The organism is Pseudomonas sp. URMO17WK12:I6 (assembly GCF_003253625.1).
Taxonomy (GTDB): Bacteria; Pseudomonadota; Gammaproteobacteria; order Pseudomonadales; family Pseudomonadaceae; genus Aquipseudomonas.
On sequence record NZ_QKYZ01000015.1, the window covers coordinates 1 to 55,954 of the forward strand.

The window sequence follows — 55,954 nt, forward strand, 5'->3', positions numbered from 1 at the left end:
GAAACAGAAACCGACATTGCCATTGAACACCCCCCGAGATATGGTTTTGAGCACTTGAAGGGCTCACCCAGAGGCGCAGGCTTGTTCCTATCGTCGGTCTAGCCAGATGCATTCTTTATCGGCGCTTGGGTGAAAGGAGGAGGGGCGAAATCTCCCACGGATCTGTACTGCGCCAACAGTCAGAATCGAGCCTTGTCCCTCCTCCTCCCTTCAAGTACCAGCATACAAGCGAGCCTGCAGGCTCGCTCCCGCAGTGGTTTTGTGTGTTCCCGACGATCAGCGCAACGCGTTCAACAAACCCTGCAACTGACTGCGGCCAGTCTCGCCGAGTGCAAACACCGGCAACCGCGGGTCGCCCGCTTCCAGCCCGACCAGGCGCAAACCGGCCTTGATGGTCGCCGGCAGGCCGCCCTTGAGGATGAAGTCCAACAACGGCAACTGGCGATAGAACAGTTCGCGAGCCTTGCTCAGATCATTGGCCAATACCGCTTCGTACAAGTCGAGATTGAGCTGCGGGATCAGGTTCGGCGCCGCTGTGCACCAGCCTTTGGCGCCGGCCGCGAACGCTTCCAGTGCCAAGGGATTGCAGCCGTTATAGAACGGCACCCGGCCTTCGCCCAGCAGTTGCAGTTTGTGCATGCGCTGAATATCGCCGGTGCTTTCCTTGACCATAGTGACGTTGTCGACCGCGTTGAAAATCCGCAGGATCAACTCCACCGACATGTCGGTGCCGCTGGTGGCCGGGTTGTTGTAGAGCATGATCGGCACGCCGATGCTCTCGCCGATGGCGCGGTAGTGGGCGAGGATTTCCGCCTCGCTGAGTTTCCAGTACGACGCCGGCAGCACCATCACCACATCGGCGCCGTGGGCCTCGGCGAAACGCGCGCGGCGCACGGCTTTGGCGGTGGTCAGGTCGGACACGCTGACGATGGTCGGGACGCGTTTGGCGACGTGGCGGAGGCTGAATTCGCTGACTTGATCCCATTCCGCGTCGCTCAGGTAAGCGCCTTCGCCGGTGCTGCCCAATGGGGCGATGGCGTGGACACCGCTGTCGATCAGGCGGTCGATGGAACGCCCGAGCGCGTCGAGATCAACGCCTTCGCCCTGGGCGGTGAACGGGGTGATGGTGTAGCCGATGATGCCGTGAATGTTTACGGTCGACATGGCGTCTCTCCTTTCAAGAATGAGTGGGGTCAGTGCAGGCAATCGGCGTGTTGGCGCAGGTTCTGCCGGGCGTAGTAGTTGAATGCGGCAGCGTGGCGCTTGGGCTTGGATATCCAGTCGTGGGCTTCACGGCCCAGCTCGGGAAGAATCGGTTTGATTGCACCGGCGGCCATGGCCAGCAACTGCAACTTCGCTGCGCGTTCGATCAGTTGCGCAATGACACAGGCCTCTTCGATGGTCGCGCCGGTGGACAACTGGCCATGGTGGGAAAGCAGGATCGCCCGCTTGTCGCCCAAGGCCCCGGCAATCAGTTCGCCTTCTTCATTGCCCACGGGCACCCCCGGCCAGCCTTCGAGAAACGCGCAGTCGTCGTAGAGCGGGCAGAGGTCCATGTGGGAAATCTGCAGCGGTACTTCCAGCATCGACAGCGCCGCGACGTGAGTCGGGTGCGTGTGAATAATGCAGTTCACGTCCGGCCGGGCGCGGTACACCCAGCTATGGAAGCGGTTGGCCGGGTTGGGCATGCCGTGGCCTTCAAGCACTTCCAGGTCTTCGTTGACCAGCAACAGATTGCCTGAAGTGATCTCGTCGAAACCCAGGCCCAGTTGCTGGGTGTAATAGGTGCCCGGTTGCGGGCCGCGAGCGGTGATTTGCCCGGCCAGGCCGGAGTCGTGGCCGTTTTCGAAGAGAATGCGGCAGGTCAGGGCCAGCTTTTGCCGGTTGGTCCACGTATTATCCGCCAGAGTGTTTTGCATCTGTGTCAGCGCTTGCTTGACCAGTTGCTCTTTGGGTAGTGCTAATGTCTTGGCCATATCGGTGTCCTTTGGGTGGGGCATGCAAATGACACTAAAGAGGCTATATGACACTTTGTGTCATTGGCAAGGATAAATCGTTGCCTCCTTGATGGGTTAATCGCTCTACATGTCTATCCGTTTGAAATTATTGAGAAAAAAACTTGGCGTGACGCTGGAGGCCCTGGCCGAAAAATCCGGCATGACCAAGAGCTATCTGTCGAAGGTCGAGCGCGGGTTGAATACCCCCTCGATCGCCGCCGCGCTGAAACTGGCCAGGGCGCTGAACGTGAAGGTCGAGGAATTGTTTTCCGAAGACAACGTCAGCCTCGACAGCTACAGCCTGGTGCGTAGCGACGAACGCCAGTCCCTGGCCGCCAACGACCAGAGCCCGGGTTATGCGGTGTTGGCCCATCAGGTCAGTGAGCGCAGTCTGTTGCCGTTCATCATTTACCCGCCGAGCGAGTTCACCGACAAAACGTTCAAGGAACACCTGGGGGAAGAGTTTCTGTTCGTCCACGAAGGGCAGGTGGAAGTGGACTTCATGAACGAGCGGGTGCTGCTCAATCGTGGGGATGCGCTGCACTTCAACGCGCAGAAACCGCATCGCCTCAGGTCAGTGGGCGAGGTGCAGGCGCAGTTGTTGGTGGTGGTGCATAGCAACGAGGAATGAGGTTATCGGGCCTTTGTGGCGAGGGGGCTTGCCCCCTCGCCACAGGTCAGACCTCGACCGGCACGGTCAGCTTAGGGTTACCGAGCGCATGCGTCTTCGAATCAAAAAAACGCAACGCCACACCCGTCCCCTCGAACACCTTCGCGTAATGCCGCTTCTGATGCTGGATGAACGCCTTGCTGCGCGGGTAAATCGAGATCGCTACCACCTTCGGCTTCGCCTGTCGCAGTGCATGAACAATGTGACTGTCCTGCTCGCCAAGGGCATGCCCGAAGATGCACAACCCGTCACCGTGGCCGAGTAACTGGTCGTAGCAGAACGACAGGTAATCCGAACTGCGAATGGTCTTGAGTTTGTCTTGCGCCGGGCCTTCGTTGACGAACAGCGGCACGTCGTCGAGGGTCTTGATCGTATTGTTGATCGCGAAATTACCGAGCAACGTTCCCTCGGTCGACATCAACTTGCGCGCGGTGCCGTCCTGATTGCGCACCAGATGCAGGCCGCCGTGCAGGTACAGCAAACGCGGTTTGTCGGTGGCGCTGGCGCTCAGATCGAAGCCGGGTTCGGCACCCTGGAACAGGTCGGTCACGACGTCCGGCCGATGCTGGATCGCCCAATAGCTGAGCAAGTCGTAGTTGGTGGTGAACACCGTCCGATAGCTGCCCAGTTCCTGATTGATCGTCGCCAGCGTCGAAGGCTTCACCAGCCGCCACGGGATATGCACCGCGTGCACGGTGTTGATCAGCGCTTCCTTGATCGCGTAGTAGCGATTGCGCGGTGCCGCAGAGCTGACGGCCAGGGCCTTGTTGACCCGGCTGGTGGTCTTCAGCGCCCCAAGCACTTGTTCAAAACTGCGCGTCTGCATCGCGTCGAACACGCTCAGCTCGGACTGGCTCAGCGGTTTTTCTTCGACGGTGCGGGCATTTTCGAACAGCGAGTCGTAGCCGAAGTCGTCCCACACGGCGCGACTGGCGCCGTTACCCACCAGCAGGCCGCCGAATGAGGCGGTGGTGCGCAAGGCGTTCCAGTCTTCAAGTTGGGCATCGACATCCTGGAAATCGGTCATTGCGTTTGTCGTCTCGAAGCAAAAGGTCTGATGGACGGCGACTTTATCACGCCCGGGCGTTGAGCCAGATCAACATACCTCGTGACTGATCGGTCGACCCTGTGCGCACCCGCCGAATCGGTATTGCCGATTCGGTTTCAGCCAGGAGACTCGCGCATGAGCAGTACGTTTTTCATCCCCGCCGTGAACATCATGGGCACCGGTTGCCTCGACGAAGCCATGGACGCCATTGGCAAGTATGGTTTTCGCAAGGCGCTGATAGTCACTGACGCCGGGCTGGCCAAGGCTGGCGTGGCATCGAGGATTGCCGAGAAACTGGCGTTGCAGGACATCGACTCGGTGATTTTCGACGGCGCCAAGCCGAATCCGAGCATCGCCAACGTCGAGCACGGCCTGGGCCTGCTCAAGGAAAGTCGCTGTGATTTCGTGGTGTCTCTGGGCGGCGGTTCGCCTCACGACTGCGCCAAGGGTATCGCCTTGTGCGCCACAAACGGTGGGACGATCCGTGACTACGAAGGTGTCGATCGGTCGGCCAAACCCCAGCTACCGTTGATCGCGATCAACACCACCGCCGGCACTGCCAGCGAGATGACCCGTTTTTGCATCATCACGGACGAGTCGCGCCACGTAAAAATGGCCATCGTCGACCGCAACGTTACGCCGCTGCTATCAGTCAACGACCCGGAGCTGATGGTCGCCATGCCCAAGGGCCTGACCGCCGCCACCGGCATGGACGCATTGACCCATGCCGTCGAAGCCTACGTCTCCACGGCAGCCAACCCGATTACCGATGCCTGTGCGCTGAAAGCCATCACATTGATCAGCGACAACCTGCGCCAGGCGGTGCGGGACGGCAGTGACATGATCGCGCGGGAAAACATGGCCTACGCGCAATTTATGGCGGGCATGGCGTTCAACAATGCGTCCCTTGGTTACGTTCACGCGATGGCCCATCAGTTAGGCGGGTTCTACGACCTGCCCCATGGTGTGTGCAACGCGGTGCTGCTACCTCACGTGCAGAGCTTCAACGCGCTGGTGTGCGCCCCTCGCCTGACCGACGTTGCCCACGCGATGGGGGCTGACATTCGCGGGCTCAGTCCGGAAGAGGGCGCGCAGGCGGCGATCGCGGCGATCCGCAGCCTGGCCAGGGATGTGGACATTCCCGCCGGTTTGCGTGAGCTCGGTGCCAGGCTCAATGACATCCCGGTCCTTGCCAGCAATGCCCTGAAAGACGCCTGTGGACTGACCAACCCACGGGGGGCGGATCAGCGGCAGATCGAGGAGATTTTCCGCAGCGCGTTCTAAGCGGTTCGACGGCCGGGCGCGAGCACTACGCAAAGCAGCGCGCCCAAGGCCAGCAAGGTGCATAACAGCGACAAAGGCCATGCCTGCTGGCTGGCTATCAGGCTGGCGATACCGCCGATAACGGCGGCCATCAGTTGATGAATGAAACCGCTCAACGCCATCGCATAAGCACCGCCGACCGGGGAACCGTGGTTGGCCAGGGACAAGCTGATTGGGTAAATCAGCGATTGGCCGAATACTGCAAAACAATAGGGCAACCAGAACAGCAGCGCGATAGACGTGCCTGAGAGGCTACCCAGCAACATGACTGCGCTGCCGGCCAGTATCAGCCCGACGCCCGCCGTCATCAGCCATTGCTGACCGGTATGCAGTACGAAGCGATTGACCGCCACGGCCCCGAGAAAGTACGCCGCGCTGATGGGCCAGCCCAACAAGCCGTATTCCACTGCCGACCACTTGAAGGCGCCTTGCAGAATCAGCGGTGCAGCGGTGTTGAACGCGACAATCACCCCATACCCCAAGCCACCGGCGAGGGCCGGTAACAGGAAGGCCCGATGCCGCAGAATGTGCCCGTAGCTCGTCCAGGCGGATGATGGTGTGTTCTCTTCTGCCAGCATCGGGAACGTGACCCGCACCACCACCAGCGCCATCAACAGGCTCACACCACCCAATAAGTAGAAAATCGCTGACCAGCCCAGTGTCACCTGGATGATCGACCCCAGGTATTGACCGATACCCAGCGCCACCACAAAGGAAATCGATATCCAGGACAACGCCTTGGCCAGCAGATCGCCGCGAAAACTGTCGCGGATCAGCACCCGGGCCATGACTGAAATCCCGCTGGCGCCAATCCCCTGAATCAGGCGAAAAACCAGGAACGATTCAAGTGTCTGGCCCAGAGGCAGGGCCAGGTTGCCCAGCCCATAGAGGCCGAGCGCCGCGAGCAATACCGGCTTGCGGCCAATGCGTTGGCCCAGGCTGCCCCAGAACAGCATCGGCAGCGCCATGCCGATCAGATACACCGCCAACCCCCATGAAACCTGTGAGGCATCTGCGGACAGATCCCGGGCAATATCCGGCAGCGCCGACAGATAAATGCTCATGCCCAATTGGGCGAGAAAAACCGTACAGCAGGTGATCAGGAGGGTGGTGCTGCTCTTCATTTAATCTTCCCTGTTTTTTCAGCCGCCGATGTCCCGGCCGTGAGCACGTAAAAGCTCGGTGATGAGTCCACAGAAATGGCGGATCAGCGTTGTCCCCATGTCGGCGCGCAGGGTGATTCTGATGGCTGCCTTGCCTTGTGCAACCACCGGGAAAAAGACTGCCGAGGTGAAGAATCCGTGATTGGCCAGTTCAATGGCGATGTGGTTGGCCAGCGATGCCTCACCGCAATTGACCAGTCGAATCGCCATGTTGCTGTTGTGTTGTGCGGTTCGTATGAGGCTGTCAAAGAGGCGGATATTAACCTGAAGCTTTTCCTGCAGCTCGGCGAATTCCAGGGTGTGGTGTAGCTGGATGGATGCCCGGCCCGCGCCAATGGCTGCACTGTTCAGGCTTTGCGACCAGTTGCTGGGGCCGCCGTAACGCGCAATGAGCTTCTTCTGCCGTTCACTGCCCAGCATCACCAGACCGCCGCTGGCGCCGAACGACTTGGCCAGCGAGGCGACGATGAGGCAGTCATCATCCAGGGTATGCAGCCTGGGACGCACAAGACCGGCGCCGAATGTTCCTACAGAGGAAAGCGCGTGGGAGTCGTCCAGATAGAGAAACAGCCCATAGCGGTCCTTCAGATACAAAAGGCTGTCCATGTCCGCAACCCCGCCCATGCTGTAGGCGCCGTCGGCGACATACGCGACCCTGGTGTGCTGTTGACACAGCGTCTCGAGGAAGTCCATGTCGTTATGCGGGCACGTCACGACCTTCGTTTCATCGGCACAGGCGGCTTTGAGGTGGCTCATCGAGTAATGCGCCAACCGGTCGAAAGCCATCACCGGAGGGCTATTTTCCGTGAATACGCCGCTGGCCAGCAGTGGCAGGATCCCGGCACTCGCCGCGCTGCACGACAGAGTGCTCAGGCAACTGGTGCCGAACAACTCGGACAGTTCGGTTTCGTATTGGTCCAGAATCGCCAGCTTGCAGCGGTTCCTGGAATTGGCGATGCGAAGTGTGCCGGTTTCCCACAGCGTGGTCATGGCGCCGTCGAGAATATCGGGATGGTGATCCAGCCCCAGGTATGACGTCGTACAGAAATCATGAAACGCTCTCCCGTACTGATCGAGCATGCGGTTGGCACTTTTTATCTCAACGTTGAGCCCCGCGATTTTTCCGGTTTCGGCGGCCTCCCAATCATGGTCAGCCAATGAAACGAGTTTGCGGTAGTTGGTGAAGGTGTGCGCCGTGTACGGTATCTGGCTCATGTGTAAGTGACATTCCTTGAATGAATCTATCCGTGGGTTTGTTGCAGTTTGTGTGTGTTGCCAGACTTTACAGAGAGTCCCGATGGGCTTTGAATCGGCTGTTTCCGGTAGTACTGAGAGTTGTAAGAGAATTAGTTGTAGGGCGATGCCCTGGGGTGCTGTGGGTAATTGGATGGCGGGCACGAATCGAATCCGGGCTATCCTGCCGACTCAGTCGAACCGAAATCATCGAGCCCTGCCATGCTGCAAAAAAGCCTGATCCGCCGCCTCGACCTGATCACTCTCCAGCTGTTTGTGGCCGTTCACGAAGAGGGCACCTTGACCCGTGCTGCCGCCCGCGAAGCGATCGCGGTGTCGGCGGCCAGCAAGCGGTTGATGGAGCTGGAGGAGGCGCTGGGCATCAGCCTGTTCGTACGCCAGGCCAAGGGCATGACGCTGACACCGGCCGGTGAAACCCTGCTGCACCATGCCCGGCAGATGCTGTTCAACGTCGAGAAAATGGGCCTCGAACTGGGCGAACACAGCCACGGTGTACGCGGTTATGTGCGGATGCTCGCCAACCTGTCGGCGATCATTCAATTCCTGCCCGAAGACCTGCGGGACTTTTCCGCGCGCCATCCGCAGGTCAAGACCGACCTCGAAGAACGCCCCAGCAGCGGGGTGATCCAAGGCGTGCTCGATGGCGTGGCGGACCTCGGGATCTGCTCCAGCGACAGCGACGTCAAGGGGCTGCACAGTGTTGTTTATCGTCAGGACAAACTGGTCGTCCTGATGCCGGCCGATCATCCGCTGGCGAGTCGTTCGGCCTTGGCGTTTGCCGACACGCTGGACAGCGATTACGTCGGTCTGCATTCGGCCAGCTCCATCAACATGCGTACCCATGCGGCCGCGCGCAAGGCCGGCAAGGTGCTGAGGTTGCGGATCCATGTGCCGGGGTTCGACGCCATGTGCCGGATGGTCCAGGCCAACATGGGCATCGGCATCCTGCCGCTAAAGGCCTACGAACTGTTTGGCCGGGCGCTGGGGTTGCACGCGGTGCCGCTGACGGATGACTGGTCGGATCGTGCGTTGATTCTGGTGGTGCGTGATGAAGCGGCGCTGTCGCCGGTGAGCCGGATGTTGTTTGAGCATTTGCGCGGCCAGGCCTGACAGTTCTCGACTGCATGGACGGGCCTCTTCTGACTTGAGGTCGCGGTAATCTCCAGCCAGGCATTCGCGTTTCGCGAACGGTCGTTGCCAACAGAAGGTTGGATTCCATGCCACTCGGTCCTCTAGCCTTGGCGCATATTCCAAGAACAAGAGGTACCCCCGCGATGACTGCCCCCTTGAGTGCAATCAAAGTGATCGAGATCGGCACGCTGATCGCCGCGCCGTTTGCCGCGCGCATGCTGGCCGAGTTCGGCGCCGAAGTGATCAAGATCGAAGCCATGGGCCAGGGCGATCCCCTGCGTAAATGGCGCAAGCTGCACGAAGGCACTTCGTTGTGGTGGTACCTGCAATCGCGAAACAAGAAGTCCCTGGCGCTGAATCTGAAATCCCCTGAAGGCATCGAACTGGTCAAGCAACTGGCGAGCGACGCCGATATGCTGATCGAAAACCTGCGCCCCGGCGCCCTGGAGAAACTCGGCCTGGGCTGGGACGTGTTGCATGCCCTCAATCCCAACCTGACACTGGTGCGCATTTCCGGTTACGGCCAGACCGGCCCGTACCGTGATCGTCCGGGTTTCGGGGCGATCGGCGAGGCGATGGGCGGGATTCGCTATACCACCGGTACTCCCGGTTCGCCGCCGGCCCGAGTGGGGGTGAGTCTGGGGGATTCCCTGGCTTCGCTGCACGCGGTCATCGGTGCCTTGATGTCGCTGCTGCGGGTCAAGACCGGGCAGGGCGGCGGGCAAGTGGTCGATGTGTCGTTGGCCGAAAGCGTGTTCAACGTCATGGAAAGCCTGGTGCCGGAATACGACATGCTCGGTCATGTGCGTGAGCGCAGCGGCGGGGCGTTGCCGGGTATTGCGCCGTCCAATACCTACCTGACTGCCGACGGTGCCTACGTGGTGATCGCCGGCAACAGCGACCCGATCTACAAGCGTCTGATGACGGTGATTGGCCGGGCCGACCTGGCCGAAGCGCCGGAGTTTGCGCATAACGATGGCCGCGCCGCCAAAAGTAATGTGCTCGACGCAGCCATTACTCACTGGACCAGCAGCCTGCCCATCGATGAGGTGTTGGCGGCTCTGGAAGCTGCCGAAGTCCCGGCCGGGCGCATCTATTCGGTGGCCGACATCGTTGCCGATCCTCACTATCAGGCGCGGGGCATGCTGCTCAACGCCGAACTGCCGGGCGGTGCCTCGGTGAAGATGCCGGGCATCGTTCCGAAACTGTCAGAGACCCCCGGTGGCGTGAACTGGTCGGGACCGAGTCTGGGTCAGCACACCGATGGCATCCTCGCGGGGCTGGGCCTGACTGACCAGGACATCGAACGGTTGAAAGCTGAAGGGGTGGTGCAATGATCACTGATTATTCCCAGACCCTGATCGTTCAGGAGGTCTCCCCGCGTGACGGCTTGCAGATCGAGCCGACCTGGGTCGAAACCGTCGACAAGATTGCGTTGATCGATCAGTTGTCGCTGGCGGGGTTCAGCCGCATCGAAGCCGGTTCGTTCGTGTCGCCCAAGGCGATTCCGGCGTTGCGCGATGGCGAGCAAGTGTTCAAGGGCATCGCCCGACAGCCGGGCGTGATCTATGTCGCGTTGATCCCTAACCTCAAAGGCGCACAACGAGCACTGGACTCGGGGGCTGACGAGCTGAACCTGGTGATGTCCGCCAGCCAGACCCATAACCTGGCAAACATGCGGATGCGTTGCGAGGCGTCATTGGCCGCGTTTGGCGAGATCGTCGAGTTCGTTCGCGGCACGCCGGTGCGGCTCAACGGCAGCATCGCCACGACCTTCGGATGCCCGTTTGAAGGCACGATCGATGAGGATCGCGTGCTGCAGATTGTCGAGGCTTATCAGGAGCTCGGCATTACGGGCATTACCCTGGCCGACACCACCGGCATGGCCAATCCACGTCAGGTCGAACGCTTGGTGCGACGGGTGTTGCAACGGGTTTCACCGGCTGATCTGACCCTGCATTTCCACAACACGCGCGGCCTCGGCCTGTGCAACGTACTGGCAGCTTACGAGGCCGGAGCCCGGCGTTTTGACGCAGCCCTCGGTGGTCTTGGCGGTTGCCCGTTTGCACCGGGTGCCTCGGGCAATATCTGCACCGAAGATTTGGTCAACCTGTGCGATGAAGTCGGCATTCGCACCGGCATCGACTTGCCGTTGTTGCTGCGATTGTCGCGAGCCTTACCCGCGTTGCTGGGCCATGAAGTGCCCGGGCAGCTCGCCAAGGCCGGACGTAACTGCGACCTGCACCCGACACCGTCCTGAACCCACCGAACAAACTCCTAAAAAAGCCGCAACGAACCAGACAACAAAAACAATCGGACGCCCACGGGACGTCTGCCTGGAGAAACCACGATGAGCCTCAATGTTCTGGAGGCGGGCGTGAGCCCGTCCGTTAGTCACGACGCCGAAAAAGCCCTGGTCCGCAAAGTCGCCTGGCGACTGATGCCGCTGATCATGGTTTGCTACCTGTTCGCATTTTTCGACCGCATCAACATCAGCTTCGCCAAGTTCCAGTTGCAGGCCGACCTGAGCCTGAGCGATACCGCTTACGGCCTCGGCGCCGGGCTGTTTGTAGTCGGTTATGTGATCTTTGAAGTGCCGAGCAACATGATGCTTTACAAGGTGGGTGCCCGGCGCTGGATCGCCCGGATCATGATGTCGTGGGGGCTCGCGACGGCGGCCATGGTCTTCGTCAATAGCGAATGGCAGTTCTACGCCCTGCGTTTCGTGATCGGTGCGATGGAGGCGGGTTTTGCGCCGGGCGTGCTGTATTACCTGACGTTGTGGTTCCCGCAGCACTATCGCGGGCGCATCACCTCGATGCTGTTTCTCGCGTCGGCGTTTGCCGGGCTGGTTGGCGCACCGTTCTCCGGGTTGGTGCTGCAACACCTTGATGGCTTCCTCGATATGCGCGGCTGGCACTGGCTGTTTCTGCTCGGTGGCGTGCCTTGCATCGGCCTTGGTTTGTTGGTGCTGACCGTGCTCAAGGACCGCATCGAAGATGCCCATTGGTTGAGCCCGTCGGAGAAGACACTGCTCGCCAGCCGTATCGCGCACCACGAACCCCACAAGAGCGGCGGCTCCTTGCTGGCCGCACTCCGGATTCCGGGTTTCCTGATGCTGGGGCTGATCTACTTTCTAATTCAGGTGGCATCCTACGGCTTGAATTTCTGGGCGCCGCAACTGATCCGCAGTGCCGGCACCGAGAGCCCGGTGATGATCGGCTTGCTGACCGCCATTCCCTACATCTGCGGCGCCATCAGCATGGTGGTGATCGGGCGGTTATCCGATGCCACCGGCGAGCGGCGCAAGTTTGTCGCAGGTCTGGTGGCGGCAGGCGCGGTGGGATTCTTCTGCGCAGGAATTTTCGCCAACCACACGACTTTCCTGATTGTTGCCCTGGGCTTGCTCGGTGCCGGGATCATCGCGTCCATCCCGAGCTTCTGGACCCTGCCACCGAAACTGCTGGCCGGTGCCGGGGCAGGCGCCGCTGGCGGGATCGCGGTGATCAATACCCTTGGCCAGTTCGGTGGGATCGTCAGCCCGGTCATGGTCGGGCGGATCAAAGACCTGACCGGCAGCACCACCCCCGCGTTGTACGTCATCGGTGTCGCCGCGCTGATCGCCGCTGCGTTGTTGCTGTGGGGGTTGCCGCAGAAGCTGCGCACGCTCGACAAATACTAAGTCGATTGTGTGGGCTTTCACGAGCAAACGAACTGGTGGGAATCAGGTGTGAACGGCTTGAGTAGGGGATAGGGCTCGGTTGATGTTCCACCCAGTGCTACAACGTAGTGGGTGGAAGACGTCGTGTATGGAAGACTCGTAGTACCTGTAAACGCCCTTGGCGAACTCGATAGGGAATCAGATAGGGCCGGTCTGGCAAGACCCATTCCCGAGTGCCAGGTAGTCGGCCTTCGCGGCCTGTAGCCGGGAAGCGAGCAAGGTGATCGACGGTGGTGAGAATGGCCTTGACGAAGTCTGCTGCGGCTTTTGGATTTTCCATTGCTATGTAGGCGGCTTCGTCATCCAGATTCTTTAATGCGGTACGCAACCACTCAACGCGCATTGGTTGTCCACTTGTCGGCGATTGCTTTCACTTCCTCTGGCGTTGCGAAGTCACCCGCGTCGGCTTCTTTCAGAGCTTTCTGAATCTCTTCGATTTGCCAGGCTTCCCGTGCCAGATATTCACGCAGCGCATCCACGGCCAGAAATGACTTACTGCGGCCTGTCGCTTTGGCAAGATGGGCTAGGGTATCGGCGATTTCGTCTGGCAAACGCAGCGACATGATGGACATGACAATCTCGATGTAGTGGTTTGTAATACAACATACTACAACGTAATAAGAGGGTAGAGACCAGCCCGTTCGTCTGTCGTAACAATTGATTGAGCGGTCAAAAGCCGCGTCAGGCTCACTCTGAGCAGGCATCGTTGCAGAAGCACTTATCGAGTATCAAACCCATGCTAACCGGCCTCAACCACCTGACCCTCGCCGTCACTGACCTGAACCGCAGCGTGGCGTTCTATCGCGATCTGCTGCAACTTCAGCTTTCAGCCACTTGGGACACCGGTGCCTATCTCTCGCTACCCGGTCTGTGGCTGTGCCTTTCTCTCGATCCACTGCACGAGTCCACGCCGGCCGCCGACTACACCCATTACGCCTTCAGCCTCGAAGCTGTGGACTTCCTGCCGTTCGTCGAGCGCCTGCGATCCGCCAACGTGCGGGAATGGCGGGATAACCGCAGCGAAGGTGCGTCGTTCTATTTTCTCGACCCGGACGGGCACAAGCTCGAGGCGCATGTCGGGTCTCTGGCGTCGCGGCTGGCGGCTTGTCGGCAGCGACCCTATGCGGGGATGAAGTTCTTCGACGATCAGTGAGTCGATGTTCGGCGTCCTGAGATAGAATTGCGCCCCTTGTCCAGCCGTGCAGAGTTGCTGCATTGGTCCATGTTGCCCTGGTTGATCATCTTGAGCTTCATTGGTGGCCTTTTGGCCTACGCTATGCTCATTGGCATCGTCGGTGCGCGTCAGGTGCGCACGTTGTATCAGCGTCATGAACTGGCGATTACCCGCTTGTGCGGGGTCATGTTCATCGGTTTCGCCATCAATGCCCTGGTGCATGCGCTGCCGGGACTGGTGACGAACAAGGCTTGAGGCTGAACGCAGGGAAGCGTCGGCTGCACAGTCATCGCTCGGGCGTATGACCGGTCAGGGAGGGTTGTTCAATGTTGCATTGTCCGGACATGCTCTCGGCATCATGGAAACCAGAAATTCCGCGCCATTGGCGAGTTACATCGATCTCTTGCTGGACGCCGTCTGTGCGGTGGACAAACAAGGTCGCTTCGTATTTGTCAGCGCGGCCTGCGAGCGCATTTTCGGTTACACCCCCGACGAGCTGATCGGCCAGTCGATGATCGACCTGGTTCACCCTGCCGACCGACAGCGTACCCTTGACGCCGCGCGAGAGATCATGGGGGGCGAACCCAAGCTCAACTTTGAAAATCGTTACCTGCGCAAGGACGGCCGGGTGGTGCACATTCTCTGGTCGGCACGCTGGTCGGAGGTCGATCAGTTGCGTATCGCCGTGGCGCGCGACATCACCGAGCGCAAACAGGCCGAGTCCCGACAAGCGGCGCTGTATGCGATCTCCGAAGCAGCCCACGCGGCGGAAGATTTGCTGGCGCTGTTCAAACGCATCCATTCGATCATCGGCGAATGGCTGCCGGCGTTGAATTTCTCCGTGGCACTGTATGACGAGCACTGCGCGCGGCTGAATTTCCCCTATCACGTCGACGACCATGAGCTGCAACCCGAGGATCCCGGGACTGTTACCGGGCGTTTGTGCGCAGAAGTGATTCGCAGTGGCTTGCCGATTCTGCTGACCCCGGATCAGGACAATCTGCCGGAAGGGTTTGCGGCATTGGTCAAGGGCCAGGACTCACCCTGCTGGCTGGGCGTGCCGTTGAGTTCGCAAAACGGCACCATTGGCGCTCTGATCGTCAAAAGCGTGCCGGGCGGCGAGCGCTACACCGAGCAAGACAAGGAGTTGCTGCAGTATGTTTGCGCTCAGGTCGCGACCGCGATCGAGCGTAAGCAATTGCACGCCCGGCTCCAGCGCATGGCCCAGTACGATCAACTGACTCAGCTGCCCAATCGCGAATTGCTGCGCGAACGCCTGAAAGCTTCGCTGGCGCTGGCCCGGGCAGACTCCGGTCGAATGGCGTTGCTCTATGTCGACCTTGACCGCTTCAAGCAAGTCAACGACACCCTCGGTCATGCGGTCGGCGACATGTTGCTGCAAGCGGTCGCCAATCGGCTCAAGGGCTGCGTGCGCGAAACCGACACGGTGGCGCGCATTGGTGGTGATGAATTTGTCGTGTTGTTGCACAACATCCACGCCGCCGAAGATGCCGAGAATGTGGCGGGGAAAATCCGCCAGGTGCTGGTTCAGCCCCTGCGTCTGGACGGGCACAACCTGACGATCCAGCCGAGCATCGGCGTCGCGCGATACCCCGAACATGGCACCGAAGAAAAGCAGCTGTTCAGGCATGCCGATGAGGCAATGTACGCCGCCAAGCGCCAGCACCATTCACGTCTCGGGGTCTGAAAATCCGTCACCGTTCGTCGCGATACTGCCAGGTTTTCTAAACCTTTTCAGGTATGGAAATTCATATCCTATGCGGGCGTCTGCTCGCTGTGATCATCACCAAGAGGATGAGAACCATGCCTACTTCAAAACATCCGACCCCGGGTAGCGCCATCGATCGAACGAAGGCGTCTGAAGCCGGTCGCAAAGGTGGGAAAACTACCACGACGACTGTTGATAAAGACCCTGCCAAAGGCGGCATGGGCCGCAAAGGCGGTCAGAAAACTCCGTAATAGGTGAAGGTAGTTTTGTTTAATGGACGGGGGCGCAAGCTCCCGTTTGAATTTTCAGGAAGGAGGGCGCGACCATGAGCCGGATGGCCACCCGTTTACGCAATGCCGGTTTTGCCACGTTACTGGGCCTGTGCGCCAGCAGTGCCTTTGCCCAGTCTCCCGCCGAATTCGTCAATGAGGCGTCGGCCCAAGGCATGGCCGACATCGAAGCCAGCCGCCTGGCGCACCAGAAAACCGCATCCAAAGAGGTCAAGGATTACACCATCGTGGTGATCAACGATCGCACCACCGCCAACCAGCATCTGGCGAAAATTGCCAAGCAACTCGATTTACCGGTCGCACCACGCGAAGAGGTGGTCGACAAGGCCAAAGCCTTGATACCGGAGATTAAGGACGATACCTCTTTCGATCAGGCGTACGTCGACAGTCAGGTAAAAACCACCCAGGAAGCCATCGAGCAACTTCAACAACAAGCGCAGACCACGGACGTGCCGCAAATCAAAGCGTTCGCCGAAGAAACCCTGCCCAAGCTGCAAAACCATCTGCAAATGGCCAGGGCGCTGCAAGCCAGTCGTTAGTCAGTCTGTTGCGCGGGTGACGTCGGTCACCCGCTGCCGGGATCAATCCTGATTCGAATCCTTCTTGGTTTCCTCGACGACCGTGCCGTCCAGGGAAATCGTTTCCCCCTCGCCGAGGGTGCGATATTTCTTTCTCAACGCTTCCAGCTGTTTGAGGTCCAGGGACTCGAGCCCCAGCATCGCGTTCTGCGCGTCCTTGGTCACCCGCAATAACTCATCGATCTTCAGGTGCAAAATGTCCGTGTCACGGTTCTGGGTGTTCTGGATCAGGAACACCATCAGGAAGGTGATGATCGTGGTCGAGGTGTTGATGATCAGTTGCCAGGTATCGTTGAAATGAAAAATCGGCCCACTCAGGCCCCAAAGGACAATCAGAATGATCGCCCCCATAAATGTCCGGGGTTGGCCCGCCCATAGGGAGAGTTTCTGTGCGATTTTCGCGAATTTCATTGCCGTGCTCCTTACAGGGATGCGCCTGATTTTCAGACCGCACGGGTGTCATGAAAATTCTGTTTGAAAGCCCCGTGGTTGATGAAAATCCGGGGCTTTGAAAGGCACTTGCTGCGTTTGGAATCTTTAGAGGTATAGAGGCCTGACGTTTGACATGAGAGCCTTGGCCAGGCTTGCCAGAACAGCCTTACGATGGGCGGGTTAGACCTTAGGGACAGGTAGCCAGAGGCCAACCGATGCGCGCAGCACGGAGGAGGCTGGCCTTAACAACCAAGCGGTGAAATGGGGCAATAACGAAGATGTAGGCCCGGCCTAGACGGTTGTGGCACTGGACCACGGTTGAAAAAACGAGTTGGCGACTGCCTTCTGGCTCTGCCTCTCCAGAACATAGGATCGATATCCGGAAGTCGAGGTGTTTGTCGTCCTCTCCCAACACGATTTCAGTCTGGTTCGTGCTGTAGACCTTGAAGATTCCAATCCGATTAGCAAGTGATGCCAAATGTTTGGTTGTCTTGAGACCAAAACAGGCAACGATAGTGTCTCGGACTTTCATGAGCCATCCGATCCAGGATGGCTGGTGGGAAAGGATGAATCGAGCTAGCAAATCTGGATTGCTGGATGTGCCCGCAGGGAGCCGAATCGCAAAAGCGTCCGCCAGGTTCATTGACTTGTAAAGGTGGGTGATGCCGGACCTCGAGGGGACTGGCACGGACATAATGAGCTCAAATTCTCGGGGCATCGGGGATCTCTCCTGAGTTCTAACTACCAATTAGACGACATGCCATGTCGCGTTTCTTGTTGCGATGGTTTGTCGTATAACGCTCCTTGTCGCCCTGTAAGTGCTTGTCGGATGCTGAACCCGATCAAGGCATCATAGAGCTCTTGCTGCCCAGCTGGCAGAACAGGGAGCAACGTCGCACGGCGTTTGTCGACATCGAACCAGGATTCAACCAACCATCCCACCAGATAGAGCGCCGAAAGGCATCCGCCAGCGGTTGCAACGTTCCCCTGGCATACAAGAGGCTGGTCCATGGACTCAAGTCCCAGAGCTTGCAAGCTCGATCGTGCATCCGGGTGTGTAGTTGCTTGGCCGCTGAGCAGCCCAAGCCGTTCGAGAATGAAAGCTCCGGCGCATATTGAGCCGATTCGCTGGCGTCTGGAGTCAAGTTCAAACGACGGCAGGAAATCTGGGGCGGCAAGTGCAGCGGGTATCCCTTCCTTGCCGCTGACGAACAATACCGCGTCGGCACTATTGGCCTCGGAAAGCGGACCGTGTACCGAAACAGGCAAGCCGTGCGCCGATCTCACGATAGAGCTGGAACCCAATATTCGGACGTGCCAGTCCTCGGTGTTGCGGCCTAAGATGTCCCACATCAGGAATAGGTCGATATCAGTGAATTGGTCGAAAGCAACCAGAACGATTTTCTTCAAGGCGAGCTCCATGAAAAGTGCTGGCGTGCAAAACGCAACGGCCATCTTTGCTGGTGTTCGCAGCGTATCAATCGGTTGCGCACCATACACAGTCTGTATGGCGCTAAACATGGAGCGAAATAACGGGTGAGAAAACTAACTCGTAACCATTGGATCACGGCTGGTTTTGAGGCTCTCGACCAAATAGGGCATATCGGCGTTTCGGCCGAGAGTCTATCGCGCCGATTGAATGTGACCCGCGGATCGTTCTATCACCATTTCCGCAATCGCGAAGACTTTGTCCGCACCTTGCTTGCCGCTTGGGAAGAAGACTACACGGAGCGCATGCTCGCTTATGCGGCGCAGGGTCGTAGCGCGGGCGAAACCTTGAAACGCTACTTGAGTATTGCCGCTGAGAAACAACCTGGGCGGGAAATTTCCATCCGAGCCTGGTCGCTGCATGATCCGTTGGTAGGCGAGTTTCAGCAGCGTGTTGATACAAGACGACTGGACTTCGCGATATGCACGTGCCGCCGCTTGGTCCATATGCCAGGCCAAGCAGAAGTGATTGCTCAGGTGGCCCATCTGTGCCTGATTGGTGGTCAGCAGGCAGGGCTGCGGCGTGATGCCGCTCGCTTCAACGGTTTCCTGCATCGAGCCTTTTCACTTTTCGAAGGGGCTCTTCCACCGTGGCGGGCCTAGGTCATGAGCTAAATGAGGTAACTGAATAAATAGAGTTCGCGTGCCACTGCAAATGCGCGCCACTGCTCTCCTGGGTCTAAAAACAGGACAAATGAGGTGAGGGTTGACTGGCGAATGCAATCAGGTGCGCAACTGGAATGCAGTTTCGCACCTGAAAACTATTGGAGGTTGATTGACACTCCAAAGAGACCTGACGAAATGCTGGATTAATGCAATAACGAGCGGCGTCTCGCATAGGCGAAGTAGATCACCAGTCCAATTGCCAACCACGCCCCAAATGCCAGCCAGGTCGTCTGCTTGAGGAAGGTCATCAAGGTTACGCAGAACGCGATGGCGAGCAATGGAACAATGGGCACGCCGGGGCATCTGAATGCACGAGGAAGATCGGGTCGGGTCTTGCGCAATACGATCACTGCCACCGAGATCAAACTGAATGCGGCCAACGTACCGATGTTGATCAGCTCGGCGAGGACGTTTAGCGGAATCAGTGCCGAGATCAGCCCGAAGACTATTCCGACCATCCAGGTGGCGAAAAATGGGGTGCCGAATCGTGTATGAACCCTGGAAAGGCGCTGGGGAAGCAGTCCGTCGCGCGACATCGCGTAGATGATCCTGGTTTGACCGTAAGCCATCACCAGAATGACAGTCGTCATGCCAACGATTGCGCCTAAATCAACGAACCCGGCAACCCAGCTTTCACCGGCATGTTGCAACGCCAATGAAACCGGATGATCAACGCCAAGGAATTGGGCATAGGGCACGATGCCGGTCATGATCATTGAAACGGCAACGTATAACACCGCACAAACGGCCAAGGAACCGATAATACCGATGGGGAGATCACGCGCCGGTTTTTTCACTTCTTCGGCGGCAGAGGAAACCGCATCGAAACCAATGAAAGCAAAAAAAACCAAGGCCGAAGCACTCAAAATGCCATGGCCACCGAAGGGAGCGAATGGTTGCCAGTTAGCCGGCTGAACATGTCGCACACCAACGGCGATGAAGAGCAGCACCACGGCGATTTTGATGATTACCATCACGTTGTTTACGCGCGCGGATTCCTTGATGCCCATGGAAAGCATCCAGGTAATTGCCAGCATAATCACCAGCGCGGGTAGGTTGAACCAGGTTTCCACGCCGGGCAAAGAGCCTGGCGCCGCCGTAAGCACAACCGGAAGATTCAGTCCAAATCCGCTCAGCAGGGACTGGAAGTAACCCGACCACCCAACAGACACAGCCGAACTGGCCAGTCCGTATTCGAGCATCAGATCCCAGCCGATCATCCAGGCCACCAACTCTCCCAGCGTCGCGTAGCTGTAGGTGTAAATCGAGCCTGCTACCGGTACAGATGAGGCGAACTCGGCATAACAGAGTGCTGCAAATGCACAGGCCAACGCCGCTATCAGGAATGAAACCATGAGGGCCGGTCCCGCAGTCAATGCGCCGGTTCCGGTCAATACGAAGATGCCCGTCCCCACGATTGCACCGATACCAATCAGGACCAAATCCATCGGCCCCAGCACTTTTTTCAACCCTGCAGGAGCTCGGGCAGCAGCAATCATTGCGTCCAGGTCTTTTGTTCTGAAAATGCTCAATATTGCCTCCGTTGTTACTTATTTTTATTGTCAGAGCCAGTGGCTTGGGTGTCGGAAATGACAAGAAATTGTATTTCAGTGCCTCGAAAATTAGTTTTCGAAACGGGTCTGTATTTAGTTATTTTTCAGTCGTTAATTATCCAAAATGTGTTCTTTATGTAATTTTCTTTCTAGTATTTGTAGTTTCTAGAAATGGATGCTTGATCAAGGACCTGCGGGATGGGGCCAATCGCCCTACCGCGTACGCATTGTTAAAGGGAGAGAGCACATGGCGGAAATGGATAAGGTTGATCGTTCAATTCTGGAAATTCTGCAAATGAATGGTCGCCTGACGAACGCCGAGATCGCCGCTCGTGTTTGCCTGTCAGCGCCAGCCTGCTGGAAGCGCCTGAAGCGCCTGGAAGAGGAGGTGATTGTCGGGTATCACGCGCACTTGAACCCGAAAACCATAGGGCTGGGACTTTTCGCTTTCATCAGCGTCACCCTCGATAGTCACTCCGAGCAAGCCATGGAACATTTCGAAGCGGGCGTCCTGGCGCTGCCCAACATTATTGCCTGTCACAAAGTGTCGGGGAAATACGACTACCTCCTGCAGGTAGTCGTCAAAGACATGGAGGCATTCCATGAACTCGCCATGCATCGCATACGTACGCTCGGCAATATCAAGGAAATGTACACCGGTTTTTCGCTCAAGGAGATCAAGCACTGCAATACCTTGCCACTGTAAGTGCCTGGACTTGCTCGTTTCCGTACGTACGGTGGTGTGAGAGGACGACGGCTGTGAAGCCGCCTCCTACTCGATAATCTTTATTCACGCCGACAGCGTCACCTCAGTCTTCCAGCTGAAATACCCGAGCGCTTCGCAGCGCTGGTTGATCAGCATGAAGCTCAGTTCGCAAGTTGCCACGCCCGTGCTCAGTTGCGAGCACTCCCAATAATGATCATCGGCCTTGTGGCTGCCCGGCTGGTTCGGGTTGGCGGGGTCGGGCGCGGGGACGGTCTGGTCGCCGTGGACGATCAGCTTGGGCGGAGAAAGGATCCCGGTATCGTCCACCGTGATGTTGTGGAATACCACGCTGTGTTCGGCCAGCAAACTGACGGTCCTGCCGCGAATATGAAAGACTTTTCCGTTGTGGGTGGTCAGTGTAATTTTGCTGTCATTTTTAACATTTTTCGTTTTTGGTGTAGCGCTGATGCCGAAGATGAAACCATCTTCAATCACGGTCGGCTTTTGCGGGTCAAGGCTGGGTTGCGCATAGCGCGAAAGCAGCGATTCGGCATCGACGACCAGCAGCACGCTATTGGCGGTCAGGGTACTCGCTGAAGGGGGGGTAATCGGTTCGGAAGTCATCATGGATTCCTTTCATGATGTTGACGCAAAACGGTAACCGCTTCGGTTTCAAGCAAGACATCCTGTTCCAGCCGAGGCGGCAACGGACTGGGGTGACCCCTCGTTGCCGAGGGGTCGATTCCATCATCAGTTATGGATGGAAATGAACGGGTCCCACGAGCAGCAGCCGACAATCTGACAGTTGCGGTCGACGATCAGGAAGTTGAAATGGTAGGTCACGCGACCACACGCCAGGGTCTCCGAGGACCAGTAGTGGTTGGCAACTTTCTGACAGCTAGGCACCGAGGGATTGCTGGGGTTGGGTACCGCAACGCTAGCGGTAGCCGTGCGTGGCGAAGGCGGGGAGATCAGATCGTTGCCTTGGTTGCCGATGAATTTGTAGAAGATCACGGCCTGTTCGAAGCTCTGGGACAGGCTGGTTTCACGCCAGCGAATCAGATCGCCAACCTGGGCCTTGAGGTCCAGCTCGCCACCGGCCTGGCCACTGATCACGTTATCCTGGTTGGTGACCATGTAGACGTGCTTCCAGTCGATCAGCGTCGGTGAAGCAGGGTTTTTGCTGATGTTCGGGTAGTTTTTCAGAATGGTTTCAGTGTCGATGGAAACAAGTACATCCGTGACTCGAGACATAGTGAAGCTCCTTTTAACATAGTGATTGTCTGGCTACTTACCAGGCACGACAACGCTTGCTTGCCTTGTGGCCGTTGCGAACACACTACTGGGGAACCCACTCGATCACGGGGACGAGCTGGCCTTGCTCCTTGCCTTGAAATGACGGGTTGGGTTCCTTCCAACAGGCCGCGATAGGACTATAGATGCCATTTTTATACTGTCAAAACTGCTTTGCTGGTCGGTCGACGAACGGTCATTTAGGTTATGACTTCCTACGATTTGGCGATAAAAAAGGCTCATCCAGATCCTCTGTGTTTTCCGATCGTCAAGTGATCCGGGTTCAGGCAATAGACAGACAAGACCTGTTAAAAAAGCAGTGAACCAGGCAGGAGCATGGTGGAAAAGGGGGCGTTTTTTTGCTGGTTCACTCAACTTGGCTTTCAAGCCAGAGGAGGCGGCATGTTGTTACGTTACATGGTGTTGCTGGCAGTGGTGGTTACCGCAGCGGGTTGTGTGCAGGAACGGGTCGTTCATGACCGGCGTCCGGTGGAGCGTGAATATGTTGAGGTCATCGCACCGCAGCCGCCGCCGGAACGCGTTGTCGAGGTAGAGCCCGCGGGGCGACCGGGTTACCTCTGGTCCAGGGGGTACTGGCGTTGGGAAGGCGGGCGTTATGTCGCGGTTCATGGCCATTGGGTCCCGGAGCGACCGGGGTATCGTTATGTGCATCCGCACTGGGAGCAACGTAACGATGGCTGGCATTGGCGGGTGGGGGCGTGGGTTAACTGACGCGGACGATGTATCGTAGCCAACCGGTTGTCTGCCCCTGGCGACAACAATGCACCCGACAGGAGAGCGATATGAGTTGGTCCGCCAAACAATACGTAGCTTTCGAAGATGAGCGCACGCGCCCGGCGCGTGACTTGCTGGCCGCCATCCCTGCGGACGTCCGTTCGGCCATCGATATCGGTTGTGGCCCCGGTAATTCGACCGAGTTGCTGGTCCAGCGTTTTCCCGATGCCGCGGTGCGTGGGTTGGACAGTTCGACCGATATGATCGAGGCCGCCCGCAAGCGTTTGCCTCAGGTACGTTTCGACGTCGCTGACATTGATACCTGGAGCGACACCGGCCCGTTTGACGTGATCTTCGCCAATGCGGTGCTGCAGTGGGTGCCGGATCACGCCAGGCTGCTGCCGTCGCTGGTAAACAGGCTCACACCCGGCGGCAGCCTGGCGATCCAGATGCCCGATAACCTCAACGAACCGTCGCACCGGTTGATGCGCGAGGTCGCAGCGAACGGCCCTTGGGCTGACAAGCTGGCAAGGGCTGCCGGCCTGCGAACGGAAATGGAGGGTGCAAGCGGCTACTACTCAATGCTGCGTGGCCACTGCACTCGCGTCGATGTATGGCGCACCACTTACTATCATCCGCTCGCGGACGGCGCATCGGGCGTGGTCGAGTGGTTCAAGGGCTCCGGTTTGCGGCCTTTTCTCGAACCATTGGATGACGTGGAACGGGCACACTATCTCAAGCAGTATCAGACGGCAATCGAGCGGGCCTATCCGGCGCTGAGCGATGGTTCGGTGCTGCTGCCGTTTCCGCGGTTGTTCATGGTGGCAACGCGCTGACGAATCAAAGGGGACACATTCGTCCCCTTGATTGATCCGATTTTCAGGCTATCAACTTTGCTGCAAGACCTTGAGCGCCGCCGAGGCCAGAAACCCGGAGCGACTTTTCTCTTCGGGATGGTGCAATACGTACTCATCGATGCGGTTGAGCAGATAGCCGGGCAGGGTGATGTTGAGTTTCTGCGCCTTGCCCAGGTATTTGGTGATATCGATATCCACCACGGCCCACGTGCACCCTGCGTACTGTGGATTGGCCGCATGCAGGGTCACTTTGTTGGCGGGCGGAATCGGTGATCCGTCTTCGGCCAGAATCTCGAAATGACCTTCGATGGCTTCGCGAGCCATGGCCATGGCGTCATCCAGATCTTCACCGGCGGAGAAGCAACCTGGAATATCCGGAACTTCTACGCCCCAGGCGTGTTCGTCATCACCCATGGAAATCGCGATGGGGTAAAGCATGTTCGTTATCCTCCGAGGGCGCAGTCCATCGGTTCGTCAGAGCAGCGCCTGTTGCAAAATACTAATGGCCGTTTTCTTGAGCAGGTCCTTTTTCGGGTGAGGAACCGTCACCAGTCCAGGCTTGGTCGGATGCTTGAAGTGGTGATGACTCCCCCTGATTCGTACCAGATACCAGCCGTCCGCGACGATTTGGCTTATCAAAAACCGGCTATTCACATCACCTCCCTGTGGTGTTCTTGTGGTTACTATACCTACTGAAAATCACTAATCAACACTATAACCACCAATACACCCTGGATACGGATGGAAGAGCGGCCTGAAACGAGTCTAGGAGGGTGTGTCGCGATGGTTTGGGTAGAACCCGTTTTCTGTATTGCAGGGTTTTGCCGCAGCGCTGAAGCGCCAGGAATGCTCAAATTTCAGGCATAAAAAACCGGCCGCTACGGACCGGTTTTTTGCGTTCCCGCGCATCATGCGGCGTTTCTAAAGCAACTGATCAATCATAACCGCGTTGGTATAGATCACGCTGCCATCGCTCGCTCGATGCCCGACCAAATGGAACTGACCTCGCTCGTAATCGTGTTCTTTATGTATATAGACGCGCATTTGGCAATCGGACAAGGGGCCGCATCCCTCTGGCAAGACCAAATCCATTGTGCTCATGTCGACGTCGACCATGGCTTCACGCTCATGGGTCTTCTGCAGGCGTTCTTCAGCTTCCTCCAGACGCAGATGGAGGGGGCCGTCGACGTAAAAATGGATCTCACCGACCGGGATGGACTTCTGGTCGGGACTGGGCTTGCACCAGCCTTCGAGCGTCAGGGCACTCATGACAAAACCTCCATCGTGGACTGCTGGGCTACTGGACTCGGTGGCTATTGTCCCTTCTCAATGCCATCACTTGTCTGACTGCTACGCATAGGCAGGGTTCGTTTTTTGGGGCCGCTGCCGTCCGTAATCTGAAATTGAGTATAGCTGGCAACCGGACCTCGCTTGCCCGCCTCACGGTCCAGCCCGATGGCTCTATACTTCTTACTGACTTTGCCACCGGGATGGGTGGCAGTTGTCTGCCCTGCTTGGACGTCAGCGGCGATGCTTTGGCATAACCAATGAGCAACAGGAACAGGATGAAGAGAACATGGCAATAGCAATTGTCTTGATACTAATCGTTATTGCATCAGTACTCTTCAATATACTCGCGCCCTGGCATGCAACACCGGCAGCTTCCAACTGGGGATCCATAGACACTACCCTGTTCATTACCCTGATCATTAGCGGAATATTCTTCATCGCCATCACGGTATTCATGGCGGTAGCCGTGATGCGTTATCGTCACAAGGAGGGGGCCAGGGCGCACTACCAACCAGAAAGTAAAAAACTGGAACTATGGTTAATCATCGTTACCTCGGTAGGTATTATCGCCATGCTGGCGCCAGGCCTGGTTGTTTATAATGATTTTATCCGGGTGCCGAAAAATGCCTATGAACTTGAAGTGATCGCCCAGCAGTGGCAGTGGGCCTTTCGCTTCCCCGGCCAAGACGGGAAGTTGGGTAAGTCAGATATCAAATTTGTTGATTCCACCAACCCCCTCGGCCTTGATCCCAATGATCCTGCCGGGCAGGACGATGTACTGATAAAAAGCAATGAAGTTCGTCTTCCGCTCGATAAGCCGGTGAAAGTTTTACTGCGATCCAAAGATGTGCTGCACGATTTCTATGTTCCGCAAATCCGCAGCAAGATGGACATGGTGCCGGGGATGGTGTCGTACTTTTGGTTTACTCCAACCAAAACCGGAAAGTATGAAATTCTTTGCGCTGAATATTGTGGTGTCGGTCATTACAACATGCGCGGCCAGATGATCGTGGAAGAGCAGGGCGCCTTCGATCAATGGCTGAAAAGCCAACCGACGTTTGCACAGACATTAGCGACAGCTGCCAAGCCCAGTCAGGACAGCGTGCTGGAAAAAGGCCGCCAGCTGGTCGAAAAATACGGTTGCGGGGCCTGCCATAGCCAGGATGGCAGTGCCAGTCTCGGCCCGGGATGGAAGGGCTTGTATGGCCGCACTGAACAGCTTGCCGATGGCAGCAGTGTGCAGGTTGATGAGGCTTACCTGAAAGAGTCGATCCTCGATCCGAAGGCCCGCCTGGTACAAGGCTACCCGCCGGTCATGGTGACCTATACTCTCAATGACGATGAACTGGGTGCGCTCATCGCCCTGATCAAATCACTGGGTGCTGCGCGACAAGGCGACGAATCTGCTGCCGGCCAAGCGCCGGGCCCAGGTGAGGACCTGGCGGCGCAGGGACAGCAGTTGGCTGAATCGCTCGGCTGCCTGGCCTGCCACAGTGTCGATGGCAGCAAGGGCATCGGTCCCAGCTGGCAGGGTCTGTACGGCAAGACCGAAACCCTTGCCGACGGTACGAGCATCAAGGTCGATGAGGGCTATATAAAAGACTCGGTTCTAAATCCCGCTGCCAAAATCGTCAAGGGGTATGCACCCGTCATGCCGGTCTTTGCTCCCAGCGATAAGGAGTTGAATGCACTGATCGCCTTTATCAAATCCAAAGCGAATGCCGACGCTGATACGAGCAAGGCGCAGCCAGGGAAATAGCCGTAAGCAGCCAGCAGTACACCGAAACTTCGACAGGAGGATGACGTGATGGCCTATGCGGAGCAAGCCGAAACAGAAGCACTGCACGAGCCTAAAAGTTTCCTGACCAAATACATCTGGAGTCAGGACCACAAGGTCATAGCCATTCAATACTCCTTGACGGCTCTGTTCGTGGGGCTTATCGCCGTGGTGTTGTCCGACTTGATGCGCTTACAGATAGGCTTCCCCGGCAGTTTGGCGTTCATGGACGCCAATACTTACTATCAGGCGATGACCATGCACGGCATGATCATGGTCATTTATTTGCTGACGGCCCTGTTTCTGGGTGGCTTCGGTAACTATCTGATCCCACTGATGGTGGGCGCCCGCGACATGGTCTTCCCCTACGTCAACATGCTGAGCTACTGGTTCTACCTGGTGGCGGTACTGGTATTGCTCGCCGGTTTCTTTGTGCCGGGCGGTCCCACCGGTTCGGGCTGGACGCTCTATCCGCCGCAGTCCATCACCAAGGGGACACCGGGGGTCGAGTGGGGCATTGTCCTGATGCTCATCTCACTGGCGATTTTTATTGTCGCCGCCACCATGGGCGGTTTGAACTACGTCACCACGGTGTTGCAGGCGCGCACGCACGGCATGACCTTGTTTCGCATGCCGCTCTCCGTATGGGGAATCTTCATGGCCTCGATCATGGCCTTGCTGGCCTTCCCGGCGCTGTTTGTCAGCGCGGTCATGATGCTGTTCGACAAACTATTGGGCACCAGCTTCTTTATGCCGGCGATCATCTCGCTGGGGCAGCAGCTCAATCATCAGGGCGGCAGCCCGATATTATTCCAGCACCTGTTCTGGTTCTTCGGCCACCCGGAAGTCTACATCGTGGCTCTTCCCGCATTTGGCCTGGTCTCCGACTTGATCAGCACCCATGCGCGTAAAAATATCTTCGGCTACCGAATGATGGTGTGGGCGATTATCGCGATTGGCGTGCTCAGCTTTGTGGTCTGGGCGCACCATATGTATGTCAGCGGGATGAACCCGTACTTTGGCTTTTTCTTCGCCGTCACCACCTTGATCATCGCGGTACCGACTGCACTGAAAGTCTACAACTGGGTGTTGACCCTGTGGCGGGGCGACATTCATCTGACCGTGCCGATGCTGTTTGCCCTGGCCTTTATTGTCACCTTCCTGGTGGGCGGTCTGACCGGGTTGTTTCTCGGCAATGTGATCGTGGACATTCCGCTCTCGGACACCTATTTCGTCGTCGCCCATTTCCATATGGTCATGGGGGTCGCACCGGTACTGGTGGTGTTCGGCGGCATCTATCATTGGTTCCCGAAAGTCACCGGGCGAATGTTTAACGACACCCTGGGCAAGCTGCATTTCTGGATTACCTTTCTGGGTACCTACGCCATTTTCTTCCCCATGCACTACTTGGGTTTCCAGGGTATGCCGCGCCGTTACTACGCCTATGAAAACTACGCGTTCATCCCGCAGTCGGCGCAAGAGTTGAATGCCTTCATTACGGTGGTCGCTTTGACCGTCGGCGTTTCCCAGTTGCTGTTCGTGTTCAACCTGGCCTGGAGTGTATTTAAAGGCAAACCCGCGGGCAGTAACCCTTGGGGGGCGGCCAGTCTGGAATGGCAAACGCCGAACACCCCACCGATACACGGTAACTGGGGAGCGAAACTGCCGGTGGTGCATCGCTGGGCCTATGACTACAGCGTGCCGGGGATAGAGCAGGATTTCGTGCCGCAAACGGTCTCTGCCGAGGAGCTGGAGCAAATGCGGCAACTCAGTGCCGGAACCAAGATAGCGGACGTTAAAACATGAACAGACTGCTATTGAGAAATGCCGACGACGCTGACCCCGGCGGCAGCTGGAATCGCGATCCTGAAGGTATTCAGACCGCCGCCGATAGAAGCCAAACCGCAAAGGTAGGCCTGCGCTTGTTTCTGGCTGTGGTGAGTTCGTTATTCTTTCTCTTCCTGCTCGCCTTCATTGCCCGCTCACAAATGGCCGACTGGCTCCCCCTGACAGACCCCTTGGCGCCTTTAGCCAACCCATGGCCGTTGTGGGTGAATTCGGCTTTTCTGGTACTGAGTTGCATCGCACTGCAGTGGTCGCGCATGGCCGCCCGACAGGCTCGACTGGACGCAACGGTCATGGGCTTTGTGGTGGGGGGGGTATTTGCAATTGCTTTTCTGACGGGACAAGTCTGGGTCTGGCAGCAGTTTGTCGCCTGGGGCTACTTTGTCGCCAGCAATCCGGCCAACAGTTTTTTCTACCTGTTGACCGGTGTGCATGGCCTTCACCTGCTGGGCGGGTTGATTGCCTGGGGCATAACCGTCGTTAAATTCCTGCGTCACGTGCCGTTGCCGCAACTGCGCGTCAGCGTAGAGCTCTGTACCACCTATTGGCACTACTTATTGGGTCTTTGGTTCGTGCTCTTCGCACTGCTGACCAGCACGCCGCAAACCTATGAAGCCATCGCCAGATTCTGCGGCCTGAGGTGAAAAGCCATGGCATCGCACCCATTAGCACCGGCCGAGTCAAGTTCATCCAATCCACCAAGCCCGCCGCCTGCCCCGGGATGGCAGGGTATCGCCAGCGACTGGGCCTCGGATAGGGAGGCTTTCAGGCAGGTCCCCTGGGGCAAGGCGATGATGTGGATATTCCTGCTCAGCGACACGTTTATATTCACCTGTTTTTTAACCGGCTACATGTCGGTCCGCATGACCATCACCGCCCCTTGGCCGAACCCCAGTGAAGTGTTCGCATTGACGATCGGCGGCAGAGAAATCCCGCTTATCCTGATCGCCATCATGACCTTTGTGCTGATCAGCAGCAGCGGCACCATGGCCATGGCCGTTAACTTCGCCTATCGCCGTGATCGCGCGAAAACCACGGCCCTGATGCTGGCGACCGCTGCCTTGGGCGTGACCTTCGTCAGCATGCAGGCATTTGAATGGAGCAAGCTTATCGCCGAAGGCGTGCGTCCCTGGGGGAACCCCATGGGCGCGGCGCAATTTGGGGCCAGCTTCTTCATGATTACCGGTTTCCACGGGCTGCATGTGTCAATCGGCGCCATCTACCTCAGCATTGTGGCGATGAAAGTCATGCGAGGAGATTATGAGCGCTCCGGAAATTATCAGAACGTCGAAATAGCCGGGCTTTACTGGCACTTCGTGGACTTGGTGTGGGTGTTTATTTTTGCTTTCTTCTATTTATGGTAGAGGAGCACGGGTGATGGCGCATGCTCAGGGTCAGCAACATCCAATCAGTTTGTACCTCAAAATCTGGGGGCTGTTATTCGTCCTCAGCACGATGTCGTATCTGGTCGATTACTTTCACTTCCATGGCTACCTTCGGTGGGCCCTGATTATCACTTTCATGTTGTTGAAGGCAGGTTTAATTGTCTCCATCTTCATGCACATGGCCTGGGAACGGTTGGCCATGGTCTACGCCATATTGGTGCCACCGTTGTGTTTGCTGGTGCTCGTCGGGTTGATGGCCACCGAGGCGGATTATGTTTTCCTCAGCCGGGTCATCTTCTTCGGTCAATAAACAGCTTACGGAGGGCTTTGAGCCTCCGGGGTCAACCCGCAATAAATGGCGTTATATCGTTCGCTTGAACTGATGCCATTTGTGCAGCCAGGCGACTGTCCAGTGAGGGGATGCCGTACCCGTGCCGGCGATCTTCAGTTTTGGATGATGTTCAATGACCCGATCCAATACCGGCTCCTGATTCGGATCAACATCCACGAAGAAGATATGTTTGCCGTTTTCCACCATCTGTTTAAAGTTGCGGAAGTGCGCGTTAGGTACCTGAATACCAAAAAAGCCGCCTTCCCAGATGCAGAAGCCGAATATAACAATGGCGAGGAAGATAAAAGGTACCCAGCCTGCGGCGGTTTCGGTCCAGCCCAGCCAATAGGCACCGCCAAGGATCAGCGCTGCGAGTGGCACACCAACCACTGCACCAATCTCGCCAGAGTGAACAACATCCTGTTTCATCAACGAGTTGACCTCGTGGAGATGATGTTCTTCAACATCAGCCACTTGTTCGCTGAGCACATGAATTTGTTCGGTATTGATGCCGTTGGCTTCCAGTTCGGTTTCAAGGGCTTCGAGATCGTCGAGATTGTCACTGATGTAATAGTGTCGGTTCATGCCACACCTCCCATCTCGTGTTGGCCGTAGGCCTCCTCTGTCCCGCAGCCGTAAACTGAGATTTGCAGTCGGTATCTGCGCCCGTGGGGAACGTTGCACACTTCATGCAATCCGTAGGAAGTATAGCATTCGCTAGTATGCGGGGCCGGAGGCGTCAAGGTCTGGGGCGGTTGAGGGGCTGACGAATTCTGCATTGCAGCGCCACATCCAGACGCTCCCCAGTTAACCATTCGTAGAGGAATCCCTAACGCTATGAAAATATTAACGCTTGATGAAATTTGATAATAAATCCGTATTTTCCGAAAAAAACGCTAACGGACTTCAGAGTAGTCTTTAACGCCCCGAGAGCACTTACTCATCGATCAGTGGACAACGGAGGAAAATGGGGGGATGCCTCAGAGCCCGATTCCACCAAACCCCAGGCACAAAAAAACCGGCCATCAAGGCCGGTTTTTTCTTTACCTGCACCCCCCGTCAAAAAACGACGTGAGACTGAAATCTGATTGGAGCGGGTGAAGGGAATCGAACCCTTAAAGGACACCTAGGTAGCAATATCGTGTAGGTGTGTAGGTGGCCGGTCGACGATTCTTCCCGTAGTCGTTGGTTGCAGGGTTGGGAGTCTTCGCGTCTGCCTTGGCTCACATTGTGACTACTGAAGCCTAGCTTTGCTCTTGGCCCGCCTGACCGTTTCAGTTGAATCACGGGGGGGCTGCCCCCGTAGCCGGCATCACGCCGGGCAATATCCAGTAAATTCTCATAACGTATTTGCGGGCCGATTAGTAAGGACACACCTTTTTAGTACGGTAGGCACAGTATTTAGACGGCAAAACAGAGTCATTGAGGCATAGCGCGATAGATGGCATCATCGGGCCATCAGCAGATAAGGATTTCTAGGATGACGCCAAATGGATTGGGGAGTGATCAAGCCCGTACGGGAGGATGCCCACATGGGTGAGCCGTTACTTCTATGCCGTCATACAGGTCAACAGGTTCCCTACCAAATCCAGCAAGGCTTGGCACCGATGTATGTGTTCCAGCTGAGCGAGCAATGGGATACTGAGAAGCGCCAGATCATGAGGCAGCTGATGGCTGACTTTCCAGCTGCCGTCGACGACCCCAACGTGCTTTTCGACCAACTGCCCGCCTACGGGTTATCAGATTTCCATTGGAGTTGGCTGGATAAAGCCTTCGCTTTCCGTAGCGATGATTACCACTGGTTCTTCCTGAGTGCACAGGGGCGGATCCAGGCGACGTGCGTCATCTACCATCCTAAGGAAAGCCGCCTGGATGGGGAGCGCATTTTCTACATCGACTACGTTGCGTCCGCGTACTGGAATCGAGACCGACCGAACTATGTGAAGCAGTTCGGGAGCGTCAGTCGGATCCTGATTGCCCATGCCTCCCACTTCGCCATCAACACGCTCGGCTACCGTCCAGGGTTCTGTTTGCACTCTCTGCCGACTGCGGAGGGGTACTACCGCTACCTGGGCATGATTGAGTACGACGTTGATGCCGAAAAAGAGAACCTGCGCTACTTCGAAGCGCCTCCTGACATAGCTGGGATGCTGGCAGGGGAGGCTCATCATGCCTGACTCTCCAGAAGGGCTCCCAGAGGACTTCGAGGTTTATCCATCCTCGCGGGACGCTGCGATTGAGTTTACGGTGGCTCTTTCAAGCTTGAAGAAAGTCTTGAAGCCAGCGGATGCCAAAACGCATGCTCGACCAGGTGAGGCGTATGACGACTTCATCATTCGCCTTGCCCTCAATGCGACCAATAACAACGCGGTGCTCTATCGCAAGAATGACTCTGCGGAAGAGACCAAGATTCAAGCTTGGTTGTCGCTGATCAATGAGAAATCCAAGTTCACTTTGCTGAGCCGGATGATGCCTGGTTTCCAGGGGTTGAGCATTCAACAACTCCGGGAAATTGCCCTTCTAAGTCTTAAGCCGGATAGCATCACATCCCTGGTCGATATTTTGGCCGACTCTTATGGGGTGCTCCTGGTGGTGGAGCCTGGCTTCAAGTCGATGAAAATGGATGGGTGTACTTTCAAGCTGTCGCAGGGTACGCCAGTTGTTGGGATAGCGCTTCGCTACAATCGCTACGATAACTTCTGGTTCACGCTAATGCACGAGCTTGCCCATATCTATATGCATTACGACTATCTCGATAATCCCATTTTGGACGACCTTGAAGAGGATAACGATTCTGATCGCGAGGTTGAGGCCAATATTATCGCGAAAGATAGCTTGGTCTCTCGCCAATACTGGCGAATGGCCTGGAATGTCAGGGCTGATAGAAAGCAGCTGCTGGATGTTTGCTCTAGAGCTGAAGTGCACCCATCCATCATGGCCGGGATGATTCGCCACCAGTCTAGAAATTACAAGCTTTACCCTGAATTGCATCACTCTATGGACGTTAAAAGCGCTTTCGGGTTTGCCAATGATTAGATATGTTCCTTTTCTTAAGCTTAAGCAGAATGAAATCCAAAGTGTTGGGGTGCTGGATGGAGGGATCCGTGATCAAATCGCTCCTATGTATGACATTCCCCGAACGCAGAAAGTGATGGATGAAGATGAAGTCATTGATCGCTTGCGGATTGCAGACAAAGAGCTAAAGAGCGCACAGGGAAAGGATATAGATTACAGATTTTTTGTTGATAATTTTGATATCGACGATAGCGTCGATTTGGGTGGCGTTCCGCAGTATCGAGTAGTTCTTGCGACGCTGTCGAATTATCAAGTTATGCCTGTTTTGGCATTTGATCGACATCCGGATCATAACGTTGCGGCGCTTGATTTTGTCAAGTCGCGACCAGGGACAAATGTCGGTATACGACTTCAGATGATCGACATAGAAAGCTACAACCTTACGAAGAGCAATCTTAAGGCTCTGTGGGCTGACTTAGCGGTCGCCAAACCTCAGTCAGTGTTCCTTCTGGTTGATCTGCGAATCATCGACGATCCTGTGGATTCCAAGAAAAAAGTGGAACGGTTTGTGGCTAGCTTCCAGGGAGACTTCCCTGGCACCACAGTAGTTGTCTCTGGCTCAGTGGTGCCGGCATCTATCGCTGGACTGCTTTCGACGAATTCCAAGGCGCATATATCTCGGGAGGAATACAAACTCTGGCGTGCTTTGAACTCCACTCCAGCCTTCAAGGAGGTGTTGTTTGGAGACTATGGAGTGGTCAGTCCGGAATATTCGGATTTCGAGATGGAACCTGAGTTTATTAGCAGCCGGGCCGCGCCAAAGGTTTTCTATACCTATCACGATACTTTCTTTATTGTGCGTGGGCGGCGCTTTAAAACTCACAAGTTTAAGCAATACTTTGATATTTCCGATGTGATTGTGAACGAGCCATTCTTCAGGCTAAATACGCCGCATTATTCTTATGGCGAGCAATACATTCATGATAGGAGTTATAAGGCTCCAGTCAGGTCAAAGAAAACGGGTAACCCTGGGACGTGGATAAAAAGTTCAACCGCCGCTCACATCACTTTCGTGGTTAATAACATTTGAGCGTCTTTCGATGAGGGCGCCTTGGATTCCAGCCAAGGCGTCGTCGCGGCTTAACTGATAGCTGATCTGCTCAGCAATGGCGTCCCGGTTGAAGGATTTTTTGAAGATCACTTCTGGATGCGCGCTCGCAATGGCCGTCAACTCCGCCTTCCAAAGCATGAGAAGGGCATCTTTCTTGGAGAACTTTGGATTCGTACCGGCTTTGCGGACGTAGCGCAAGATTGTCCGATCTTTAACCGGTGTGGCAAGAATGATGCCCCAGTAGGATGGGATTTTGTCCCTTGCCCAGCGCACATGGTTCTCAGTGGTGACCAAGGTCAGTTTCGGGAACGACCTAGAGTAGAACTCCGACTGCGACAGAATTCTTCGAACGTTATCAGTCTCGCCTTTGATTTCGTAGCAATGCATCTCACGGTAGCACGCAACTACGTCAGCGATGGCATTGCCATTGTCGATGGTGAGCTCTTCGATCACTCGAGCAGGTTTAGGCGACCTCTTCATCAAGTGGTCAACCAAAGCGCTTCGAATTTCTTTATCTCTGAGCACTTAGAGCTCCAGGTGGACGCAAACGTGGGATTTTAGCCTATGAAGCTTCCTGTTGGGAGTCTGATTGGATTAGACAATGCACGTTCCGACCGGTAGCGCTGAATACACTTGAAGCTACACGAGCATCATCTTCTGGGATAAGCGTGCATTCGAGTGTTAGCCTATCGGGCCTCCCGGCATCAACCTGCGCTGCGGAATACACCATGGTCAACCTCCAGCGACTTGCAGCTTGGCTGTTCCCCGACCGCCGCCCCGGCTGGGAGAAAGCGTGAGAGCGTGACTTCATCGCCGCGGTGAACGGGTTAAAGACCCTTTCGACGACCGAGCGTGGTGGCATGTCTATCGACCCCGAAGAGCTCCGCGAACAAATAATCGCCTCACGTGAGCAGTTGAAGCATCTTGTCCACAAACCAGGAACGCCTAACGGGCTATTCAAAGCTGCGGCAGACGTCCAGGTGGAACAGGAAGCGAGTCCCGCCGTAGAGGCTCCAGTGAGTGCCATGGACTGTATTGAGGTGGTGGCTTGGCGTCGGCTTCCCAGTGGAGCAGCAGTGCGCTACGTATGCCTCCAGTCCACGAGCACTGGTTGGTACGCGGTAGCTACGACTAGCCTCTGCTCAGGCGATCAGGAAAGTCTACCGTCTTGGGTCGATGCCAGTGTAAATAGGGAAGTCGCACGCAATTTACAGAACGCTGAGCTCGGCTGGAACAAGACAGTGAGTGGGGCAATGGATGCCTGGGATACCGCGTCCTGATGGCTCCACGCGGGAGCCGACTTGCACCAACACACCCAAGTGGGCTCTAGTGATATCAATGGATATGCTGAGCTCGACTTGGCACTAAACTAACATCTTGGCTAACGGTTTAACATCAAGGAAATATAGACAGTCTCCCATTCTCAAGGAAGTCCAGGACGTGATCATCATCAAGTATTGAACGATATAAAACCGCATCCCAACAGTTGACTCCTTTTTCAGCAGTCAGCAAGTAAGAACTTCGAATGGCTTCAGTTACAGTGATCTGGCCTCCGGCTCGGGCTGAGCTCGCAATGCGTATAATACCTTGATAGCTAGACTCAAAATATTCTTTGAATCGCTCCCAGAAATCGATACCCTTTAAATGCGATGCCACGAGCACTTGCAGCTCCAATGGCAAGGTTGCATTTACCTTTAGGGAGATGACAGGAGTCAGATAAGGTTTCTTCAGAGATATTGTGTATAAAGGACGATTTACATCATCAAAATAGGGGTGAATAAAACTTCTCGAACCTGCAGGGTTTTTATAATCTGCAAGTTTCTCACCCTGGCACCAGTCACAGGCGGGAACTAGGTTAAGCAAATTTATAGAAAACTCTGGATATGTCGTCTTCGGCAAACAATGGTCAAGTGTCCTTGGCCTTCCCGGCTCCCCGCAAATAGGGCACGCAAGAAGTTTGTTTTTTTTCCTGAGCTTTTCTAGTTCGTTAAAGGGGTGTTTCCCCTTGTCTGGAGCGTACAATCCAATCAACGACTTTTTACGGGCATCGACCTCAGCCTCTGAGTCAACGTAGTTGCTCAGCTCTAATGGTGGCATCCCAGAAGGGCAGCCCTTTTGCTCTTCGTACAATACGTACTGGGCGGAAAGAGCGGGCGCTATCCGCCCATAAAATTTCCGAAATTTTACTCGTTCTCCAAGAACAAGATTTAAAACGTCGATGCAGTCTTCGCCAGGTCTTGGGATTTTAGCGACCATCAGGAACTCCTGCGTTTAGAATTTTGATGGTCATCTCTTCATTCAACTCTCCTTTTAGTTTAGCCAAAAGCTTCTTGGGGCTCCCAGCATCTTGGACGGCTCTATCGATCCACTGTGCAAACGGCTTAGTTAGTTTGCTATCACCAAAGACATATGAGGATATTCTCTGCATATCACCTCCGAAGGTCTCAAAAGGCGGATAATCAATTTCCACGCCATGTTTGCCTTTTCGGTAAACATGCATGCAGTTTGCAGGTATTTCGCGAGCTATTGCGAGAGAGTGTGTTGCAAGTATTGCTTTTGAGTTAAAAGCTGCCAGGACTTTTTTCAAAAGCATTATGAATTCAACTTCAAAAGTCGGATGCAAAAACAGCTCAGGCTCATCCACAACAATCAGACTTTCCGCTTTAATTTGTCCTAAAATGTTAATAACCATATATACAAAAAGCCGCTGACCAGAACTCAAATCCAACCGCTCGGAATCCCTCAGAAAGACGACACCTTCCTTGGCAATTACAAGACCATCAAAACTAGGATCCAGCTTGTGAAGTTTGCTGAAAGAACTACCATTCAATTCCATATATTTTTTCTGATCTTTACCCTCAATTAAAAACCTCTTAAGTGAGATGGGTAGTTCATACTTCTGATCAACCTCGACGACGATTTTTTCAAAATTCAGCGCCGGCTGTAGGACGTCCCAGATAGTGTCGATCTTAGATGTCCAGTTGCTTAGATAAGCAAAAGATTCGTCATCTTCGAAAGCCTTAAATATAGACTCGACAGAGTCGCTTGCTGGCAAGTTTCGGCTGATAGTGCTTTGGCGCTTCCCTGCGGCTGACACAGCCCCCCTTCTGAAGCCAAAGTATTTATAAGCTGTTTTGTCATTCAGTTTTGACTTGGATAAATCGAGCACAAAATCTTCAAAAGGGCTATACGAGATAAGAATGAGCCTTGATATATTCGGGCTAACATCAAATGGCTTGTGCTTCGTCTTGCTAAGCTCTCGCTGGGATCCGCCTGCCATGCCTAGCCAATACTCGACTAGGTTTTTAAGCGTGTGAGATTTTCCGATGCCGTTTGGCCCAATCAATACGTTGATATCATACGGCAACGTTTCTGAGTTGAATCTAAATCTGATCGAGTCAACACCTTGCAAATTACGACTTGGTGTGTAGAGAGTAAAGTCTTGGATCGACAACGAACTCCCGGTGAAGGCTTTCCAACCGTCGGAGAATGATTTGCGTGCGCCAGCTTCTCGTAACGGAGAGGTTTCAAAACTGGAATCGGCTGTAAGGAGCTTCGCAGCTTTGTCGCCAGAAATATTAATTAGGTAGCCTGCATCTCTAATTAACAACAGAATATTTTTAGCTTCCTGAACGCCAAGCTTGGTGATCAGTGCGTCGTAAAATTCGATATCACTTGGGACAGACACATAGTTTGTTTTCGGAATAGGAAAGAAGCCGTCCCATCCATCCTTACGCATGGCATTAAGTTTTATCGGAGAGTCTACATCGCCCTCAATCAAAAGTTTAAGGCTAAATTCAAGAATGCTTTTATTTTCGTAGTAGAATACGGCATTCAGCGTCGTTCTCACGCTGTAGTCGTCCCAGTTATTATATGAGAGTGCGAGCAGGTTTTTTTCTGTTTTTAGATTGGATGGAGTTCTGTTCCAGTCAGTTCCTGCGTGGTAATACACTTTCATACGACACCTTCCTTGACAAGAGTTCTTGAGGATCTTCGGAGCACTAAGGCATCTCCTTACCTGTTATTCGGCCCGGCAGAGGAACACTATTATCAAGTTGGTCAGCGGTTGGGCGTAGCTCAGTAAGCGCCATCTGAGGTGCATGGGCCACAGGCCCAAGCTCATATTGGTGATAGTCGTCTTCAAGCAAGGACAAACAACTAGCTTTGTCGAACATGGATTTCCTCCTTGGAACTGTGTGGCGCGCAGGTGGAGCTTGTGGGCGCAGCCGGTTTCGAGAATGCTACCTCAACGAGGGGCCAAGGCGAGCGAAGATTCGCATTGGCTATGATCCTTTTACGGATGCGCCGATTCTCGCTTCGGCAAGGAAACGTAGTCGGGTCTAGAGAAGGGGCGCTTAAAAAACCGAGCTATGATGTCTCGAAGCATTACCTTATAGGAAGCCGACCCCCGCATGAATCTCCAGGCCCTAGGCGACAAGCTCCATCGCTATCGTATCCAGCTTCAGCGAACCGTTGACGAAATAGCAGCCTTCACAGCCATCAACGTTGAACGCCTGAATAATATCGAGAGGGGTGTACTGGAGCCTACAGGAGATGAGGTGCTCATCCTTGCCGACTACTATCGATGCGACTTCAAATTCTTTATATCAAACGAGCAGGTCGCCCCATTTAAGCAAACTGAAACGCTCTACCGGGCGCATGGCCGTGAGTTCTCGAAGGAAGATCGCTCTGCCATTCAAGAGTTTCTGTACCTCTGCGAAACCGAAGAGTTTTTAACCCAAGAGCTCCGTGGTGCTGCCAGTACCTTTGCCTACACCCCACGGGGTAACTACTTCCTCGCTCATGCCGAAGGCGCGGCAAAGGAATTTCGCCGGCAAATGGGTCATACCGACCGAGAGGTGCCCCGAGACATCTACTCCGAGTTTCGCTCAGTCGGTGTACATGTGTTCCGGCGAAAGTTAGACAACTCCAAAATCTCAGGTCTCTTTGTGATGCACCCTGTCGCTGGCAAATGCATTTTGGTCAACTACAACGAGGATGTATACCGACAACGATTCAGTGCTGCGCACGAAATGGCTCACTGTATTTTTGATAGTGAAGAAGGGGCAGGCGTGACCATTCCGGGGGACAAAGACATCAGGGAAGTGCGGGCAAACAGGTTCGCCTCCTGCTACCTCATGCCTCCAGAAACACTCAGCTTGCTTTCCGACCCGGCTACCTGGTCTGAAGTGGACGCTCAAGAGTGGGCGAATAAGTTTCGAGTTAGCTGTGACGCCTTAGGAATTGCCTTAAAGACTGCACAGCGAGCTGACCTTGAAACCAGTCGACGTATCCGAGGTTATCGTGTTACTCGGCAAGCAAAGATAGACCCCGAACTACCAGAGAGCCTCACCCCCCAACAACGCTCCAGAAAAGCTGCGCTACTCGAACGTGGGCTGTCCGATCACTATGTGAGGCTCTGCCTAGATGCGCATAGCCAAGGCATTATCAGCCTCGGCAGGCTCGCCGAAGCTCTCCTTTGCGGCTATGGCGAACTGGCGGCACTTGCTTCCCTGTATGGAAGGACAATACATGGCTATTGATCCATCGAAATTCCACAAGATCAATGTGGCCGACACCTGCTCGGTTTGGAACATTTTGTCCTCGCGTCAGCTGTATGCGGCAGCTCAGGAAGCCAAATGCGAGTTCTGCATGACGGGTTTCGTCCTTTACGAATGCCTGGTCAAGCCTCGCACAGCCCCCACCGAAGCCGACCTAGAGCTGAAAGAGCGCCTAAAGCAAGAGCAGGCCAAGGGTAAATTTTCGTCGCATTCCTGTAGTATTGACGATCTCCAAGCCATCGCAAATCTTGAAAGCCGAAGAAGACTAGGTAAAGGCGAGCTATCATCGATCGCCTTCGCAAGTAGGATCCGCCAAGCATTCATTACCGATGATCGCAAGGCGAGAGCTCTCTCAGAAAGCGTTGCTCAAGCGATTACCCAAACAACCCCACACCTGCATTCCTGGCTCATCTTTACAAACATCCTTACAGATGCGGATCACCAGACGGTTTTATCCCAACACATCGAAATGGGTGGTTCTCTGGCCCGCCATCTTTCGACAGCCTACGGCATAGCACTGCAGTGCCGGTTGAACAACCTTGCTGGCAATAACACCTAGACCTGATGCCGGGGCTTTGAAAAAGATGCAGCTGGCCCTGCATGTCATGAACAAAAAAGGGGCCAGCCGGACAGATCAGCTAAGACTCAACGAAAAGCGAACGAAGGCTTCTTTGCCATCCGTCGAGAACGTCGCTTCGTCGCTAAGAATGCGAATCTCTTTGGAGCCAAAATCCTCGAGCACAACACTATCGGCAAGGTTCAGGACACGTCTCGCCAGCTCTTGCGGGAAGTGTTGCGCTCCAAGGGATGCATTGAATGACTTCTTGTCATGTCGAGAGCCATCAACATTCCATGACACCTGCAAATCCTTGCTCTGGGTGTGCTTCGTCTTGGCGATATGGACATGACGCTGCAGTGGTATGTTCGGATTTTCCGGATCAACACGATAGCTCCAACCACTACTGTCTTGCTGCCAGTAGCTCTCCAGTGCAATACCGCTTTGACGAAGCAGCTCTGTAGGAAGGAAGACTGATACATCCTCAATTTCCTCAAGAGAGTCATTACCTAGAATATCCTGTAGCTTCATCCTTCCTTCTCCTATGTATCTTCAATTTCCTAGCTGTAAGTTCAAGGTTCAAACATTCATCGGAACCTGCGAATAATTGTGCTTCAATAAACGGCAGTTCATAAGCCGCGTATACGTAGTTTAATGCGAAAGCATCTCCTGGATGCCCCTCTAGAATGCCCCACCCTCGGAGACCCGCGCGATGCTTGCCGGCATTATCATCGCACTTGCTTACACCCAGATGTTGGCCTCTTGCTCGCTAAGTTTATCGTGGGCCATTTCGGCCCTCGTCGTATTGGTTTGAACTTGGGAAGCAGTGAGGGCATGCCACCGTTAGCGGAGGGCTGTCGTTACCCTAGCTCCCTGCCTCGGGCAACGACAGCGTCAACCCTTCGGGTCAGGCTTAGACGGTGATGTTTGCGTTGTAGCTGGCTGACCATCCATTCCTGCTTCCATCAAACTTTTGCATCATGGCCGCAAATGCTTCCGGCCTGAGAGTAAGCTGGGGGGGGCGCCTACGGCGCTACAGGCTGCGACTCATGTGAAGCAGGTCGTAATGTTGCGTGAGGAGGTAGAGAGCTATGGATCGGGGAGGTAAATTCGAACGGCCGGAGCATTTTCCTGCTGAAAGGCTTGATATGCCTCGGCATCAAACAGATTGATCGCTCTGATTTCGCTCAGAGGAAAGGCCACTTCAAACAACTCAGGGTTTAGGTGGCTTAATGACTCATCCTCCTTGAAACGCTGATATACCGTTGTGTACCAAGTTGTGAAACGAAGCGTCATTTCCTCTCCCGCACGATAACCACTCACCACAGGCAAAATCCGGAGCATGTCGCGTTTGTCTCCAGGATCAATCGCCCCAGTCACATAACCTATATAAACCTTGCCGTTCCCCATAGTTACGGAGACGGGCATCGTAAGCTCCAATGCCCTCATTACGATGATTTCAAGGTCGGCATTCAAATCACGTATTACTTTTTTGAGTGCTGCGCGGGTTGAGTAGTCATAGATTTGGCGAAAAAAATGAGGGTCGCGGTGTTTAATTCGACGTACGAGTAACCGAAAAAACTCTTTTCTAGAAATGGTTCCGAAGGCCAGGCCCCAGTTGAGCAGGTAACCGCCAAACATTCCCAGAGCTAATGTGGAGAATAGGACGAGCACCCAAAAAGCTGTGTCTGTCTGCCGGTCGCTAGAGTCTTGAAGGATTGCTAGATCTGCCCATACCCGTACGAATGCCAGATACGGCTCCACGTCCTGTTTGATCGAGGTGACGAAAGTAAACGCTAGAAGGAAGAGCCAGAGGCCCCAAAAAGCGGCTCTGATATAGATTTTTTGGGAGTCCTCACGCTTGATGAGGTATCTCGTTTTGTGCCAAGTGGTTACAAAAAGATAGCCCGCTATCAACGGGAAAAATGCTAACGCTGCTTTGAGCATTCAAACCCATCCTTAGGCGGCGATTAAACGCCTTGTCTAATCGCCTTGAGCAGCCCGTTTATCGGCATCATCGTTCTTTTTGTCCTGCATCTCAGTCCTCAACGACTCAAACGCCGACAATTGGTGCTGCACGGCTTGCGAGCGAATCACTTCTTTAGGATTAGCAAACATCACGCCGTCTCCAGTGACGTAGAACGGTGTTGTTTTCGCGGCATCGCGCTCTGCACCCATGTAGTAGCCTTTCAACCTATCCATCAGGCTTTTATGCTCACGACTTTTGCTCATCTTCGTTCTCCTTTAGTAGGTTCGTCATCCATTTGACAGCGGAGCAGCTTCCTTGTTGAAAGTGACATAGGAGATCGGTACTAGGAGACCACGGACAGCCTTTGACTGTCGATACGGCGCGATAGACCTGCCACCTTTGATGCGGCGGCGAAGGATATTACCCTGGCTACCCGACAGCAATAGCCTTGTATCGGCCTGTGGACCACTGCGAACCTACCTAGGGTTTAGCATATATCTGCCATTGCACCCATTTATTCAGACCTCTGGTCTAGGTCTGTTTCCCTCCCATTTCACTACCGATGTGCGTTACGGTTGTGACGAACAGACGTGACACGGTGATATTCTCTCTACCGTACGACGCAGCATGCTGCGGATGGTTATGTGGGGTTCCCGACCTAGTCGGGCTAGGAGGCCCTACCGTCTGCTCATTTTCTTTTCTTCGTTAACCTTTTGATCTCCTCATCCCGCTTGGGGAAAAGGTGACGGATTTATTTATCAGCATATTTATCAGCAAGCAGATGGGTCGGTCATGACTCGACCAAATCCCGGGTACAAAAAAAACGGCTATCAAGACCGTTTTTTTCTAATCCACCCCAGCGCCTTACCCGGACTCGCCGAAAAATCCTTCTTCGCCTGCACTCATCTCTCGATCCTCAAACGCAGAACGCACGGCCTCCACAACGCGCTCCGCCATGCGCGCATCTTCAAGCTGCGGGTACCCTTTCTTTAGCTTGCCGGACACTATCCAGCCGTTCTCCTTGATGGAGCGGATGATGCGGTTCGCATCCAGGTCTGGCATTTCCAGTACCTCTTTCAGCTGTTCCTGAGCTCGCTGAAAGATTACCAGTACTCTGGCTTCATCCGCCATTTCCTTTCGAATCGTGTGCTCGACGACACGTGCGGTGTACAGGACGTGTTCGGTCAGATCGGGATAGCGCCAGGCGAAACACGCGTCCTCGTATTCATCGAAGATGAAGTTGCTGCGAGTCCCGTCCTCGTAGGTCACGAGTTCGCCGAACCGATAGGCCGCTGCGTAACGTCGCATGAACGGTCGCGAGAACACTTCGAGCGTACGGTCGTAGCCGGCCCTGAAGTCGATCGAGCTCGTGATTGTGGCTGACACCGGCAGTATCACGCCGTCGGGCACTGCCTTATCCCGAATCAGGGTGTCGTTGATCAGGAAACGATGAATCCGGCCATTGCCATCGCGCATGGGATGGATGTACACGAAGCCAAAGGCCAACACAGCGGCACGTGCCAATGATTCCGCGCCACGCGTTGCAACTTCAAACTCGTTGAGTCCTGCCAATAGCTGAGCGAGATCCGCGAAATGTGGGGCAATGTAATGCACGATGTCCTCGCGCATCGTGGCTTGTCCCACAAACACCGGAGAGCGCCGCAGGCCCAGTCCAATGGCATCACGCCCCAGAATGCCGGCTTGCAGGGAGTGCAGGCTGTCGTTGCTCAACGGGTCTTTGATATGTCCGCAGTACTGGGCGATGACATGGGCAAACCGCTGGATACGATCGGCCTGGTCGGCTTCCTTTTCGATGAGAAAGCTCGCGCGCGATTCCTTGAACGTCAGCCAACTGGCGGTACGCATCAGGATGTCGGGGCCAAAGGCCTGATCCAATTCATCCAATGCCTCGCGTAGATCGAATTGCAGGGCCTCCTGCACTGGCACCGTACGACGAACCAAGGGGCAGAACTCAGCCGTCCCCGGCAGGTTGTTATTGACTCGCCAACGCCGAGTTCGCAGTGACTCGCGACGAGTCAGGTAATCTTTTGGCGAAAGTACATCAACATAGCCGCCATTGGTTACGTCTGGCACATCCAGACGTTGCCCTGTCAGCCATTCGTAGAGGAATCCCGTGCGACGGGCATACTGACCGAATGGCTCCCGTCGACACCAGTCTTCGACAGGCTGCGGACCTATGGTCGCAAACAGGCGGGCGAAGAACTCGAGATGGATCTCTTCGTACTTGAGGCCGAATTCGAAATGTCCTGCGAAATCGTCTGCGGGCCGATAGCTTACCGGATACCGGTTCTCCACATTGCCGTCACTTTCGCGACTGACACGTACAGTGCCGATCATCGAGTCGACTCGTAGAGGCTGTGCCAGTGCGATGTCGTAACGGTTTGCGAGGGTCTTGAAACCGACTTGCATTGACGAAATCCTTTACTGGGGCAAGAAAAACGCTAACAGAACGTCGATCATATGCGAAAACGCTAATTTCCGTAGATATGAAAATATTAACGCTTGATGAAATTCGATAATAAATCCGTATTTTTCGAAAAAAACGCTAACGGATTTCAGGATAGTCGCTAACGCCCCGAGAGCACTTACTCATCGATCAGCGAACAACGGACGAAAAAGGGGAGATGCCTCATAGCCCGATTCCACCAAACCCCAGGCACAAAAAAACCGGCCATCAAGGCCGGTTTTTTCTTTACCTGCATCCCCCGTCAAAAAACGACGTGAGACTGAAATCTGATTGGAGCGGGTGAAGGGAATCGAACCCTCGTTATCAGCTTGGGAAGCTGGAGTAATGCCATTATACGACACCCGCTCAGAGCGGCTGACTTTGTACCAGATGTGAGCGCGGATTTGAAGTTTTTCTTTATGCGCGATGGCTTTAGCGCCGGGTGAAACACAAACAGGGACCGCTTGGCGGTCATTCGCGGGCAAGCCTCGCGCCTACGGGAGTGCGTTCAACACAGTAGGGCGGGACTTGCTCGCGATGACTCTGTTTCAGATTGCAAATGCATGGTGGTCCTGGACGTACTGGTAACGCGGTCGGCTTTCGAGTTGCGTCGGTTTCAGGAAGCCCAGCAGTGCGTTACGGCTGTCTTGGCAAGCGGTTTTGTGTTCCATGTCGAGGAAGTGGCCGGTGGCCTGAAGGGTGCTGAAGGTGCTGTGTTGTACATGGCCGGCGAACAGCCTGGCATCGGCGGGGGCGGTGTACTCGTCCCATTCGCCGTTCATGAACAGCACTGGCACATTGATTTTCTTTGCCGCGTTCAGGTAGCAGTTGCGGTCGCTGTTGAGCACGTCGCTGATGTGGAAGTGCATCTGCCCGTATTCGTGTTCGGCCAACGAACTGACGTGACGGTGGTTGAAGCGCTTGAACAGCGAAGGCAGGTGTTTGCCGATGGTGCTGTTCACCAGATGGCCGACGCGGTCACCGTCCCGGTTGCCGAGGTAATCGACACCGCGCTGAAGGTAGTCGAGCATGTGCTCGTTGACCACTGGCGAGAACGAACTGATCACAGCCTTTTCGATGCGCCGTGGCCGGTGGGCTAGGGCGACGAGCGTGGCGGCGCCACCAAAGGAGAACGACAGCACGTGTTCGGCCGCGAAGTGGTCGATCAGCTCCAGGAGGATCTGCCCTTCGATTTCCTTGGTCAGCATTTTCTCATGCAGGTTGTGAGCCTTGGACTTGCCCGCGTAGGGCTGGTCGTAGCACACCACATTGAACTGCGGATAAAGGTTTTTCACGGTTTGGGCAAACGACGCAGTCGTGGACATCGAGCCGTTGACCAGAATGATGGTCTTTTCTGCGGCGTCTGCGCGATAGAACTCCGTGTAAACCCGATACTGACCCTGTATATCCAGCACAGCGATTTCTGGCCTCATGACATAAGACTCCTGGCAAGCGGGTATGCGCGCAAATCAGATTGCACGAGCTTTGTGACAGGTAGGCATACGCCTGGAATTTTTGAAGGCCCATGTCGATCCATTGCACGCCGGTCGACGGGTATTGTTATAAGCGGGCAGTTTGCCGGGGGAAGGCGGAACCTGAGGGTTCTCTGCCGGCAAAAAGTTTCTTAGAGTAGTTTTGGTGACTCGTCGGTCACATTTCGCGCCGACGTCCTGATTCAAGCAGGGGTCACGTCATCGCGCAAGTATCTTTCGAAAAATGTTCGACAACTTCTGCTGAGCGGTCGTCGGCTTAGATCAATCGGATCTCTTCGACGCTCAACGGCCGGTATTCGCCGGGCTTCAGCGCGTCGTCGAGCAGCAGCGGCCCCATGCGTTCGCGGTGCAGGCGCAATACCTTGTTGTCGAAGTGGCCGAACATCCGTTTTACCTGATGATAACGGCCCTCGACGATGCTCAGGCGCGCCGATTTTTCCCCGAGCAAGACCAGTTCGGCAGGTTGGGTTGTGAGGTCTTCGAAGGCGAAGTACAGGCCTTTGGCGAACGTGATCGCGTAGTCGGCAGTGATCTCCTGCTCCGTCTCGACGTAGTACACCTTGGGCAGTTTGGTCTGTGGCTGGGTCAGGCGTCGCGACCAGGTGCCGTCGTTGGTGATCAGCATCAGGCCGGTGGTGTTGAAGTCCAGGCGACCGGCGATGTGCAGGTCATCCTTGTCCGCTTCATGGATCAGGTCGAGCACCGTCGGGTGTTGCGGGTCGCGGGTGGCGCTGACGCAGCCGGGCGGTTTGTGCAGCATGAAGTAGCGGGCCGGTTTACCGACCTGCAGCACTTCGTCGTCGACTTCCACGCGGCTGAACTCGAGAACCTCGGCGTGAGGGTCGCTGACGATAGTTCCGTCGACCCTGACGCGCTTTTCCACCAGCAACAGGCGTACCTGCTTGCGGTTGAAGCGGGGCAGGTTGCTGAGGAAACGGTCAACGCGCATGGCCAGGGATCGGTGGGAAAAGGGCTGCGTATGTTACGTGATCGGCCAGGCGGCTGCTTGCAACTGCGCCTCGACCCGGGCGCAGGCCGGGCACAGGCAGGACTTGTCGCGCAGCTCGGCCGGCAGCGTTTCGAACACCGCCGGGTCGATGCTGACGCCGTAGCACCAGCAGGCACGATCGACGGTTCGAGGGTCGGCCAGGCTGCAGTCGTTGGAAGCGCCGCAGGCCGGGCAGAGGTCTGGCTTATTCATGAAAGGGTCATTTGGTAATGGCCGGTTTGCTTGGCCCGAGCTGCGCATGATCGTCCCGCAAGCCGCCATGTGCAAGCTAACGCTCGCACATTCCTGAAGGAGTCTTGCCGGTGATCAGGCGATCAACCCAGGCTTTTCAAATACGCCCGCCACCCGCCCAAATGACTGATTTCCACCGCCCCGTCCAGCCCATACGGCTCACAGATAAACCCGCTCTCCCAACGCCCATCCGCCAGTTGCACCTTGCCCAGTCCCAGTGGAGCAGGAATCCCGGTGAGGAACGACCCCAGCTCACTGCTCGGCAATTCCCAGACTTCCACCGCAATCGCCACGCCGCCCTCTTTAACGCGGACCATGCCGGGGCGATACGGTGGGCCGCCGGCCAAGGCATACAGCTGATAGTCGGGAGAACTCTGAGTTGTTTCTACCAGCCGCGCTCCACGCTGTTTGAGTTGCCAGTTCAGCGCCAGCCCCTCCAGGTGCGCGCCGCAGACCACCAGTCGTGCCCGGTCATTGCGCGCGATGGCGGCCGGTGCGGGTGACGCCAGGCCCTGCTGACGTTGCAGGGCATCTGCCACGCTCAACAGATACTGATCGGTAAACGCGCGACCAAACAAGGTCACGCCCCATGGCAAACCATTGCCCATCAATCCGCTGGGCACGGCGACGGCAGCGTAATCGAGCAGGTTCATGAAGTTGGTGTAGTAGCCCAGTTCCGAGTTGCGCAGTACCGGTTCGGCGGCAAGTTCCGCCAATGTCACCGGACGGCCAATGGTTGGCGTCAGCACGCAGTCGAGGCCCACCAATGCTCTGTCGCACAGCGCCTTCAAGGCTTGCAGCCGGTAGTGGGCGCGGAAGGTTTGCACGCCGGTCACCGCCGGGGCCTTGGCCAGCACGGCACGAATCACTGGCAACACGGCTTGAGGATTTTGCTCCATCAATTTGCCGGCCACGCTGTAACGCTCGGCCACCCATGGCCCTTCGTAGAGCAACCGCGCCGCTTCCAGGAAGGGCGACAAATCCAGTTCGACCGCTTCACCGCCCAGGGCTTTGAGTTGGTCGATGGCGTCGCCAAACAACAACGGGCCTTCAGGGCAGCCGAAGAACGCCAGGTCCTGCGCACGGGGCACACCGAAACGAAACGCGCGCGGCGTGCCGAAGGCCGAGCCGTCATTCCACAGCGTATTGCTGCGACTGTATTCATCCCGTGGGTCGAGATGAGCGGTCAGTGCCAACAACTGACTGGCTTCCCGGGCTGTGGTCGTAAAGGTCGTGACGCAATCGAGCGTGCGACAGGCCGGAACCACCCCGGCCGTGGAGATCAGCCCTTTGGTGGCTTTCAAACCGACCAGATTGTTCAGCGCCGCCGGTACGCGCCCGGAACCTGCGGTGTCGGTGCCCAGGGCAAAACTCGCCACGCCGAGCGCCACCGCCAGTGAAGAGCCGGCGCTGGAACCGCCCGACGGATATTCCGGCAACACGCTGTTCGGGCAAGCGCCATACGGCGAGCGGCTGCCGTTGAGGCCGGTGGCGAACTGGTCGAGATTGGTCTTGCCCAGCGGGATCGCGCCCAGCGCCAGCAGTTGCTCGACGATGGTCGCCGAACGTTCCGGCACGTAGGCAAACGCAGGACACGCCGCCGTGGTCGGAATGCCCGCCAGATCGATATTGTCCTTGATCGCGAACGGCACGCCGTACAGCGGCAGGCTGCCTGGGTCACGACCATCGAGGGCGGCGAGGTACGGTTCCAGTTCCTCGGCGCTGATTAAATGGATGAACAAGTGATAGTCCGGGTTCAGCGCCGCGGCTTTTTCCCGCAGGCTCGGCAGCAGTTGCCGAGGCGTGATGTGGCCGTCACGGTAAGCGTTGCGCAGGGCGTCGAGTTGCAGATTGATGTTCATGGTTCAGATCCTTGTTGAAATGGCTTCAGTCGAGTTCCAGCACCACGACGCGCTGTCCGGCGCGCACTGGCGAACCCGGTTGCACACGAATCTCGCGCACCACACCGGCCATGGGCGCGAGCAGCGGGATTTCCATCTTCATCGACTCCAGAATCACCAGCACATCACCGGCGACCACTTGGCTGCCGACCTCCACCTGAACCTGCCAGAGGTTGCCGGCGATGTGGCTGTCGATGCTCTGCTGACCGTCGGCCAACAGCGCCTCTTCGGTCACTTGCGGCGTCGGTTCTTCACTGTCGAAATGCGCCTGACCGCTGGCGATCCAGCGCTCGCGCTCGGCGTTGAACGCACCTTTTTGCTGATCTCGAAACGCCGCAATGCTGTTGGCTTCCTTCGCCAGAAACGCCTGGTAATCCGCCAGGTTCAACTGACTGTGCTCGATGTTCAGAGCGAAGCGCCCGAGCGGGAAATCCCGTCGAATGCGCAGCAGTTCATCGGCGCTTACCGGGTAGAAGCGGATTTGATCGAAGAACCGCAGCAGCCACGGTTTGCCATCGAACGCGGCGACCTCGCGGTAGCGATTCCACATCTGCAAGGTCCGGCCGACGAATTGATAACCACCGGGGCCTTCCATGCCGTATACGCACATATAGGCGCCACCGATGCCCACCGAGTTTTCAGCGGTCCAGGTGCGGGCCGGGTTGTATTTGGTGGTGACCAGGCGATGCCGTGGGTCGAGCGGGGTGGCGACCGGAGCGCCGAGGTAGACATCGCCCAGCCCCATCACCAGATAGCGGGCGTCGAACACCGTGCGCTGCACTTCGTCGAGGTTCGGCAGATCGTTGATGCGGCGGATGAACTCCAGGTTGCTCGGGCACCATGGGGCGTCCTTGCGCACGGTGGTCATGTATTTCTCGATGGCCAACTGGCAAGCCGGGTCATCCCACGACAGCGGCAGGTGCACGATGCGTGAGGGAACCTGCAAGTCTTTGGCGGCGCACACGGCGTCCCACTCACCGGCGACGATGCCCAGCAGATCGGCAAGCGGCAGTTGCTCCGGTTGGTAATGCACCTGCAGCGAACGGATGCCCGGCGTCAGGTCGATCACCCCGTGCAGCTGTTTGCTTTCCAATGCCTGCATCAGCGCGTGGGCGCGGAAGCGCAGCACCAGGTCCAGTTCCGGTGCGCCGATTTCCAGTAACAGGTGAGTATCCCCCGACAACCGGGCGACCAACCGTGTATCTCCCTGGCCGATATCCAGCATCACAGGCGACACAACCCCCTGTGGGAGCTGGCTTGCCTGCGATGAAGTTGATGCGGTGTCTGATCGGGCCTCATCGCAGGCAAGCCAGCTCCCACAGGAATCCCATTTCAAGGCGAGGTTACGGGCGGTCTCGAGATCGACTGGTTGGAACTGCACCTTGTCTCCAGCCTTGAGCTGCCCGAGCTGCCAAAGATCCGCTTCGATCACCGTCACCGGGCAGACGAACCCACCGAGGCTCGGACCATCGGGACCGAGGATCACCGGCATATCACCGGTGAAATCCACCGCGCCAATGGCGTACGGATTGTCGTGAATGTTCGACGGATGCAACCCGGCTTCGCCACCGTCGGCCCGTACCCATTCCGGCTTCGGCCCGATCAGCCGCACACCGGTGCGGCTGGAGTTGAAATGCACTTCCCATTGAGTGGCGAAGAAGGTGCCGATGTAGTGTTCGGTGAAGTATTCCGGCGCGCCATGGGGGCCGTAGATCACCCGAATTTGCCGCACGGCCGGCAACTCGGTGACCTGCTCATCAGGCAATTGAACACCCGCGCTACGGTCGATCAAGGCTGGCACATGCAACACGTCCCCGGCACGCAACGCACGACCGCCATGGCCACCGAACTGACCGAGGGTGAAGGTACTTTTGCTGCCCAGGTAATCCGGCACTTGCAGGCCGCCGCGCAGGCACAGATAGCTGCGAGCGCCTGCACCGGCGATTGTGCCGAGATGCACTGTGGCCCCGGCCGGAATCAGCAGCGCGGTGTTCATCGGTGCCGCTTCACCGTTCAGCGTCAATGGAATCTGCGCACCGGTCACTGCCACAACCGCATCACAATTGAAGCGCAGCATCGGCCCGCTCATGGTGATTTCCAGGGCCGCTGCGCCTTCATCGTTACCCAGTAAAAGATTACCCAAACGCAATGCACGACTGTCCATCGGCCCCGACGGCGGCACACCCACCGCCCAGTAACCGAGACGCCCCGGATAGTCCTGAACGCTGGTCTGGGTGCCGGCGCTGATCACCTCGAAGGTGTTGGCCTGGTAGACCAGCGCTTCCAGGCAACGGGTCCATGGCTGGCCGCTGGCAAAGGGCACATCGAGCAGAATCTGTCGCAGGTAATCGCGGTTGGTTTCCACGCCGTACAGCAGGCTGTCGCCCAAGGTTTGGAGCAGATCAGCGCGGGCCTCTTCGCGAGTCGGCGCCCAGCGGATGACCTTGGCAATCATCGGGTCGAAGTACGGCGGGATCTCGCAACCGGCCTCGACCCACGTGTCGATGCGCAGGTGTTTGCCATCGGCGACGGGGAAACTTACCGCCGTCAGCAGGCCGGGGCTCGGTTGAAAATCGCGCCCCGGATCTTCGGCGTAGAGCCTTGCCTGGATCGCGTGGCCGTTAGCTTTCAAGCCTTGGCTCAATGCGTTCAATGGCGGTAAATCCCCGGCCGCCAGTTCCACCATCCAGCGCACCAGATCCACGCCCCACACTTGCTCGGTGACACCGTGCTCCACCTGCAAACGGGTGTTCACTTCAAGAAAATAGAAACGCTGGGCGTCACTGTCGAAGACGAACTCCACGGTGCCGGCGCTGCGGTAATTCACTGCCTTGGCGAGTTTGATCGCGGCAAGGCAGAGCGCTTCGGCCACGCCGTCGGGCAGGTTGGGTGCCGGGGTTTCTTCAAGGACTTTCTGGTTGCGCCGCTGCACCGAACAGTCGCGCACGCCGAGGGCAATCACCTCGCCCTGGCCGTCGCCGAACACCTGCACTTCCAGATGTCGCGCGCGCTGGATGTACTTCTCGATGAACACACCGGCGTCGCTGAAGTTGTTCTGCCCGAGGCGTTTGACAGCTTCGAAGGATTCGCCCAATTCGGCGGCGCTGCGGCACACGCGCATACCGATGCCGCCACCGCCGGCGGTGCTTTTGAGCATCACCGGGTAGCCGACCTGTTCGCCAGCGATCAATGCTGCGTCAAGGCTGTCGAGCAGTTCGGTGCCTTCGAGCATCGGCACGCCGTGTTGTTTGGCCAGGGCGCGGGCGGTGTGTTTGAGGCCAAACACGCGCAGTTGCTCAGGCGTGGGGCCGATGAAGGCGATATCGGCTGCTTCGCAGGCCTCGGCGAACGCGGCGTTTTCCGAGAGGAATCCGTAGCCGGGATGGATCGCCGTAGCGCCGGTGGATTTGGCGATGGCGAGGATTTTGTCCACGGCAAGGTAAGTGCCGACCGCGGCGCCTTCACCCAGGCTGTGAGCTTCATCGGCTTGCAGGATATGCAGGCTGGCGGCGTCGGCTTCGGAGTAAACGGCGACGCCCTTGACCTGCAACTCTCGCAGGGTCCGCAGAATGCGGCAGGCAATGGCGCCACGGTTGGCGATGAGGACTTTTTCGAACATGGCATAACCCCTGGAGGCGATAGCGCATCAGCCTCGACCTGGGATGCGGGCCGTCCCGCAGTTTTTCGAGATGCACCCGGGCCGTCCCGGATGAACAAAATTCACGCTTTTTTGTGGCGAGGGAGCTTGCTCCCGCTCGGCTGCGCAGCAGTCGCAAAACCTGCTGCTGTGGTCCGTCAGACATAGCGCGATAGCAGGGTTTGGGGCCGCTTCGCGACCCAGCGGGAGCAAGCTCCCTCGCCACAGGGATCAGCGTTGTTTGAGGCACTGGCCGGAGCGGGCCTGACACAGGGCAAACAACCACCGTCGCAAACGCGCAAGTTTCAGTTCCATACCAAAAGCTCCGCAGGCGTGGGGTTGTAGGCGTTGCACGGGTTGTTCAGTTGCGGGCAGTTGGAGATCAGCACGATCACGTCCATCTCGGCGCGCAGGTCGACGTATTTGCCGGGCGCTGAAATCCCGTCTTCAAACGTCAGCCCGCCATCGGCCGTCACCGGCACATTCATGAAAAAATTGATGTTCGGCCCGATGTCGCCCTTGCCCAGGCGCCCGTCGTGGGCGCAGGCGCGCAGGTAGTTGTCGCGGCAGCTGTGCATGTAGCGTTTTTCCAGGGCGTAACGCACGGTGTTGCTCTCTTGCGCGCAGGCACCGCCGAGGGTGTCGTGACGCCCGCAGGTGTCTTCGACGATGGTCAGCATTGGCTTGCCGAGGTTGGAATAGAGCACGCTGCCAGTGCTCAGGTAGACGCTGTTCTGCCGACGCAACGTGCGTTGCACGTCATAGCGTTCCCTGGGATTGGCAAGGCTGTAGAACAGAGTGTCGACCGCCTGATTGCCTTCCAGGTCGAGGATACGCAGGGTCTGGCCGGCCTTGACCTCCATCAGCCAGGGTTCACCGGCGGCGATGGTGGCGCGGTAGACTGCAGTTTCTGGTTGCTTGTGGGCGGTGGCGATAGCGAGTGACATGGCAGCGATCCTCAGGCGAACAGACGGTCGGTGTTGATGAAGCCGCGCTCGTTTTCCGGGCGCGAGGTGCGGCAATGTTCGGCGACGCTGGCATCGGCGTTTATCCAGCTCAGCTTCAGCGGTTTCGGTGCGTATTCCGGCGACGGATCCATCGGGTGTTGCAACGCGGTGAGTACCACCAGGGTGTCCATCGGCGCGTACAACTCGATGTAATCACCGGCCTTGGAATTGCCTTCGACGAAGTGGAAGCGGCCAGCCTCATCGACGTTCACCCGGCTGAACAGGTTGAGCGTCATCAGCAGGTCGGACAGGCCCAGTCCCCACTTGCCCAGCTCCACCAACAAGTTGTCGGTGCCGTTGCGGAAGAAACCGTTGCGCAGCTCTTGATAGCGGCCCTGGCCATATTTTTGTGCGACTTCTTCAGCGCAGAGCACGCCGCCGAGGCTGTCGCTCCAGCCACAGGTGTCGGCGGTGATGGCCGCCAGCACGCGGCCCATGTCCGAGTACAGGCAATGGCCGCTGGTGAGCTTGGCGGTGTGTTGGCATTTGAGGCTGTCGGGCAGATTCAGGCGTTCGGTTTTTTCGTTGGCGTTGAGCAACGTCAGGCTGACGTTGGCACCGCCGCGCAGGTCGGTCAGGCGCAGCAACTGGTCGCGTTTCAGGACGAATGAACGATGGCCGCCGCCGGGGAGCATTTCTTCGGCGAACGGCGGGAACAGTTGGGTCGAATCAGTCATGTGCAGATTCCTCTAAGCGATACGAAGCGTGCCTGCCAACTGAGCTGGCAGGGCGTCGACGGCGGCGCGGTTGGCGCGGCGGTCGCTGTTCAAAGGGATGTCGTAGGTGATGCGTGCGCCATAGGCGCCGGGGGCGTGCGGGTCGACACGGACCTTGTCGAACACCAGCAAACGGGTGCCGAGACTGAAACCTTCGGACAGGTCGTGGGTGACCATGAACACCGTCAGTTGCGTCTCGCGCCACAGCTCCAGCAGCAGGCTGTGCATGTCTTTGCGGATGCCCGGATCGAGGGCGCCGAACGGTTCGTCGAGGAGCAACACGCGGGGTTTCATGATCAGCGCCTGGGCAATCGCCAGTCGTTGCTGCATACCACCTGAGAGCTGCGCCGGGTACTTGTCCAGTGAATGGCCAAGGCCGACTTTGTGCAGCAACACCGAGGCGTGATCGCGTGCCTCTTTCTTAGTGCTGCCGAACAACCGCCCCAGTAATGGCGAGCGCGGCAGTTCGAGGCCGAGGGCGACGTTGTCCAGCACGGTCAGGTGCGGGAACACCGAATAGCGCTGGAACACCACGCCACGGCTCGAATCCGGTTCGCCAGCCAATGCCTGACCGTCCAACAGAATCTCGCCGCGACTGGCGCGCTCCTGGCCGAGTAATAGCCGCAGGAAGGTCGATTTGCCGCAACCCGACGCGCCGACCAAGGTGCAGAACTCACCTTCGTTGACGCTCAGGTTCAGCCCTTCAAGCACCACCTGATCGGCGTATTGCTGCCAGACGTTTTTCACTGTGATGAAGCTCATGCCCGCGCCCCTTCATAACTCATTTGGAGGCACCTTGGTGCCAGGGAAAGGCCCGTTGGGTCAGGCGCTTGAGGCCCCAGTCC

At 56.5% G+C, this 55,954-nt stretch carries 57 protein-coding genes, 1 tRNA gene and 1 pseudogene (1 of these 59 cut by a window edge); 25 read left to right on the plus strand and 34 right to left on the minus strand.

What is annotated here, in order from left to right; translation table 11 throughout:
- Positions 1 to 276: 276 nt before the first annotated feature.
- Positions 277 to 1,164, minus strand: coding sequence for a dihydrodipicolinate synthase family protein (locus F475_RS23285; protein ID WP_086944808.1), 888 nt, complete (start codon positions 1,162 to 1,164; stop codon positions 277 to 279).
- 29 nt (positions 1,165 to 1,193) lie between these two features.
- Positions 1,194 to 1,976, minus strand: coding sequence for an aldolase (locus F475_RS23290; protein ID WP_111454815.1), 783 nt, complete (start codon positions 1,974 to 1,976; stop codon positions 1,194 to 1,196).
- Between the two features lie 109 nt (positions 1,977 to 2,085).
- Between F475_RS23290 and F475_RS23295 the strand changes: the two genes are divergently transcribed.
- Complete coding sequence (locus tag F475_RS23295; protein ID WP_111454816.1) at positions 2,086 to 2,628, plus strand: helix-turn-helix domain-containing protein; 543 nt, start codon at positions 2,086 to 2,088, stop codon at positions 2,626 to 2,628.
- A gap of 46 nt (positions 2,629 to 2,674) precedes the next feature.
- Here the strand turns inward: F475_RS23295 and F475_RS23300 are convergent, their stop codons facing one another.
- Entirely contained in the window at positions 2,675 to 3,694 is a 1,020-nt protein-coding gene (locus tag F475_RS23300) for a DUF4917 family protein (RefSeq protein WP_019647931.1), read from the minus strand.
- Positions 3,695 to 3,850: 156 nt separating this feature from the next.
- On the opposite strand from F475_RS23300, the gene yiaY reads away from it, so the two are divergent.
- Positions 3,851 to 4,999 (plus strand): L-threonine dehydrogenase, encoded by a 1,149-nt coding sequence (gene yiaY, locus F475_RS23305; protein ID WP_111454817.1) that lies wholly within the window; start codon positions 3,851 to 3,853, stop codon positions 4,997 to 4,999.
- Here yiaY and F475_RS23310 read toward each other — a convergent pair.
- Positions 4,996 to 6,162, minus strand: a complete 1,167-nt coding sequence (locus F475_RS23310) for an MFS transporter (RefSeq protein WP_111454818.1) — start codon at positions 6,160 to 6,162, stop codon at positions 4,996 to 4,998. The two genes, yiaY and F475_RS23310, sit on opposite strands and share 4 nt — an antisense overlap.
- Before the next feature lie 18 nt (positions 6,163 to 6,180).
- Positions 6,181 to 7,416, minus strand: a complete 1,236-nt coding sequence (locus F475_RS23315) for an aminotransferase class I/II-fold pyridoxal phosphate-dependent enzyme (RefSeq protein WP_111454819.1) — start codon at positions 7,414 to 7,416, stop codon at positions 6,181 to 6,183.
- Between the two features lie 240 nt (positions 7,417 to 7,656).
- Between F475_RS23315 and F475_RS23320 the strand changes: the two genes are divergently transcribed.
- The 4 genes from F475_RS23320 to F475_RS23335 all read left to right on the plus strand — a co-directional run bounded on the left by F475_RS23320 (position 7,657) and on the right by F475_RS23335 (position 12,268).
- A complete protein-coding gene (locus F475_RS23320; protein ID WP_111454820.1) occupies positions 7,657 to 8,565 on the plus strand; it encodes a LysR substrate-binding domain-containing protein in 909 nt (302 codons plus the stop codon).
- A 164-nt stretch (positions 8,566 to 8,729) separates the two neighbouring features.
- On the plus strand, positions 8,730 to 9,923 hold the full coding sequence (locus tag F475_RS23325; protein ID WP_111454821.1) for a CaiB/BaiF CoA-transferase family protein: 1,194 nt from the start codon (positions 8,730 to 8,732) through the stop codon (positions 9,921 to 9,923).
- Complete coding sequence (locus F475_RS23330) at positions 9,920 to 10,846, plus strand: hydroxymethylglutaryl-CoA lyase (RefSeq protein WP_111454822.1); 927 nt, start codon at positions 9,920 to 9,922, stop codon at positions 10,844 to 10,846. The genes F475_RS23325 and F475_RS23330 overlap by 4 nt, the downstream gene beginning before the upstream one ends.
- Positions 10,847 to 10,936: 90 nt before the next feature.
- Positions 10,937 to 12,268, plus strand: a complete 1,332-nt coding sequence (locus tag F475_RS23335) for an MFS transporter (protein ID WP_064619812.1) — start codon at positions 10,937 to 10,939, stop codon at positions 12,266 to 12,268.
- Between the two features lie 97 nt (positions 12,269 to 12,365).
- Here F475_RS23335 and F475_RS23340 read toward each other — a convergent pair whose 3' ends face one another.
- Both F475_RS23340 and F475_RS23345 read right to left on the minus strand, forming a co-directional pair.
- Entirely contained in the window at positions 12,366 to 12,650 is a 285-nt protein-coding gene (locus F475_RS23340; protein ID WP_082920901.1) for a type II toxin-antitoxin system RelE/ParE family toxin, read from the minus strand.
- The gene (locus tag F475_RS23345) at positions 12,640 to 12,879 is read right to left on the minus strand and encodes a CopG family ribbon-helix-helix protein (protein WP_019647939.1); all 240 of its coding nucleotides are present in this window, start codon (positions 12,877 to 12,879) and stop codon (positions 12,640 to 12,642) included. Before F475_RS23345 ends, F475_RS23340 begins: the two co-directional genes overlap by 11 nt.
- A 164-nt stretch (positions 12,880 to 13,043) precedes the next feature.
- Between F475_RS23345 and fos the strand changes: the two genes are divergently transcribed.
- The 5 genes and pseudogenes from fos to F475_RS23370 all read left to right on the plus strand — a co-directional run bounded on the left by fos (position 13,044) and on the right by F475_RS23370 (position 16,039).
- Positions 13,044 to 13,460 carry a fosfomycin resistance glutathione transferase gene (gene fos, locus F475_RS23350; protein WP_111454823.1) on the plus strand — a complete coding sequence of 139 codons (417 nt, stop codon included), beginning with the start codon at positions 13,044 to 13,046 and terminating at the stop codon, positions 13,458 to 13,460.
- A 36-nt stretch (positions 13,461 to 13,496) separates the two neighbouring features.
- A pseudogene (locus F475_RS23355) lies at positions 13,497 to 13,736 on the plus strand (LysE family translocator); the annotation flags it as partial.
- A 103-nt stretch (positions 13,737 to 13,839) separates the two neighbouring features.
- Positions 13,840 to 15,189, plus strand: coding sequence for a diguanylate cyclase domain-containing protein (locus F475_RS23360; protein ID WP_111454872.1), 1,350 nt, complete (start codon positions 13,840 to 13,842; stop codon positions 15,187 to 15,189).
- A 116-nt stretch (positions 15,190 to 15,305) separates the two neighbouring features.
- Positions 15,306 to 15,461: a stress protein gene (locus F475_RS30830; RefSeq protein ID WP_081791039.1), complete on the plus strand. Its 156-nt coding sequence runs from the start codon at positions 15,306 to 15,308 to the stop codon at positions 15,459 to 15,461.
- 74 nt (positions 15,462 to 15,535) lie between these two features.
- Complete coding sequence (locus F475_RS23370) at positions 15,536 to 16,039, plus strand: DUF4142 domain-containing protein (protein WP_086944815.1); 504 nt, start codon at positions 15,536 to 15,538, stop codon at positions 16,037 to 16,039.
- A 42-nt stretch (positions 16,040 to 16,081) separates the two neighbouring features.
- On the opposite strand, the gene F475_RS23375 is transcribed toward F475_RS23370, so the two are convergent.
- The 3 genes from F475_RS23375 to F475_RS23385 form a co-directional block, all read right to left on the minus strand.
- The gene (locus F475_RS23375; RefSeq protein WP_086944816.1) at positions 16,082 to 16,489 is read right to left on the minus strand and encodes a low affinity iron permease family protein; all 408 of its coding nucleotides are present in this window, start codon (positions 16,487 to 16,489) and stop codon (positions 16,082 to 16,084) included.
- A 208-nt stretch (positions 16,490 to 16,697) separates the two neighbouring features.
- Positions 16,698 to 17,228 (minus strand): DUF2867 domain-containing protein, encoded by a 531-nt coding sequence (locus F475_RS23380; RefSeq protein ID WP_064619797.1) that lies wholly within the window; start codon positions 17,226 to 17,228, stop codon positions 16,698 to 16,700.
- 23 nt (positions 17,229 to 17,251) lie between these two features.
- Positions 17,252 to 17,920, minus strand: coding sequence for a DJ-1/PfpI family protein (locus F475_RS23385; protein WP_064621341.1), 669 nt, complete (start codon positions 17,918 to 17,920; stop codon positions 17,252 to 17,254).
- Between the two features lie 126 nt (positions 17,921 to 18,046).
- Here F475_RS23385 and F475_RS23390 point away from each other — a divergent pair, with 126 nt between their 5' ends.
- Positions 18,047 to 18,601: a TetR/AcrR family transcriptional regulator gene (locus F475_RS23390; protein ID WP_111454824.1), complete on the plus strand. Its 555-nt coding sequence runs from the start codon at positions 18,047 to 18,049 to the stop codon at positions 18,599 to 18,601.
- 206 nt (positions 18,602 to 18,807) lie between these two features.
- Here the strand turns inward: F475_RS23390 and F475_RS23395 are convergent, their stop codons facing one another.
- Positions 18,808 to 20,196, minus strand: coding sequence for an amino acid permease (locus tag F475_RS23395; RefSeq protein ID WP_086944819.1), 1,389 nt, complete (start codon positions 20,194 to 20,196; stop codon positions 18,808 to 18,810).
- A gap of 196 nt (positions 20,197 to 20,392) precedes the next feature.
- On the opposite strand from F475_RS23395, the gene F475_RS23400 reads away from it, so the two are divergent.
- On the plus strand, positions 20,393 to 20,923 hold the full coding sequence (locus tag F475_RS23400) for an Lrp/AsnC family transcriptional regulator (RefSeq protein WP_256597237.1): 531 nt from the start codon (positions 20,393 to 20,395) through the stop codon (positions 20,921 to 20,923).
- An 84-nt stretch (positions 20,924 to 21,007) separates the two neighbouring features.
- Here F475_RS23400 and F475_RS23405 read toward each other — a convergent pair whose 3' ends face one another.
- Complete coding sequence (locus tag F475_RS23405; RefSeq protein WP_111454826.1) at positions 21,008 to 21,547, minus strand: AidA/PixA family protein; 540 nt, start codon at positions 21,545 to 21,547, stop codon at positions 21,008 to 21,010.
- A 126-nt stretch (positions 21,548 to 21,673) separates the two neighbouring features.
- On the minus strand, positions 21,674 to 22,177 hold the full coding sequence (locus tag F475_RS23410; protein WP_086944821.1) for an inclusion body family protein: 504 nt from the start codon (positions 22,175 to 22,177) through the stop codon (positions 21,674 to 21,676).
- 441 nt (positions 22,178 to 22,618) lie between these two features.
- Here F475_RS23410 and F475_RS23415 point away from each other — a divergent pair, with 441 nt between their 5' ends.
- Both F475_RS23415 and tam read left to right on the plus strand, forming a co-directional pair.
- Positions 22,619 to 22,948 (plus strand): YXWGXW repeat-containing protein, encoded by a 330-nt coding sequence (locus F475_RS23415; RefSeq protein WP_018926816.1) that lies wholly within the window; start codon positions 22,619 to 22,621, stop codon positions 22,946 to 22,948.
- Between the two features lie 71 nt (positions 22,949 to 23,019).
- Complete coding sequence (gene tam, locus F475_RS23420; protein WP_111454827.1) at positions 23,020 to 23,787, plus strand: trans-aconitate 2-methyltransferase; 768 nt, start codon at positions 23,020 to 23,022, stop codon at positions 23,785 to 23,787.
- 51 nt (positions 23,788 to 23,838) lie between these two features.
- On the opposite strand, the gene F475_RS23425 is transcribed toward tam, so the two are convergent.
- From F475_RS23425 to F475_RS23435, 3 genes are all read right to left on the minus strand, one after another.
- Positions 23,839 to 24,246 (minus strand): type II toxin-antitoxin system HicB family antitoxin, encoded by a 408-nt coding sequence (locus tag F475_RS23425; RefSeq protein WP_064619786.1) that lies wholly within the window; start codon positions 24,244 to 24,246, stop codon positions 23,839 to 23,841.
- A gap of 36 nt (positions 24,247 to 24,282) precedes the next feature.
- Positions 24,283 to 24,462 carry a type II toxin-antitoxin system HicA family toxin gene (locus tag F475_RS23430; protein WP_007984690.1) on the minus strand — a complete coding sequence of 60 codons (180 nt, stop codon included), beginning with the start codon at positions 24,460 to 24,462 and terminating at the stop codon, positions 24,283 to 24,285.
- A gap of 267 nt (positions 24,463 to 24,729) precedes the next feature.
- Entirely contained in the window at positions 24,730 to 25,077 is a 348-nt protein-coding gene (locus F475_RS23435) for a hypothetical protein (RefSeq protein WP_111454828.1), read from the minus strand.
- A 307-nt stretch (positions 25,078 to 25,384) separates the two neighbouring features.
- Here F475_RS23435 and F475_RS23440 point away from each other — a divergent pair, with 307 nt between their 5' ends.
- Genes F475_RS23440 through F475_RS23460 form a run of 5 tightly spaced genes read left to right on the plus strand, consistent with a single transcriptional unit; the run spans position 25,385 to position 30,415 of the window.
- Positions 25,385 to 26,857, plus strand: coding sequence for a cytochrome c oxidase subunit II (locus tag F475_RS23440; protein WP_111454829.1), 1,473 nt, complete (start codon positions 25,385 to 25,387; stop codon positions 26,855 to 26,857).
- Between the two features lie 48 nt (positions 26,858 to 26,905).
- Positions 26,906 to 28,681: a cytochrome c oxidase subunit I gene (gene ctaD, locus F475_RS23445; protein WP_111454830.1), complete on the plus strand. Its 1,776-nt coding sequence runs from the start codon at positions 26,906 to 26,908 to the stop codon at positions 28,679 to 28,681.
- Positions 28,678 to 29,364 (plus strand): cytochrome c oxidase subunit 3, encoded by a 687-nt coding sequence (locus tag F475_RS23450; RefSeq protein ID WP_111454831.1) that lies wholly within the window; start codon positions 28,678 to 28,680, stop codon positions 29,362 to 29,364. The genes ctaD and F475_RS23450 overlap by 4 nt, the downstream gene beginning before the upstream one ends.
- Positions 29,365 to 29,370: 6 nt before the next feature.
- Complete coding sequence (locus F475_RS23455) at positions 29,371 to 30,084, plus strand: heme-copper oxidase subunit III family protein (protein ID WP_026286474.1); 714 nt, start codon at positions 29,371 to 29,373, stop codon at positions 30,082 to 30,084.
- 13 nt (positions 30,085 to 30,097) lie between these two features.
- Positions 30,098 to 30,415 (plus strand): cytochrome C oxidase subunit IV family protein, encoded by a 318-nt coding sequence (locus F475_RS23460; protein WP_007935708.1) that lies wholly within the window; start codon positions 30,098 to 30,100, stop codon positions 30,413 to 30,415.
- 51 nt (positions 30,416 to 30,466) lie between these two features.
- Here F475_RS23460 and F475_RS23465 read toward each other — a convergent pair whose 3' ends face one another.
- The gene (locus tag F475_RS23465) at positions 30,467 to 31,021 is read right to left on the minus strand and encodes a magnesium transporter (RefSeq protein ID WP_111454832.1); all 555 of its coding nucleotides are present in this window, start codon (positions 31,019 to 31,021) and stop codon (positions 30,467 to 30,469) included.
- Between the two features lie 947 nt (positions 31,022 to 31,968).
- Here F475_RS23465 and F475_RS23470 point away from each other — a divergent pair.
- Genes F475_RS23470 through F475_RS23480 form a run of 3 tightly spaced genes read left to right on the plus strand, consistent with a single transcriptional unit; the run spans position 31,969 to position 34,541 of the window.
- Complete coding sequence (locus tag F475_RS23470) at positions 31,969 to 32,613, plus strand: hypothetical protein (RefSeq protein ID WP_177431129.1); 645 nt, start codon at positions 31,969 to 31,971, stop codon at positions 32,611 to 32,613.
- Positions 32,606 to 33,472 (plus strand): ImmA/IrrE family metallo-endopeptidase, encoded by an 867-nt coding sequence (locus tag F475_RS23475; RefSeq protein ID WP_111454834.1) that lies wholly within the window; start codon positions 32,606 to 32,608, stop codon positions 33,470 to 33,472. Before F475_RS23470 ends, F475_RS23475 begins: the two co-directional genes overlap by 8 nt.
- Positions 33,465 to 34,541, plus strand: coding sequence for a hypothetical protein (locus tag F475_RS23480; RefSeq protein ID WP_111454835.1), 1,077 nt, complete (start codon positions 33,465 to 33,467; stop codon positions 34,539 to 34,541). Before F475_RS23475 ends, F475_RS23480 begins: the two co-directional genes overlap by 8 nt.
- On the opposite strand, the gene F475_RS23485 is transcribed toward F475_RS23480, so the two are convergent.
- The 3 genes from F475_RS23485 to F475_RS23500 form a co-directional block, all read right to left on the minus strand.
- On the minus strand, positions 34,500 to 35,087 hold the full coding sequence (locus F475_RS23485; protein WP_111454836.1) for a sce7726 family protein: 588 nt from the start codon (positions 35,085 to 35,087) through the stop codon (positions 34,500 to 34,502). The two genes, F475_RS23480 and F475_RS23485, sit on opposite strands and share 42 nt — an antisense overlap.
- Before the next feature lie 870 nt (positions 35,088 to 35,957).
- Positions 35,958 to 36,818, minus strand: coding sequence for a hypothetical protein (locus tag F475_RS23495; protein WP_111454837.1), 861 nt, complete (start codon positions 36,816 to 36,818; stop codon positions 35,958 to 35,960).
- Positions 36,808 to 38,520: an AAA family ATPase gene (locus F475_RS23500; protein ID WP_111454838.1), complete on the minus strand. Its 1,713-nt coding sequence runs from the start codon at positions 38,518 to 38,520 to the stop codon at positions 36,808 to 36,810. The genes F475_RS23495 and F475_RS23500 overlap by 11 nt, the downstream gene beginning before the upstream one ends.
- Before the next feature lie 454 nt (positions 38,521 to 38,974).
- Between F475_RS23500 and F475_RS23505 the strand changes: the two genes are divergently transcribed.
- Together F475_RS23505 and F475_RS23510 are read left to right on the plus strand one after the other, a co-directional pair.
- Positions 38,975 to 40,105, plus strand: coding sequence for an XRE family transcriptional regulator (locus F475_RS23505; protein ID WP_111454839.1), 1,131 nt, complete (start codon positions 38,975 to 38,977; stop codon positions 40,103 to 40,105).
- Complete coding sequence (locus F475_RS23510; RefSeq protein ID WP_111454840.1) at positions 40,095 to 40,682, plus strand: hypothetical protein; 588 nt, start codon at positions 40,095 to 40,097, stop codon at positions 40,680 to 40,682. Before F475_RS23505 ends, F475_RS23510 begins: the two co-directional genes overlap by 11 nt.
- A 75-nt stretch (positions 40,683 to 40,757) precedes the next feature.
- Here the strand turns inward: F475_RS23510 and F475_RS23515 are convergent, their stop codons facing one another.
- From F475_RS23515 to F475_RS23580, 14 genes are all read right to left on the minus strand, one after another.
- Positions 40,758 to 41,210 carry a DUF6367 family protein gene (locus F475_RS23515; protein ID WP_111454841.1) on the minus strand — a complete coding sequence of 151 codons (453 nt, stop codon included), beginning with the start codon at positions 41,208 to 41,210 and terminating at the stop codon, positions 40,758 to 40,760.
- 558 nt (positions 41,211 to 41,768) lie between these two features.
- Positions 41,769 to 42,626, minus strand: a complete 858-nt coding sequence (locus F475_RS23520) for a hypothetical protein (RefSeq protein ID WP_111454842.1) — start codon at positions 42,624 to 42,626, stop codon at positions 41,769 to 41,771.
- Between the two features lie 36 nt (positions 42,627 to 42,662).
- Positions 42,663 to 42,911, minus strand: coding sequence for a hypothetical protein (locus F475_RS23525; RefSeq protein WP_111454843.1), 249 nt, complete (start codon positions 42,909 to 42,911; stop codon positions 42,663 to 42,665).
- Between the two features lie 601 nt (positions 42,912 to 43,512).
- The gene (locus tag F475_RS23530) at positions 43,513 to 45,078 is read right to left on the minus strand and encodes a Fic family protein (protein WP_111454844.1); all 1,566 of its coding nucleotides are present in this window, start codon (positions 45,076 to 45,078) and stop codon (positions 43,513 to 43,515) included.
- 329 nt (positions 45,079 to 45,407) lie between these two features.
- Positions 45,408 to 45,481: transfer RNA gene (locus F475_RS23535), tRNA-Gly, on the minus strand.
- 182 nt (positions 45,482 to 45,663) lie between these two features.
- Positions 45,664 to 46,548, minus strand: a complete 885-nt coding sequence (locus F475_RS23540) for an alpha/beta fold hydrolase (RefSeq protein WP_018926808.1) — start codon at positions 46,546 to 46,548, stop codon at positions 45,664 to 45,666.
- Positions 46,549 to 46,864: 316 nt separating this feature from the next.
- The gene (locus F475_RS23545) at positions 46,865 to 47,557 is read right to left on the minus strand and encodes a pseudouridine synthase (RefSeq protein WP_111454845.1); all 693 of its coding nucleotides are present in this window, start codon (positions 47,555 to 47,557) and stop codon (positions 46,865 to 46,867) included.
- Between the two features lie 33 nt (positions 47,558 to 47,590).
- Positions 47,591 to 47,809, minus strand: a complete 219-nt coding sequence (locus tag F475_RS23550) for a cysteine-rich CWC family protein (protein ID WP_019580865.1) — start codon at positions 47,807 to 47,809, stop codon at positions 47,591 to 47,593.
- 122 nt (positions 47,810 to 47,931) lie between these two features.
- Positions 47,932 to 49,710 carry an allophanate hydrolase gene (atzF, locus tag F475_RS23555; RefSeq protein ID WP_111454846.1) on the minus strand — a complete coding sequence of 593 codons (1,779 nt, stop codon included), beginning with the start codon at positions 49,708 to 49,710 and terminating at the stop codon, positions 47,932 to 47,934.
- Positions 49,711 to 49,735: 25 nt separating this feature from the next.
- Positions 49,736 to 53,368 carry an urea carboxylase gene (uca, locus tag F475_RS23560; RefSeq protein ID WP_111454847.1) on the minus strand — a complete coding sequence of 1,211 codons (3,633 nt, stop codon included), beginning with the start codon at positions 53,366 to 53,368 and terminating at the stop codon, positions 49,736 to 49,738.
- 323 nt (positions 53,369 to 53,691) lie between these two features.
- Positions 53,692 to 54,333: an urea amidolyase associated protein UAAP2 gene (locus F475_RS23565; protein WP_111454848.1), complete on the minus strand. Its 642-nt coding sequence runs from the start codon at positions 54,331 to 54,333 to the stop codon at positions 53,692 to 53,694.
- Positions 54,334 to 54,344: 11 nt separating this feature from the next.
- Positions 54,345 to 55,070: an urea amidolyase associated protein UAAP1 gene (locus F475_RS23570; RefSeq protein WP_111454849.1), complete on the minus strand. Its 726-nt coding sequence runs from the start codon at positions 55,068 to 55,070 to the stop codon at positions 54,345 to 54,347.
- 12 nt (positions 55,071 to 55,082) lie between these two features.
- Positions 55,083 to 55,871 (minus strand): ABC transporter ATP-binding protein, encoded by a 789-nt coding sequence (locus F475_RS23575; protein ID WP_018926801.1) that lies wholly within the window; start codon positions 55,869 to 55,871, stop codon positions 55,083 to 55,085.
- A gap of 19 nt (positions 55,872 to 55,890) precedes the next feature.
- Positions 55,891 to 55,954 carry the end of an ABC transporter permease gene (locus F475_RS23580; protein ID WP_111454850.1) on the minus strand. 752 nt of this gene lie beyond the right edge of the window, so the window shows 64 of its 816 coding nt (coding positions 753-816); its start codon lies beyond the right edge, outside the window — the gene reads right to left on this strand; its stop codon occupies positions 55,891 to 55,893.

Bases quoted from the DNA above. Each gene is read 5' to 3' on its own strand.
- F475_RS23285 (WP_086944808.1), bottom strand. From the start codon at position 1,164: ATGTCGACCGTAAACATTCACGGCATCATCGGCTACACCATCACCCCG.
- F475_RS23290 (WP_111454815.1), bottom strand. From the start codon at position 1,976: ATGGCCAAGACATTAGCACTACCCAAAGAGCAACTGGTCAAGCAAGCG.
- F475_RS23295 (WP_111454816.1), top strand. From the start codon at position 2,086: ATGTCTATCCGTTTGAAATTATTGAGAAAAAAACTTGGCGTGACGCTG.
- F475_RS23300 (WP_019647931.1), bottom strand. From the start codon at position 3,694: ATGACCGATTTCCAGGATGTCGATGCCCAACTTGAAGACTGGAACGCC.
- yiaY (WP_111454817.1), top strand. From the start codon at position 3,851: ATGAGCAGTACGTTTTTCATCCCCGCCGTGAACATCATGGGCACCGGT.
- F475_RS23310 (WP_111454818.1), bottom strand. From the start codon at position 6,162: ATGAAGAGCAGCACCACCCTCCTGATCACCTGCTGTACGGTTTTTCTC.
- F475_RS23315 (WP_111454819.1), bottom strand. From the start codon at position 7,416: ATGAGCCAGATACCGTACACGGCGCACACCTTCACCAACTACCGCAAA.
- F475_RS23320 (WP_111454820.1), top strand. From the start codon at position 7,657: ATGCTGCAAAAAAGCCTGATCCGCCGCCTCGACCTGATCACTCTCCAG.
- F475_RS23325 (WP_111454821.1), top strand. From the start codon at position 8,730: ATGACTGCCCCCTTGAGTGCAATCAAAGTGATCGAGATCGGCACGCTG.
- F475_RS23330 (WP_111454822.1), top strand. From the start codon at position 9,920: ATGATCACTGATTATTCCCAGACCCTGATCGTTCAGGAGGTCTCCCCG.
- F475_RS23335 (WP_064619812.1), top strand. From the start codon at position 10,937: ATGAGCCTCAATGTTCTGGAGGCGGGCGTGAGCCCGTCCGTTAGTCAC.
- F475_RS23340 (WP_082920901.1), bottom strand. From the start codon at position 12,650: ATGCGCGTTGAGTGGTTGCGTACCGCATTAAAGAATCTGGATGACGAA.
- F475_RS23345 (WP_019647939.1), bottom strand. From the start codon at position 12,879: ATGTCCATCATGTCGCTGCGTTTGCCAGACGAAATCGCCGATACCCTA.
- fos (WP_111454823.1), top strand. From the start codon at position 13,044: ATGCTAACCGGCCTCAACCACCTGACCCTCGCCGTCACTGACCTGAAC.
- F475_RS23360 (WP_111454872.1), top strand. From the start codon at position 13,840: ATGGAAACCAGAAATTCCGCGCCATTGGCGAGTTACATCGATCTCTTG.
- F475_RS30830 (WP_081791039.1), top strand. From the start codon at position 15,306: ATGCCTACTTCAAAACATCCGACCCCGGGTAGCGCCATCGATCGAACG.
- F475_RS23370 (WP_086944815.1), top strand. From the start codon at position 15,536: ATGAGCCGGATGGCCACCCGTTTACGCAATGCCGGTTTTGCCACGTTA.
- F475_RS23375 (WP_086944816.1), bottom strand. From the start codon at position 16,489: ATGAAATTCGCGAAAATCGCACAGAAACTCTCCCTATGGGCGGGCCAA.
- F475_RS23380 (WP_064619797.1), bottom strand. From the start codon at position 17,228: ATGCCCCGAGAATTTGAGCTCATTATGTCCGTGCCAGTCCCCTCGAGG.
- F475_RS23400 (WP_256597237.1), top strand. From the start codon at position 20,393: ATGCTTGATCAAGGACCTGCGGGATGGGGCCAATCGCCCTACCGCGTA.
- F475_RS23405 (WP_111454826.1), bottom strand. From the start codon at position 21,547: ATGACTTCCGAACCGATTACCCCCCCTTCAGCGAGTACCCTGACCGCC.
- F475_RS23410 (WP_086944821.1), bottom strand. From the start codon at position 22,177: ATGTCTCGAGTCACGGATGTACTTGTTTCCATCGACACTGAAACCATT.
- F475_RS23415 (WP_018926816.1), top strand. From the start codon at position 22,619: ATGTTGTTACGTTACATGGTGTTGCTGGCAGTGGTGGTTACCGCAGCG.
- tam (WP_111454827.1), top strand. From the start codon at position 23,020: ATGAGTTGGTCCGCCAAACAATACGTAGCTTTCGAAGATGAGCGCACG.
- F475_RS23425 (WP_064619786.1), bottom strand. From the start codon at position 24,246: ATGCTTTACCCCATCGCGATTTCCATGGGTGATGACGAACACGCCTGG.
- F475_RS23435 (WP_111454828.1), bottom strand. From the start codon at position 25,077: ATGAGTGCCCTGACGCTCGAAGGCTGGTGCAAGCCCAGTCCCGACCAG.
- F475_RS23440 (WP_111454829.1), top strand. From the start codon at position 25,385: ATGGCAATAGCAATTGTCTTGATACTAATCGTTATTGCATCAGTACTC.
- ctaD (WP_111454830.1), top strand. From the start codon at position 26,906: ATGGCCTATGCGGAGCAAGCCGAAACAGAAGCACTGCACGAGCCTAAA.
- F475_RS23450 (WP_111454831.1), top strand. From the start codon at position 28,678: ATGAACAGACTGCTATTGAGAAATGCCGACGACGCTGACCCCGGCGGC.
- F475_RS23455 (WP_026286474.1), top strand. From the start codon at position 29,371: ATGGCATCGCACCCATTAGCACCGGCCGAGTCAAGTTCATCCAATCCA.
- F475_RS23460 (WP_007935708.1), top strand. From the start codon at position 30,098: ATGGCGCATGCTCAGGGTCAGCAACATCCAATCAGTTTGTACCTCAAA.
- F475_RS23465 (WP_111454832.1), bottom strand. From the start codon at position 31,021: ATGAACCGACACTATTACATCAGTGACAATCTCGACGATCTCGAAGCC.
- F475_RS23470 (WP_177431129.1), top strand. From the start codon at position 31,969: ATGGGTGAGCCGTTACTTCTATGCCGTCATACAGGTCAACAGGTTCCC.
- F475_RS23475 (WP_111454834.1), top strand. From the start codon at position 32,606: ATGCCTGACTCTCCAGAAGGGCTCCCAGAGGACTTCGAGGTTTATCCA.
- F475_RS23480 (WP_111454835.1), top strand. From the start codon at position 33,465: ATGATTAGATATGTTCCTTTTCTTAAGCTTAAGCAGAATGAAATCCAA.
- F475_RS23495 (WP_111454837.1), bottom strand. From the start codon at position 36,818: ATGGTCGCTAAAATCCCAAGACCTGGCGAAGACTGCATCGACGTTTTA.
- F475_RS23500 (WP_111454838.1), bottom strand. From the start codon at position 38,520: ATGAAAGTGTATTACCACGCAGGAACTGACTGGAACAGAACTCCATCC.
- F475_RS23505 (WP_111454839.1), top strand. From the start codon at position 38,975: ATGAATCTCCAGGCCCTAGGCGACAAGCTCCATCGCTATCGTATCCAG.
- F475_RS23510 (WP_111454840.1), top strand. From the start codon at position 40,095: ATGGCTATTGATCCATCGAAATTCCACAAGATCAATGTGGCCGACACC.
- F475_RS23515 (WP_111454841.1), bottom strand. From the start codon at position 41,210: ATGAAGCTACAGGATATTCTAGGTAATGACTCTCTTGAGGAAATTGAG.
- F475_RS23520 (WP_111454842.1), bottom strand. From the start codon at position 42,626: ATGCTCAAAGCAGCGTTAGCATTTTTCCCGTTGATAGCGGGCTATCTT.
- F475_RS23525 (WP_111454843.1), bottom strand. From the start codon at position 42,911: ATGAGCAAAAGTCGTGAGCATAAAAGCCTGATGGATAGGTTGAAAGGC.
- F475_RS23530 (WP_111454844.1), bottom strand. From the start codon at position 45,078: ATGCAAGTCGGTTTCAAGACCCTCGCAAACCGTTACGACATCGCACTG.
- F475_RS23540 (WP_018926808.1), bottom strand. From the start codon at position 46,548: ATGAGGCCAGAAATCGCTGTGCTGGATATACAGGGTCAGTATCGGGTT.
- F475_RS23545 (WP_111454845.1), bottom strand. From the start codon at position 47,557: ATGCGCGTTGACCGTTTCCTCAGCAACCTGCCCCGCTTCAACCGCAAG.
- F475_RS23550 (WP_019580865.1), bottom strand. From the start codon at position 47,809: ATGAATAAGCCAGACCTCTGCCCGGCCTGCGGCGCTTCCAACGACTGC.
- atzF (WP_111454846.1), bottom strand. From the start codon at position 49,710: ATGAACATCAATCTGCAACTCGACGCCCTGCGCAACGCTTACCGTGAC.
- uca (WP_111454847.1), bottom strand. From the start codon at position 53,368: ATGTTCGAAAAAGTCCTCATCGCCAACCGTGGCGCCATTGCCTGCCGC.
- F475_RS23565 (WP_111454848.1), bottom strand. From the start codon at position 54,333: ATGTCACTCGCTATCGCCACCGCCCACAAGCAACCAGAAACTGCAGTC.
- F475_RS23570 (WP_111454849.1), bottom strand. From the start codon at position 55,070: ATGACTGATTCGACCCAACTGTTCCCGCCGTTCGCCGAAGAAATGCTC.
- F475_RS23575 (WP_018926801.1), bottom strand. From the start codon at position 55,871: ATGAGCTTCATCACAGTGAAAAACGTCTGGCAGCAATACGCCGATCAG.